36 protein-coding genes (1 of these 36 running past the window's edge) are annotated in these 57,671 nt (G+C 45.3%); 27 read left to right on the top strand and 9 right to left on the bottom strand.

Translation table 11 applies throughout. The annotated features are described in order from the left end of the window. The 10 genes from IM507_RS01665 to IM507_RS01625 form a co-directional block, all read left to right on the top strand. Window positions 1-357, top strand: the 3' portion of a protein-coding gene (locus IM507_RS01665; protein WP_353847873.1) for a DNA polymerase. The gene continues 606 nt to the left of window position 1, outside the view; 357 of the gene's 963 nt are visible here — the last part of the coding sequence; the start codon falls outside the window, past its left edge; the stop codon is at window positions 355-357. A 38-nt stretch (window positions 358-395) separates the two neighbouring features. Then, window positions 396-911 (top strand): hypothetical protein, encoded by a 516-nt coding sequence (locus tag IM507_RS01660; RefSeq protein ID WP_287636420.1) that lies wholly within the window; start codon window positions 396-398, stop codon window positions 909-911. 1,155 nt (window positions 912-2,066) lie between these two features. Further along, window positions 2,067-2,441, top strand: coding sequence for a hypothetical protein (locus IM507_RS01655; RefSeq protein WP_287636419.1), 375 nt, complete (start codon window positions 2,067-2,069; stop codon window positions 2,439-2,441). Between the two features lie 84 nt (window positions 2,442-2,525). After that, window positions 2,526-3,611, top strand: a complete 1,086-nt coding sequence (locus tag IM507_RS01650) for a DUF6745 domain-containing protein (protein ID WP_287636418.1) — start codon at window positions 2,526-2,528, stop codon at window positions 3,609-3,611. A gap of 162 nt (window positions 3,612-3,773) precedes the next feature. After that, a complete protein-coding gene (locus IM507_RS01645) occupies window positions 3,774-4,370 on the top strand; it encodes a uracil-DNA glycosylase family protein (RefSeq protein WP_287636417.1) in 597 nt (198 codons plus the stop codon). Continuing rightward, window positions 4,354-4,617 carry a hypothetical protein gene (locus tag IM507_RS01640; protein ID WP_287636416.1) on the top strand — a complete coding sequence of 88 codons (264 nt, stop codon included), beginning with the start codon at window positions 4,354-4,356 and terminating at the stop codon, window positions 4,615-4,617. Before IM507_RS01645 ends, IM507_RS01640 begins: the two co-directional genes overlap by 17 nt. A gap of 168 nt (window positions 4,618-4,785) precedes the next feature. Further along, the gene (locus IM507_RS23405) at window positions 4,786-5,877 is read left to right on the top strand and encodes a hypothetical protein (RefSeq protein WP_353847871.1); all 1,092 of its coding nucleotides are present in this window, start codon (window positions 4,786-4,788) and stop codon (window positions 5,875-5,877) included. Between the two features lie 329 nt (window positions 5,878-6,206). Further along, on the top strand, window positions 6,207-6,551 hold the full coding sequence (locus IM507_RS01635) for a hypothetical protein (protein ID WP_287636415.1): 345 nt from the start codon (window positions 6,207-6,209) through the stop codon (window positions 6,549-6,551). Window positions 6,552-6,659: 108 nt separating this feature from the next. Next, window positions 6,660-7,826 carry a hypothetical protein gene (locus tag IM507_RS01630; RefSeq protein WP_287636414.1) on the top strand — a complete coding sequence of 389 codons (1,167 nt, stop codon included), beginning with the start codon at window positions 6,660-6,662 and terminating at the stop codon, window positions 7,824-7,826. Then, window positions 7,823-9,265: a DEAD/DEAH box helicase gene (locus tag IM507_RS01625; RefSeq protein WP_353847870.1), complete on the top strand. Its 1,443-nt coding sequence runs from the start codon at window positions 7,823-7,825 to the stop codon at window positions 9,263-9,265. The genes IM507_RS01630 and IM507_RS01625 overlap by 4 nt, the downstream gene beginning before the upstream one ends. Window positions 9,266-9,278: 13 nt before the next feature. Here IM507_RS01625 and IM507_RS23400 read toward each other — a convergent pair whose 3' ends face one another. Continuing rightward, complete coding sequence (locus tag IM507_RS23400; RefSeq protein ID WP_353847168.1) at window positions 9,279-9,542, bottom strand: DUF6321 domain-containing protein; 264 nt, start codon at window positions 9,540-9,542, stop codon at window positions 9,279-9,281. Between the two features lie 211 nt (window positions 9,543-9,753). Here IM507_RS23400 and IM507_RS01620 point away from each other — a divergent pair, with 211 nt between their 5' ends. From IM507_RS01620 to IM507_RS01550, 17 genes are all read left to right on the top strand, one after another. Then, window positions 9,754-10,020: a hypothetical protein gene (locus tag IM507_RS01620; RefSeq protein ID WP_287636413.1), complete on the top strand. Its 267-nt coding sequence runs from the start codon at window positions 9,754-9,756 to the stop codon at window positions 10,018-10,020. Window positions 10,021-11,273: 1,253 nt separating this feature from the next. After that, window positions 11,274-12,452: an ATP-dependent DNA helicase gene (locus tag IM507_RS23395; RefSeq protein WP_353847167.1), complete on the top strand. Its 1,179-nt coding sequence runs from the start codon at window positions 11,274-11,276 to the stop codon at window positions 12,450-12,452. A 406-nt stretch (window positions 12,453-12,858) separates the two neighbouring features. Continuing rightward, complete coding sequence (locus IM507_RS01615; protein WP_287636412.1) at window positions 12,859-13,185, top strand: hypothetical protein; 327 nt, start codon at window positions 12,859-12,861, stop codon at window positions 13,183-13,185. Between the two features lie 91 nt (window positions 13,186-13,276). Further along, window positions 13,277-13,678 carry a hypothetical protein gene (locus tag IM507_RS01610; protein WP_287636411.1) on the top strand — a complete coding sequence of 134 codons (402 nt, stop codon included), beginning with the start codon at window positions 13,277-13,279 and terminating at the stop codon, window positions 13,676-13,678. Between the two features lie 206 nt (window positions 13,679-13,884). After that, window positions 13,885-14,091 (top strand): hypothetical protein, encoded by a 207-nt coding sequence (locus tag IM507_RS01605; protein ID WP_287636410.1) that lies wholly within the window; start codon window positions 13,885-13,887, stop codon window positions 14,089-14,091. A gap of 4,415 nt (window positions 14,092-18,506) precedes the next feature. Further along, entirely contained in the window at window positions 18,507-18,782 is a 276-nt protein-coding gene (locus IM507_RS01600; protein WP_287636409.1) for a hypothetical protein, read from the top strand. Between the two features lie 1,056 nt (window positions 18,783-19,838). Then, window positions 19,839-20,876: a hypothetical protein gene (locus tag IM507_RS01595; RefSeq protein ID WP_287636408.1), complete on the top strand. Its 1,038-nt coding sequence runs from the start codon at window positions 19,839-19,841 to the stop codon at window positions 20,874-20,876. Window positions 20,877-21,362: 486 nt separating this feature from the next. Beyond that, window positions 21,363-21,704: a hypothetical protein gene (locus IM507_RS01590; protein WP_287636407.1), complete on the top strand. Its 342-nt coding sequence runs from the start codon at window positions 21,363-21,365 to the stop codon at window positions 21,702-21,704. A 4-nt stretch (window positions 21,705-21,708) separates the two neighbouring features. After that, window positions 21,709-22,509, top strand: coding sequence for a hypothetical protein (locus IM507_RS01585; protein ID WP_287636406.1), 801 nt, complete (start codon window positions 21,709-21,711; stop codon window positions 22,507-22,509). 221 nt (window positions 22,510-22,730) lie between these two features. Continuing rightward, complete coding sequence (locus tag IM507_RS01580) at window positions 22,731-23,225, top strand: hypothetical protein (protein ID WP_287636405.1); 495 nt, start codon at window positions 22,731-22,733, stop codon at window positions 23,223-23,225. Window positions 23,226-23,273: 48 nt separating this feature from the next. After that, window positions 23,274-23,612, top strand: a complete 339-nt coding sequence (locus IM507_RS01575; RefSeq protein ID WP_287636403.1) for a beta barrel domain-containing protein — start codon at window positions 23,274-23,276, stop codon at window positions 23,610-23,612. 4 nt (window positions 23,613-23,616) lie between these two features. Beyond that, on the top strand, window positions 23,617-24,534 hold the full coding sequence (locus tag IM507_RS23390; RefSeq protein ID WP_353847869.1) for a radical SAM protein: 918 nt from the start codon (window positions 23,617-23,619) through the stop codon (window positions 24,532-24,534). A 338-nt stretch (window positions 24,535-24,872) separates the two neighbouring features. Next, a complete protein-coding gene (locus IM507_RS01570; RefSeq protein WP_287636402.1) occupies window positions 24,873-25,319 on the top strand; it encodes a RuvC family protein in 447 nt (148 codons plus the stop codon). Beyond that, on the top strand, window positions 25,291-26,433 hold the full coding sequence (locus tag IM507_RS01565; RefSeq protein WP_465246285.1) for a PD-(D/E)XK nuclease family protein: 1,143 nt from the start codon (window positions 25,291-25,293) through the stop codon (window positions 26,431-26,433). The genes IM507_RS01570 and IM507_RS01565 overlap by 29 nt, the downstream gene beginning before the upstream one ends. A 49-nt stretch (window positions 26,434-26,482) precedes the next feature. Next, a complete protein-coding gene (locus IM507_RS01560; protein ID WP_287636400.1) occupies window positions 26,483-26,929 on the top strand; it encodes a hypothetical protein in 447 nt (148 codons plus the stop codon). After that, complete coding sequence (locus tag IM507_RS01555; RefSeq protein ID WP_287636399.1) at window positions 26,913-27,620, top strand: hypothetical protein; 708 nt, start codon at window positions 26,913-26,915, stop codon at window positions 27,618-27,620. The genes IM507_RS01560 and IM507_RS01555 overlap by 17 nt, the downstream gene beginning before the upstream one ends. 344 nt (window positions 27,621-27,964) lie before the next feature. Then, a complete protein-coding gene (locus IM507_RS01550) occupies window positions 27,965-28,159 on the top strand; it encodes a DUF4926 domain-containing protein (RefSeq protein ID WP_287636397.1) in 195 nt (64 codons plus the stop codon). A gap of 305 nt (window positions 28,160-28,464) precedes the next feature. Here the strand turns inward: IM507_RS01550 and IM507_RS01545 are convergent, their stop codons facing one another. From IM507_RS01545 to IM507_RS01510, 8 genes are all read right to left on the bottom strand, one after another. Beyond that, window positions 28,465-37,161, bottom strand: coding sequence for a hypothetical protein (locus IM507_RS01545; RefSeq protein ID WP_287636396.1), 8,697 nt, complete (start codon window positions 37,159-37,161; stop codon window positions 28,465-28,467). A 698-nt stretch (window positions 37,162-37,859) separates the two neighbouring features. Next, the gene (locus IM507_RS01540; RefSeq protein ID WP_287636394.1) at window positions 37,860-39,638 is read right to left on the bottom strand and encodes a hypothetical protein; all 1,779 of its coding nucleotides are present in this window, start codon (window positions 39,636-39,638) and stop codon (window positions 37,860-37,862) included. Window positions 39,639-42,250: 2,612 nt separating this feature from the next. Further along, window positions 42,251-43,399, bottom strand: coding sequence for a hypothetical protein (locus IM507_RS01535; RefSeq protein ID WP_287636392.1), 1,149 nt, complete (start codon window positions 43,397-43,399; stop codon window positions 42,251-42,253). An 11-nt stretch (window positions 43,400-43,410) separates the two neighbouring features. Next, window positions 43,411-45,360 carry a hypothetical protein gene (locus tag IM507_RS01530; RefSeq protein ID WP_287636391.1) on the bottom strand — a complete coding sequence of 650 codons (1,950 nt, stop codon included), beginning with the start codon at window positions 45,358-45,360 and terminating at the stop codon, window positions 43,411-43,413. Beyond that, window positions 45,344-46,930: a hypothetical protein gene (locus tag IM507_RS01525; RefSeq protein WP_287636390.1), complete on the bottom strand. Its 1,587-nt coding sequence runs from the start codon at window positions 46,928-46,930 to the stop codon at window positions 45,344-45,346. The genes IM507_RS01530 and IM507_RS01525 overlap by 17 nt, the downstream gene beginning before the upstream one ends. 312 nt (window positions 46,931-47,242) lie before the next feature. Then, complete coding sequence (locus IM507_RS01520; RefSeq protein WP_287636389.1) at window positions 47,243-49,765, bottom strand: hypothetical protein; 2,523 nt, start codon at window positions 49,763-49,765, stop codon at window positions 47,243-47,245. Beyond that, window positions 49,752-53,831 carry a DUF4815 domain-containing protein gene (locus IM507_RS01515; RefSeq protein ID WP_287636388.1) on the bottom strand — a complete coding sequence of 1,360 codons (4,080 nt, stop codon included), beginning with the start codon at window positions 53,829-53,831 and terminating at the stop codon, window positions 49,752-49,754. Before IM507_RS01515 ends, IM507_RS01520 begins: the two co-directional genes overlap by 14 nt. Before the next feature lie 560 nt (window positions 53,832-54,391). Next, entirely contained in the window at window positions 54,392-55,264 is an 873-nt protein-coding gene (locus IM507_RS01510; protein WP_287636387.1) for a SidA/IucD/PvdA family monooxygenase, read from the bottom strand. Between the last annotated feature and the right edge of the window lie 2,407 nt (window positions 55,265-57,671).

Below are 57,671 nucleotides of genomic sequence, written 5' to 3'. Positions count from 1 at the left end.
ATCCAGAGCTCAGGTAGTGAGATGCTGAAGATCTCACTACCGCGAGTAAGACAGGCCATAGAGACTATAGATGCAGGAGAACGGCGGGCTAGTATTATCAACGCTACTCACGATGAAATTAATCTACTAGTGCCGGGCTATGTGGCATGGCAAGTAGATAACTCTCGAGTAGTACCTATCTTGGATCAGGACTACTATACTGGTCCGCAGCTCGATGAGTTTATGTTAGCACAACGTTATGCCGCTGCTGCATTACATCAGATGGAAAGCGCAGGTAACTATATACTTAAGGATGTGCTAAACTCCGATATACCATGTCGGGCTAAGCCAAATATACACCGCTATTGGTCACATTAATGGATAAAATATTACGATTACTGGGGCTATATAACCCCATGAAAGCCATCGAGGCTTCATTAAGTAACTTCCCACTAACAGACGATTTTGCCCAGCAGGTAGCCATTAATGATAGGAGTTATCTGGATATCGTAGGTGATACCGGTATCGGTGAGTTTCGTTACGAATGGGTACAGTTTAACCCAATGAGTCATGTGGATATGTTGGTTATGTCTGACCATATGGCCCTAGTGCTGGACTTTGGTTATCTCTATGCTTATATAAAACATGACCCAAATGATGTAGCTATAGTGTTAGAGTACAGGGCCGCCTTTAACTACGCTACGTTAAATAAGGAGAAGATGGATAAGTTCCTAAGTCGAGTGTGGCGGGCTGTGCATGTACTCAATAGCTATACTGAAAGCTACGCAAAGGATAAGAGAAGAGAGGCTATAGAAGCTCTAATCAATCAGGGCATTACCCTCGACGGTGATAATATGGATATCATGGACTTCTCTTCATTCAATATAGATCCTGATGACGACGGTAATGACAGTATCGGTATCCCAAATTAATGTACCTCAGTACGTAGTCGCATTAAAGGCAGTAGTGTCCTGTCTAGATAAAGACAGCCCGCGAGCTGACGCATCTTGTGTGCGTATGACTATAAGTAAAGGACAAATGCAACTGAGTGGTAATCACCTGGGCTCTCATAGCCTAGTACTCAAACTACCAGTGCAGGCAGATGATGCAGATATCCTAGTACCTGGCGGGCCCCTCCTTAATCTAACTTGTCGTATGGGTACACCTACCTCGCTTGTTATTGATATAGAAGAGGATAAGATAGTCTATAAACTAGGTGCGTATGGTACTAACTCTACTCCTATCTATAGTGGCTCCCCTGCTACTCCTGTGGTACTAGAGAGTGAGGGCATACTAGAGAGTAATCTGATAGTCGGGGCTATGCGTCTCATAACTGACTATAAGAGTAAGGAGAATCACATACGTCTGGATATCACACCTGATGGCTGTTCTCTTACCCGTCGTGTAGCAGCTAGTGCTTATGTACAGGTATCGTGGGCTGATAACCCAATTGCTCGTTGGTCTGCTAACCTGACCTCCCGTCAGCTTCAGTTAGTATCTTATCTAGAGAGTCCCCTCACCTTATCAGTAGGCCGCGCTCCTCGTCGACTAATATTAGATAGCGCGCGGGGCTCCCTCACTATACTCACCGGTAAGGAAGCAGATAAGATACCCCACTTCGATAGAGCACCTGATGCTGAGTTCCGTGCATCAACTACAATCGATACTCGATTACTACTAGGCGCTATCAATTGGCAGAGTACAGGAGCCAGTGTGGGTCAGGCTATACAACTGCACTTCACTAATAATAATCTATTAGTGCAGGGTGCAGGGGAGCCCGCCTCTATACCGTGCACTGTTACTGGTGAGGCCTCTATTAATCTGCGGGCCTGTGATCTTACAACAGTCCTACGAGGAGAGGGGCCTATCCAACTTACTGTTAGAGCCTTTATAATAGGAGATAAGGCTATATCTATACTTCTCCTAGAGAAGGAGGTTAATAGCTTATCTACTAGAGCTCTACTCACTGAGAATGTTACCGTAGTAAGGTAACAGCCCGGGTTTCTAGTCAACCCGGTTTAATAAAAACTAGGTTAATGTCAATATCCCCAGTCTGTGGGGTCAATAAGTTCTCGGAGTTATAATCAATGTCTACTATTCCTACTTTCAGTAAATTCGCTCGTCAAGGTGACGTACTTATCAGACGTATTTCAGAAGACAGCATCGACTTATCGAAAGCTACTCGTATTGATAATACTGTCTTAGCATACGGTGAAGTCACTGGCCATAAACATCAGGTTGTTCCTATTGAAACAGATACTAACAATGCAATCATTGGTGAACATAAGGCTGCTGAACTCTTCCGTATTGATGACAGTGGTACTCTGTACCTCCGCGTAAATGCTAGTACGGCCCGTCTTCAGCACGAAGAACACGGTCCCATTATCTTTAAGCGGGGGCTCTACGAGATCGGTATTCAGCAAGAGTATACTCCTTCTGGTTTTCGCTCTGTAGCTGACTAGTATTAATTTCTGCAACCTCTACCGTGGCCAGCCTAGTGCTGGCCTTCTATTGTTTATAGACCATTAACTACAGAACATAAGAAAATGTCTACCTATCTTGAATTAACTCCAGAACATGAAAAGCTAATTCCTACCTACAAGGAGCGCTGGATCCGTATGGTGGATCGCCCCTTTGATAAGGCCCTAGCCCGCCAGGCAGTTACTGAACTATATGCCCTACTCAACAAACACTGTGACTTAGGAGATCTCGACTGTCCGCGTACTATCTTCACTAGCTCGCCCATCATGGCAGCCAGTATTATTGCTCTTATCACTAAGGCTGAGGAGGAAGAACAGAGTATCGTTAAGGGTAAGAAGACTAAAACTAAGTTTACTAAGACTGAACTCACATTAATCAAGGAGTTCTTTAAGCGTAAGCCCGCTACTCCTAAGAACGAGGCTGTACTCCAGAAACTCGTCGATGCTTACGTTGCAGAGCGGGGCCCCATTGATCCTATTAAGGATAAGGAGTGTAGCAATTATATTGCTAATGGTCACTTCTCTTACGAGTGTCGTATGAGCTTTGCTGCATTCGCTAACTTCAGCGTCGAGGTACTCGGCGCGACTATGGAGGATTACGATAAGTATATGCTCATTGCTGAGAACTTATCGTGGGTATACACCTATGAGGAGTTATGTATTGTATGTGAGCGGCCCAAGGTACATTATACTCTGGACGGTGATATTCATTGCGATGGTGAGCCCGCGATTAAGTTCTCTGATGGTGTTGAATTATGGTTATGGCACGGTACCCCGTTACCGGCCTTCATGCAGTGTCATAGCTCCACCTGGGATCCCAAGTGGTTACTTGATGATGAGAAGGGCATGAACTCTGAGCACCGCCGTATCCTCATTGAGGCGCTGGGCTACGAGAATATTCTATCGCGCTTGGATAGTGAGATCATCAGCACCTATAATACTATTAGCTACGTAGGTTACGGTAATGAATACGAGTTACACATCATCCGTGGTGACTTCGGTGGCGAGGACGCGCATATTCTAACCATGCGTTGCCCTAGCACTAATCACTACCATGCGGTACGTGTTGATCCCAAGCATACCTCAGCCCGCGAAGCTGTAATCGAATTCAATAATGGCATAGACCCCGAAAGCTTCGAAATTCAGACTTAATGCATGACAGCGCTATATCGAGCCGTACAATTCAACCCGCAGTGTACCGTATGTAGTCTATCTACTAGGCAGGCAGTGAGTGGTCAGTCTGAGAGACCTATTAAGGATGTAATACTAGTAGCTATCTCAGCCTATCCTGGTAAACGGGAGGAGGCCACTAAGATGAGCCTCGCTCCCGGCACTAACAATGAGGATATTAGTGGTGCCGGGGCCTTCCTCCGGCGTTGCTTATATTGGGCTATAGAGTGTGACCCCACGTGGGATGGGCCCCCCATTAATGAGCTAGTGTATTTTACTAATGCTATAAAGTGCTCCCCTCGAGACAAGACAGTTAAGGATATTCATCGCTCCCGCTGTCGGGATACCTGGCTACTCCCTGAGCTCACAGCACTACCGACTGGCGTACCTCTATTACTAGCAGGTAGCGAAGCAGTTAAGGCCATACACGGCCTCGACGCCACTATAGCCAATTACAGAGGGGCTGTCTATAACTGGCGGGGCCATCCTACTGTAACTACGTTTAATCCAATAGAGGTAGAGAGAGGTGTCTTCTATAAGACTACTATAGATGAAGAGGATGTTAAACGTGACCTCGAGGCCCTACTTCGCAGTAAGAAAAGCCTGCGAGATAGCGACATCGACAAGGTAGTTAAGACTCGTATGTGGAACCCCGTCCCTGTAGGTAGTATGATGTGGCACTTCAAGAAGGATATAAATATCATCAAGCAAGAGATACTGAACTATGCAAACACAAAATAAACATGTCACAGAGCGGGCCACCTTATTCAATAAATTGCGCTCTCTGAGTATCAAGAGTATCGTCGTCTACTATTGGCATGATAATAATCAACCCTGTCTCCTAGCGCCTCTCTATAACTCTGACGTTACTGACACGTACATGATATCCGCTAATTTTAATATCGAGGAGACTAAGTTGATCTGGAGTATTGCGCGCAATCTACTGCCCGATAATTCTCAAGAAGGACACATCACTATTATCGTTTAGTTTATATGAATACTAAGAATCTAGCGCACTGGTATCTATTAATTGGGGCCGTCTATGGTCTTACTGAACGTACTATTGACCTTGCTAAACAGGGGTTCACTCTTCTGGAGATAGGTACAATTGCCGTCATAGTCTTTACCCTAGTATGTATTATCTGTGTGCGCCCCTATGACTAATAGCCTATCTAATGAACATAGGCCCCGCCGACTAGCTGACTATGTAGGTGGCGGATTGGCCATCTCGCTAGTTAAGGCTCTTATCAGCAGAAATCTACATAGCTCGGCAGGTAATAATGTTTACTCGGCGGGGAATATGTTAATGTGGGGCCCGCCTGGTTGCGGTAAGACTACACTAGCCCTACTATATGCTCGTAGTACTCTCTGCCCTAACCGTGAGCCCGGTAGCTGGGAGGGCTGCGGTGTGTGTCCCGTATGTCTGGGTACCGATACTACTAACATCTATCATTATACTATTAGTAGCCCTACTGAGGCCCGGCCTCATATAGAGCGCTACTTGGATATAGCCTATGCCAGTCCCGTAATAGTAGGGGATAGAGAAGATCAGTATCGCCAGTTCATCATCCTCGATGAATTTCAACGTATCAGCCCTGAGCTGGCATCTCTATTACTAGAGGCCATTGAGTTCGGACCCAATCATACCAGTTGGATCCTATGCACTATGGATAAGCAAAAGCTAATGGCTAATAAGGTGACAAGCCAGGCCATAGAGCGCCGCTGCTTAGAGGTACCGCTATCTAATCCCCCCATTGATGACATGGCAGGGCGTATTTGTGATATAATGAACATAGAGCTAGAGGCAGCTCAGGCCCTCGTTAAACTGGCCGGTAGCGCTGGTAGAGCGTGGTCTCTTCTAGAACGACTATTACTAGTTAATACAGTAGAAAATATCACCTACGACCTAGTTTATGATGAACTGGCAGGTGGCGCTACTGTAGAGGGCCGAGCTGCATTCTGGAGCGCTCTGGCTCTCAGTGATGTGGGAACCGTCCGCGCTTATATCAAGATGTGGCAACTCGACATTAATGGGGAGGTAATCGCAGGCCTTCTAGTGGAGGATATCATTAATAGAATTACTGGACCTAATCCCTCTATAGAACGATTACTTGCTGACCTGGCTCGCTGGTGGGGTAATAAGTCGTACCCACTGGAGGCTGTTCTACTAGCCCATCTGGGTACTAGTGTGGTGCCCCCCGTACCCCTGCTATTAACTCGAGGTACGGGACTGAGGTGGCTGCAGTGATATACCTGACTACTACACCTGTCACTCTACTCAACTATCACTTGCGGCAGCAGGGTATTACTCCTCTAGTAGGACACGATGCGTCCTGTCTCGAGTGGGGTAATTTCCTAGAGCCAGTGGTGGTTATATGGGAGGGGCCCCCTACTATTGATCATGTAACACAGGTAGATGGTAACACTGCCTATCTCGTCTTCGATAGGATACCAGCTACATGGGCCGCTCGCGGTACAATATATGAGGTAGACCCCAATCAGTATCAGGCTATCCTGAATAAGGTAGGGGGCGTACTCACACAGCAGGGGCGCCTTAATCTATGGCGGGCCTATCATATGGCCCCTCGTCGCCTGGGAGCAGAGCTATTAATACTCAGCCTGCTCTATAAGGAGACTGGTAAGCCAGCAGATTGGGTCGGGTCTAGTAATCGCAGTAATCGAGTACGCCTGGGTCGCGGGGCCCGTCATCTACTTAACCTAGATAGTGAGGTATATGTAGCATTGATGTCTAATAGTCGCACTGATAGTATCGGCGTTGCTATAGAGAGAGTAGCTGCCTGTGTTAGAGCCGGCGGTCCGCGCTCTACCTGGCTGGCACTAGCGCTGGAGGAGTGGATAGCTAGAGTGGGGCCCACCCCATCAGAAGACGACCTCGCCTTTCTTGATACACTACTGAACTAGGATAACGAACGCTGGCTCACATAACTACGGCTATCGCATCGATTAGTCGTGTCTATAAGGTTACTGGTCCACCTAAACCAGATATACACCACATACAACTACACGAATATGTCTGATTTATTACTTAATGTCGATAACGATTATCTTGATTTAGCTGCTGAATTGAACATTGATATCAATACCATCACTGATAGTATTGATGTCAATACATCGAAGAGTAGTCTCAATACATACTTTACCTCGTTGCCTAAGGATGTTGTCGTCCGCCGTCTTAATAGCGCTAGTTATCAAGATAGCCAAGAGATGCGCTGGGCCTACCCAGGCCAGGATGACCAGAAGTTATTCGAACAATTCGAGGGCGTGAATGGTGTGATTGTACGGTTACAGGGCGTGGTACTACAGCATCAGGCGCAGTTAGACCATAGCTATTGGGATGAAGCTAATAGTAAATATGTGCGCTTCTGTAATAGTGTGGGATATAAGCGTACCTATCCTGATGGTAGTATTAAGTTAATCCAGGCCCTCCCTGAGAACGTATGTCTCAAGGGCGTAACTGAATATGGAGATCCACCTAATCGCCCTCTACCTATTGTCGATAAGCTAGGTCTAGTTGGTAAGAAGGGCATGACCTGTAGTGAATGTATTCGCGCAGGCCTGCATAGTCAAGAGGTAGAAGGTAAGGAGCGCCCTGTTACCTGTAGCCCGACGGGTCAGCTTATCTTCTATGTTACAGGCTTCACCAGTCGTGTATTGTCCAATAAGGGAGGTAAGGTCACATCTACTTTTATTGATTATACAGTGAAGGAACTCATGGATGATACAGGCTTCATCCTAATTATTCCCCTCAAGGCAAAGTCTACTCGCCGTGGTATCTGGGATGCCTCAACTAAACAGTGGACTAGTGTTGGTTATGAAGCCATGGTCAATAATCTCATCTACAAGCACAGCAAGGACCTCACTAATGCCCCTGTTGGCAAACGCGATACTATTGCAATGAAGATGAGTCCTTATTTTCAGACTATTATCATTAGTATCGTGCCGCCTAATCCAGAAGATAAGAACCCCAAGGCATCACTAAACTTCGCAGTTAAGGAGATTCCTGACTTAGGGGCTATTAAGGCAGCACGCAAGTACTGGCAGCAGATTAATCCTGCTGGTGAGATTAATGTTCTTAATGAGGGTGACTTCAGCAACACAAAGAGTGTTGGCCTGTGTGTTGCGGAAATTGTAGAAGAAGAAACAATTGAGATTAATGGGAACCCCTGGGCCGAATGATAATACGAGTAGATGGTAACTGGGCCTATATACCAGAACTACTGCCAGGCTGTCATAGACATCTCTGTGCAGTGCTAGACGTAGAAGAAGCCCGCTCTATAGCGGGTATTCTTCCTATTGAACCACTAGCTATACCTGCTCATTACCCTCTCTATTATCCAGATGAGCGAGGGGGCTATCGCTTATTGGCGGGCCTCCTCCCTCTCTATATGGAGTTATTACAACGGGCCGGCCATACTGCTACTCTAGAATTGCCCCCCCGACCAACTCTACTCGATCCTGTTATAGACGCTAGACTACGCCTCGACCAACGAGAGGCAGTAGCTAGCGTATTACGAGGCTACCGGGGTTACGTGCGGGCTGCTACTGGTTATGGGAAGAGCGCTGTTATTGCTACGCTGATGAAGTACTTCGAGGCCCGCCGACTCATAGTAGTACCTACCGTACGTCTACTCTACCAGATGGCGGAGGATGTGCAGGAGTGGGCGGACCTCTCTCCTGGGTTAGTAGGAGATGGTAATGATGATATTAGAGCTACGACTATCGCTACCGTAGATACTCTCTATGAGCGTATTAAACGGGGCGATAGACGCTATATAGAGTGGCTCTCTGGTATTGAGGTCGCTGTATTCGATGAGGCGCATACCTATATGAATGCAAGTGGTATCACTACTGCTCTAGCATTAGTCAACGCGCGTTATAAGATTGGCATGACTGCTACACCTACTCGCCCTAAGATGATGGAGGCTATATTCGGCCCCCTTCTCGCAGAGTATCAAGAGACTACTCTCATCGAGAGCGGCGTCATTATGCAACCTAAGTTCGAGTTCTATCCAGCTCCTCCCGGTGCAGTAACGCACGGCTCATTCAATAAGCCCTTTACACCATGGCTCTATAATCAGCTATACGATAGCGTCATAGTTAATAATAGGGCCCGCAATGCCCTTATAGCGAAGCACGCATGCCGACTGATAAATGAAGGCTATGGGCCTGTGCTCATCCTAGTACGTAAGGTAGGTACTACTAGTAAGAAGAAGAATCCTGCTAGTCAGGCTCTTAACGTACTGACTGAGCTAGAGGCGCTGGGCACATCTCTACCCATTATTCATGGTAAGAGTACTAACATAACCGACGTACTAGACCAGCTGTCAGCGGGCTCTATATCTGGCGCTATAGCCAGTGAGGGTATCTTGAGCCTAGGTGTGAGCATACGCTCTATTGGTGGTATAATCATGGCCGCCGGGGGTAAGGGAGGAGTAGACGGTGTATCTATGATTCAAAAGGTGGGCCGGGCCTTACGCATTAAAGAAGGTAAGCGTAACCCACCTATAATTGACTTCGTGGATCCACAGGGCTGGTTCCACTCTCAGAGTGAGGCGCGTATTAGAATAGCCACTGATACATACGGCGGTGATCACGTCACTGTATTCACTACTTGACACTAGCGCTGTCCTAACATGCCCATGCTCTGCGAGCCTTGCATAAGCGCTTGTTAGGTGTCTTGCGACAGTCTATATCGTGCATATCCGCCTGGCCTGCGCTACGCGCACAGAAGCTCTTACGGCGGGCCGCATCCGTCTTGTTCTTGGGATTAGGAGCAGGGGGCTTCAGGTTAGAGCCAGTAGCGCGATTGTAATCAGCGCGGCCCTTAGCTGTTAGCCCTCCGTCCGGATCCTTGTGCTCTTTCTTAAAAGTGAAGCTCTTCTTCTTAGCCATAGTTATTAACAGACATTAGAAATTGTGTTAGAATTAATCTCAAACCCTACTAGGGATTGAGATTCACCATTATCATACTCAACGTAATTGGTTAATAGTAGGTGTTATTGTGTATTAGTTTTAAACCCTACTAGAGATTGAAACTGATTGAATTATGGTAGATTCCCAATCCGAATATTGATAAGATAACTTTTTATTTAGGAGACACAAAGTGATTACTGCAAAACAATTAAAAGAGTTTTTGGCGACCGTTGAAGACAATGCGCTTATTTTTATAGGGAAAAGCGGAGGGATGTCTTATGGTTGCCAAGATTTTATGGTTAAGAAGGAATTGTTTATAGAGAAAGAAGACCAGTTTCTTGATTCTCTAATTTGGGACCACGACTTCGATGACGAAGAAGTTGAAAAGCTTGAGAAGGAAGCTATCGAGCGACAAGCTGTTTATTTGCAATACTATCTGGACTGGGGGGATGATTAAGAAGCAATTAGGCTTAAGCTTTATTAGGGATTGAAACCTAGAGACGGGAATTGAACCCGCAAAACTTAATTAAATCTACTCCTGACGAAACGCCCTTCCCTCACTCAATCTTTGCCAAGTTCGGTGGATTCGCAAATTTCAGTTTTGAAACAAAAAACAAAGGTATTTTTTGCATTAAGTCCCTTTTCGGTTGAAGGCTACGTTTCAGCCTTTAGCTACCAAGCTACTCTAGTATTTCAATTTTATCAGAGACTTCTAAAATTGTCAATCCTTGCATGACTACTTATGTTCTTTATTATTATTCATGGTCTAAGTGGCTCAGGTAAGACTGAAGCCTCTAAGTGTTTATCTAAGTTACTGGGGGTACAGGAGATCCATCCTATAGCTCCGTGGAAGCGCTTCACAGAGAAATACTATGAATTGCCAGAGGGGGCCCTCGATACAACAGTATACAAGAAGTATACGCCCAATGGTATGAATATAACCATGAATCAATTCATGGTTAATCTCTATCACTTCATGAGAGAGAATGACCCCTACTTCTCTAGTCGTATGATGCGGACTGAGATACGGCGCCATATCAGCAAGGGTATACCTACTGTTCTATTGTCCCTACGCAACCTGGAGGAGGTAGAGGTAATAGAGAGTATGCTATCTACATTGATTAATAGATGTTGTATAGTAATCAATATAAGCCGCTCGTCTGAGCAGGTACTGAGTAGTGATGTTAACTATCAGGCTATTAAAGACCGTCTGGCTCGCCTTAATGGGGCGGGCGTTCATTATATAGACATAGTTAATAACTACCAGAAAGTATCAGACTTGAAGAAAGCACTAGAGAGATTGCTTAAGATTTATGTCAATTCTAGATAATAGACCGTGGTACTACGTTATATATAAGGGCCCCGATTCTTATATAGGTGTGACTGATTATCTCGCGGCCGTGGCGCATGATAGACAATCTAGTCTAAGTTTTATGACGCAGCAGAGTAGATTACTCAATTACCTGAAGAAGGGGCGCGCAGATTATAAGGCCAGTATCCGCGTAGCCCGTGCTATTAAGCCCGCTAGTGTAACAGGTTATGGTAACTATCTAGTAAGACGGAAGGGACACCTATCAGTTATTGAGCGGTGTGATGTTAGTACTCCTCATAGTCATAAGCATTTGAAATCCGCGCGGGCCGAGTTGATTATCTATCTCGAATACGAGATGGACCGATGGAGTAAAACAATTAGGACTATACGGAGATTAGATGCAGATAACGTTCAACGGCCCCTATCAGATGCTGCTGGGTCCGGCAGGGAGTGGTAAGACAACATACATACAGAGTTTAAGTAAGGCTCTCATCACTAGTAGTACTGGTGTGAGCGCTATTAATGCAGGCGGTACTACTATTCACGCGGCCCTCCAGTTCTTTGATACTACTAGTCTATTACGCGCTGCTTCCAGTGGAGCGCTGGCCACTAAGCTACGGGCTATATCTAATCTCTTCGATACTCTAGTCATAGATGAGATCAGTATGCTACATGGCCCGCAACTAACTATTATCCATCACGTAATGGAGAAGAGTAGCATAAATATGAATCTCCTACTCGTGGGGGACTTCTGTCAGTTACCACTAGTACCAGATAAGAAGGTCACCAGCACGCCAGTCTATCAAACAGACTGCCTGCAGAGCTTCGATATACAGTACTTACGAGAGGTCAGGCGCCAGAGTGACCCCGGCTTTATACAGGCACTGACTAGCGTAAGAGAAGGGCGGCCTCAGGAAGCAGTAGATTGGTTCATGGATAATGTAGAGTTTGTCAATCAGATCGATGATAACTACGCAGGCACTACTATCCTGACTACTAATGATAGTGTAGATAGATATAACGCCGTGCACCTAGCACAACTAGAAGGGCCTAGTCGCCTCTATACTAAGAACTACGTTATACCGAAGGGGGAGAGGGCCGCTCCTGAGTGGAGCCAAATACCCGAATCAGTAGAGCTGAGGAAAGGCGCGCGCGTTATTTTACTTCGTAATAAACTTCCTTGCTACGCTAATGGCGATATCGCTATAGTCAAGGAGCTCATGACTAATACTATACTGGTGACAGTAGAACGTACCGGTCAAGAGACTATCATTGAGTACGTGACACGAGATAATAAGGAGCTCGGCACTAACAAACTATTGGGCCGCTGTCACTACTTACCCGTTAGACTGGGCTATGCCCTCACTGTTCATCGTAGTCAGGGGCTCACGCTTAATAACGTACAGGCTCGTCTCAATAATTTACGTTGGCTCAGCGGGGGCCTCTATACTATTCTTAGTCGTGTACGTCACTATAGCGGCCTCCGCCTAATAGGTACACGATCCACCTTCTGTGATAGTTGCTATATAGAGCCCTCTATCCTTAAATTCTATAATCAGTTAGGTACTAAATCATAATGTTCGATTTACTTAGATACTTGCGGGGGCGTATATCTGACTTCCGCGAACCATATCAATCTTGTACGACTCTTGGCGACGAAATCTTCTGCTGGTTTTACGGCACTCGCCGTCTCGCGTGTGTTAGATGGATTAAGGGTGGTTATTGTATTATCCCTAACTACCACCCTAATCTATTGAGCATCTTATCTATATACAAGTCGGCTCAACAATACAGTGACGAGGAGGCACCTGATGCCGTATACCAAGCCTATAGAAACCTATTTGATAACAATGGGTGAACTACTGTGAGGTAGAACCTTTTATCTATTAATAGCCCCCTTGCCAAAGTGTAGGGGGGCTAGTTTTCGGTACTTGTTAGATATACTTTGGTTATTCGCTATTGTTAGTTTAAGGGAAAAATAAAATGCATCAAAATATAAGCACCGATGAAGCAATCAAGCTACTCAAAGAGGATGATAATACTGATTGGTCATGGTCGGGCGCTGAGGCTTTAGTTGAGTATCTAGAAGATTTAGAGGATAGCCTTGGTGAATCTATCGCGTTTGATAGAGTCGCTATTCGGTGTGAATATTCAGAATACTCTAGCGCACTAGAAGCGGCCGAACATTATGGCTTTATACCAGAAGATGATGAGGATGAAGATGATGTAGAGTCATCTGCTATTACTTATCTAGAAGACAAAACAACAGTAATTAAATTTGAGGGGGGCGTTATTATTCAACAATTTTAATTGGTAAGAATAATTAGTTATACTGTTATTCCAGTTGTCTTGAAATAACAGTATGTAGTACAATATATTGTCGTCTATACGGAGGGTATAAATGCTTACTGAATTTTTGCACGATTGGGTCAAGTCTGAGCCTCACATTTGTGGGTATGGAGCGGGTACTTTTCGGAATACCTTTTTTATCCAACTATCTTGGGGTGATTGGATTTCTATTTCTACCTCTGATCCTGATCCCTTTTTGTTAGATCGGGGGTCGCTTGCTAAGTTGATCTATTTTTTTCAAATGCGACTAGATAGCTTTGGCTATGGTTGGGTTATTCAACGATTACCTAATAGTTATACTGTGACAGTTAGTGTGAAGACTTCGCGTTGTTTTGTCTCTCGACAAGAGTCTCTCATTGAGGCTTTGCTAGAGGTGTATTTAAAGGCGGTTGCTTATAAGAAAAAGTCGTTGTTTTGTCCAGTAAAAAAGAAGGCATTTGATGAAAGAGATTAATACAAATTATTGGGCGCCCCATAATCATGAATGGGCACCGTATCATGAATGGGCTGCGCCTATACCTATTACTAACCTACCAATTTTAGCAAACGGTGATAGTTTATACTATAGCTTCTACGTTTATAATGCTGGGGGGCCCGCTAAGTTTTATTATAAACTGGCAGGAAATGTATATAAGATTCTAGATGAGGACGGTTATTTCGATGAAGATTATCAATTGTAACGGTTGGGCTCCTCGTAATACTAGATGGGCTCCATATTGGGGTGAACTTGTACCTATTACTGATCCTCTGATAACAAGTGGTCATAGTTTATACTATAAGTTTCATACTTATAATAATGAAGGGCTTGCTTGGTTTTATCGTAAACTATCGCCAGATGAGAATGATTATCTCTATGAAGAAGATTAATTGTAATGGTTGGCTTAGTAGTAATTGGGGTCCACATATGTCTATATCTGGATCTATTACTGACCCGGCGATTCTAGCAAACGGCGATAATTTATATTATACATGGTTCTATGAAAGTATAATTGGGGCCTATACTCTTGAATTAGACAAGTTATATTTTTCTATCGACTTGTTTTATTATAACCTGCGTTTTTATCAGCGCTCTTTAACATAGACTGGTATATTGATATTTTAGGTGAGGATGATTATTTCGATGAAAACAATTGATTTATGCTGGGCTCTGTATGATGAATGGGGTTTACCTGTATTTATCACTGCTCCGCTAGTAGTAAATATCAATAATTTATATTATAGCTTCTATCCTTATAATTCTAGAGAACTTGCTATATTTTACTATAGTCTGTCGTGGGGTAGTATTTTTTGTTATATGACTTTCTAGGTGAGGGCGATTATTTCAATGAAGATTATTAACGATTGTCCTTCACGTAATGAGTTAAATATACCTGCTGCTGACCCGCCGGTTTTAGCAAACGGGGATAGTTTCTACTATAACTTCTATGATTACTACTATGAAAGTGTGAGCGTGGGTCTCAGGATCTATCTACCACCTGAATTAGACAAGTTTTATGTTTCTATCATGTTGTTTTATTATAGACTGACACTGTTAGCTGAAGACAATTTCTATGAAGATAGTTGATAGTAACAATTGGGCCCCACGTCATAAATTAAATCTACCTATGCCTGTTAAGATTTATCTTAGGATTTATTATTGCGATGGCGCAGGTCTCCCAATCTATCTACCTAAATTAAATATTGACGAGTTTTATTATGGACTGGTAAGCGTGTTTTATTATAACACTTTAGATGAGGACAATTTCTATGAAGATGATTAATTCTAACGATTGGACTCCACGTAATAAGTTGAGTATACCGATACCTATAACTGACCCACCGATTTTACCAAATGGTGATAATCTATACTACCTATGGTTCTATCGTTACTACCATGAAAGCATGGGCCTCGGGGTCTATATTCCTGAATTGGACAAGTTACATGTTCCTATCGACTTATTTTATTATAGACTAGCATATTTGTTATATGACTTTCTAGGGGAGGGAGATTATTTCGATGAAGATGATTGATTTTAATAACTGGACTCGGCTTAATAACTTGAATACACCTGTACCTAAACCTATTACTGATCTGCCCGTTAACCTACACGGATTATTAATCAAAGTGTTTTTTGCTTATAGTCCTGGGAGACTTGTTTATTATAGATTAATAGAACTTGTAACATATAGCTTTCTTAATGGAGAGGATGATTACTTCAATGAAAATGATTAACTGTGACGAGCACGAGCATATTTATATAAGTGACTTATTAGTTAAGCTCCATTATTATATTACCTTGTTTTATTATGAGAACATGGGTCTCTATATCTATACTCTTGAATTAAGTAAGTTCTCTGGCTCTATCCACCTGTTTTATCATAGATTAGAACATTTATATAGCATTCTAAATGAGGACTATTATTTCGATGAAGATGATTAATTGTAACGCCTTGTTTTATTGTTATGAGGGTATGTGGCTTATAACTTATATATCTGAATTAGACAGGTTCCATGGTTTTATCAACTTGTTTTATCATAGATTAGGAGATGAGTTATATAACATTCTAGATGAGGACGGTTATTTCAATAAAGATGATTAATTGTAATGGTTGGGCTCTGAACAATAAGCTTAAGACCTCTATGCTTATTGAGCCTTCCGTTGGTGACCTACAGGTGTATTTTGCTTGTAGTCCTGGGAGACTCGCCTGGTTTTATTATAGGCTGGGAGGATTTGGGTTATATGGCCTTTATGGGGGGCGGTTACCTCAATGAGGGCAATTAGTTATAACAAGCTTAATTACTTCTTTTATTATTGTGAGCGTATGGATATCGATACCTATACTCCTGAATTAAGGTTTTATGCTGTCGACCGATTTTATTATAGACTGGTATGTGACATAGTAAATAAGTATATATTCTATAAAGATGATTAATTGTAACGTTTTCAAACTTGCTTTGTTTTACGACTGGACTCCCAAGAATAAGCTAAAGTTATTATCTACCGGCGGGTTTTACTATATACTAAGAGCTACGATATACGACATTCTATATGAGGATGATTATTTCGATGAAGATGATAATTATTGGTCTATGCTTAATAACAAGCTTATAGCATCTATATCTAATAGAGAGCCTTCCACTGATATAAATGTAAGAAAATATTATAATCATAATTATTTCAACCTCGCTATGCATTACAATATTTTTTGGGTGTCTGCTTCGACATCTTTGTTTTACTTCAGACTGGGTGGAAGTATGTTTTTATGAAGACTATTATATGTGACGAGTGGACTCTACACAATAAGCTTAGAGCCTCTATGCTTTATCCTTCTGTTGAGGTAAGTTACTTAGTAACCCAGTCTTATTTAATGAGCAGGTACTATGTCGGTCCGTTTTACTCTAGATTATATATAACGGGAGTCCCAAGATTTATACTTCTAAACTAAGTGAGTGATGCGGCTCTATCTTTCGGTTTTACTATAGATTGGTAAATATGTTAGAAAACATCCTAGATAAGGATGATATTCTAGATGAGGGCAATTATTTTGATGACTATCATGAAAATGGTCATTTCTATGAATATGAGGACGGTTATTTTGATGAAGACTATTATATGTGACGAGTGGACTCTGCACAATAAGCTTAGAGCCTCTATGCTTATTGAGCCTTCCGTTAGAGCAACCGGCTTAATGCCTAGGTTTTATTTAATGAGCAGGTACTACATCGGTTCGTTTTACTCTAGATTATATAGCGCTCTAAATAAGAGCGGTTATTTCAATGAAGATGATTAGTTGTAATAATTGGGCTCCTCGTAATAGAAGATACCATCTATGGTCCTATCGTTACTACTATGAAAACATGGGTATCGAGGTCTATATCCCTGAATTGAACAAGTTACATGTTCCTATCAACGTGTTTTATCATAGATTAGGAAATGTGTTATATAACATTCTAAATGAGGATGATTATTTCGATGAAGATGATTGATTGTGACGCCCCGTTTTATTGTCATGAGGATATGTGGCTTATAACTTATATACCTGAATATAGTCCTGAGAGACTCACCTGGTTTTATTATAGACTGGGAGAATTTGTGATATATGGCTTTCTGAATGAGGCCTTAAGCTTGGGGGGCGGTTATTTCAATGAGAGCAATTAGTTGTAACAAGCTTAATTACTTGTTTTATTATTATGAGGATGTGAGCATAGAGAGTCATATTCCTGAATTAAGCAGGTGCTCTATCAACCGGTTTTATTATAAACTGGTAGCTGTAATACACAACATACTATATAAGTATACATTCTATGAAGATGGTTGATAACGCTCTCGACCTTGCTTTGTTTTGCAACTTGATTCTATACAATTGGAATGTGTATAATAAGCACAAGGCCTCTATACCTATTAACACTGTCAACCTGTTTTACTATAGACTAGTGGCTTTTATATATAACGCTCTAGATGAGAGTGATTACTTCAATGAAGAATATTTCTAACGATTTGTATGACATTACTTTATCTTACTACTGGAATGTGTGTGATAAGCTGAAGAGCCATACACATATTAACCCTACCGGCGAGTTTTTATACCTGTTTTACTATAAACTGATAAGTGTATTGTCTAACACATTCTAGATGAGGGTGATTACTTCAATGAAGAATATTTCTAACGATTTTTTGTATGACATTACCTTATCTTACTACTGGAATGTGTATGATAAGCTGAAGGGCCATACACATATTAACCCTACCAGCGAGTTTTACTATAAACTAGTGGCTTTTATATATAACGCTCTATATGAGGGTGATATTCTAGATGAGGATGATTACTTCAATGAACACTATCTCTAAATATTGGATTACACATAATAGCCTTATATTTACTACTGAGCCTTTCGCTGAGATAAATGATTTAGTAAGCTATAGATCTTTCAAATTTGCCTTTATTATGCACAATAAGCTGAAGGCCTTTATACTTATTACCTCTGTAGACCTGTTTTACTATAGACTGTCTAACACATTCTAGATGAGAATGAATAAGAATTACTTTATACATAAGGACGATTATTTTGATGAAGATGATTACATGTGACGGGTGGACTCTAGACAATAAGCTTAGAGCTTCTATGCTTATTGAGCCTTCCGTTGGGGCAAATTACTTTCGGACTCTGCACAATAAGTTGAAGACCTCTATACTTATCATCTCTGTCGACCAGTTTTATTATAGACTGATAAGTGTGTTATACATAACATTCTAGATGAGGATGAATAAGAATGATATTTTATATAAGGACGGTTATTTCAATGAAGAATGTTTCTAACGATTGTCTGTTACCTTGGATTTTGAATAATGATTATCTCAATGCCTTGCGCTTGTTTCATTGTTATGAAGAGATGGGTTTAGAGATTAAACTAAGCGAGTGTTGTGGCTCTATCTTCTGGTTTTACTGTAGATTGGTAAATATGTTAGAAAACATCCTGGATAAGGATGATATTCTAGATGAGGGCAATTACTATCTTGAGGATGGCCAATTCGATGAATATGAGGACGGTTATTTCGATGAAGATGATTATGATTAATGATTGGACCTTTGAGGCCTTTATGCTTATTGAGCCTTCCGTTAAGGCAAATTATAGTATCCGGTCTTATTTAATGAGCAGGTACTATGTCGGTTTGTTTTACTCTAGATTGGGTCATAAGAGTTTGTGTGATTGGACTCTACACAATAAGCTTAAAGCTTCTATACTTATTACTGAACCTTCCACTGAGACAGATAACCTAAAAAGCCTCTATGCTTATTGAGTCTTTCGTTGGGGCAAATTACTTAGTAACCTGGTCTTATTTAATGAGCAGGAATCATGTTGGTTCGTTTTACTCTAGATTGAATCATAAGGGTTTGTTTGAATGAAGGCTATTTCTAACTATTGGATTTTCGACTGGACTCTCAACAATAAGGTCAAGGCCTCTATACTTATTACTCTTATAGATCAATTTTACTATAGAATGCTATACAATTATTTCGATGAAGACTATTAATCATAACGATTGGACTCTGCACAATAAGCTGAAGGCCTCTATGTTTATGCCTGAACCCTCCATTGGGATAGATAACTTAATACGCAAGTTTTATAATTGTAATTCTTTCGAACTTGCCTTGTTTTATTACAGACTGGAAGTATGCAATTTATATTAGAGGGTGATATGTGGCGCGATAGGCGAGATATAAATATATGGCCTGAACCATGTCGAAGGTATCCCTTGAGAACGGTAGTATGGATGATGTGGGGTGGGCTTAGACACCGGCGGTAATAGTATATTGAGGTACCTGTTGAAAAAACTATCCGAGATATTCTTATGGAGCGGGCCACGGGTAAGTGACATTACTTATCTCGAGCATCTTGCTATTAACTGGCAATATGTATTAATGTTTAAGTTCAAGCTTAGTTATTATAGGGCATTCATACAATATACGGAGAGCGGTGACGAGAGAGAATGAACAACTGATAATGGAGCGGTTAACTATACCAGAGCTACTAAATCTGCGGCATGGTACTAATGATTGCCCTGCTTGTGGGGGCCGCGGTAAGCTGAGTGTATATCCACACTATATGAAGTGCTGGAGGACTAGTTGTGAGTTGAATGCAGGTATGGGTCTGGTTAATGCCTGGCGTTGGCATACTAAGCTTGATTATGCTGGAGCTATGCAACAGTTAGAGGCCCGCGCCGGTATACGTCAGGCCCGCGAGGTTATGGATGCTCGCAGTATAGTACTAGAGAGTGCGCTAGAGGCCTATCATTATTATCTTGATACTACGCCTGCTGCTCAGGATTATATACTGCGGCGGGGCTGGTCTCTCGATCTAGCTCGTAGTATTGGTATAGGGTATGCTCCTCCTGGTGGTCTACGTCAATTCGATATAGATCATGAGGCATTAGCCCGCGAGGGTCTGATTAAGGAGGACGGCGAGGATTACTATAGGGAACGCATTATATTCCCTATACGAGATACACGAGGCCATCTAGTCCATATGGTTGGTCGCTATATAGGTAGTAGTGAGAGGGCCCCCCGTTATAAAGATACGCGGGCCGCTATTAATAGTAAGCGCTATCTCTATCTAGAACATTGTCTTAAGGAGTATAGTAAGCACCCAGCTCGCGAGCTATATATAGTTGAGGGCCCGCCCGATGCCACATCACTAATAGGTCGTGGTTTACCTGTAGTGGGGTTATTGGGTCTGGAGTATCTATTATGTCACACCAGTAAATTCAAGCCCTTCCGTCGTATTACATTTATATTCGACTCAGATAAGTATAGCGATGATCATCCTACTCATGCTGGTGTATATAAGAGCTGGGTGCGTATCATACCCCAACTAGTTCAGCTGCAGGTTAACTTACCATTAGCTGAGCTTATGACGTATATGGTTGCTGATTATAAGGATATTAATGAGTGGTTGGTAGCAGAGCCTCGCGTTAATGCTGCTGATACTATCAATGCTAACCGCATACTATTCGTAGATGATTTACTAGCTCAATGGGGGCCCGACATTAGTCATCACGTAGATATATTGCGGGTATTGACTGCTACTCATTCCCCCTTAGGGCTACTGGCTCCTTATGTAGATAATCAATTAGGGCCCCTTGAATATGCCTCTCTACTATTCGGATCCTGATGACTAATTATCACGTGAGTATACCCGCTCGCGATTGTATGATATACCCCTATTATGTAGGGCGTTACGCTGATGGCCGCTATAGCGCTGTTACTATAACACTACGGTCGGGCTGGGCCCAGGAGTGGCGTATGTATCGACGTGCCATAGAGTATCTATGTAAGGATAATGAGGGCCCGCCGATTATAACAGGCTATCTATCTGATATGGAGTGTCCACGCTCTGGCGCTGCCTGGTACTGTCTAGATACTACTGAGTATCTGCACAACTATAACCTAAATATATATCACGAGCGCTACCCTACCCTGGGTATACTAGATCATAGAGGTATAGCTACGCCTCATCATATAGAGGCACTAGCTCAGCTAGAGTTCTTACCTTACTTCTATCATCCTCTTATCGCAGCGCGGGCTTGTTATCTTATAGAGCCCCGCCCTGTCTGGTTAGAGGCTTTCCTATCATCTGATATTAACAGGAGATTATTCAATGTCTGCTAACCTATCTATGCTTATTAGTCTTAATCTAGAGTATCTGATGAAAGAATACCCTGATAAACCATTCCATGTGTATCTCTGTCAGATGGATGCAGCTCTATGTGAGAGAGTAATCGAGGAGGAGCCGCCCGCCTCTTTATTTGAATTGCTTCCGCGTATCTTCATGGAGATCAACGACCTATTATCTCCTAACTTTATAGATAAGGATGTGCGCTTCTTTGACAATGCCAAGGTAGAAAAGGTGCTCGGAGCACAACCTAACTCTGTAATTCAATTTTGCGAGGGCCGCCTAGCGTATTATCGAGAAAGAAACGTTCTATTAATTAAGGAGTAATCAAATGTTTACTATTAATTACCGCTATCTAGCAGAAGCGCAGGAGTACTATAAACAGAAGGGCTATAGAGTAGTCGATCTAAAATGGGTCGTGCCCCGCAGAATTGGCTCTATAACCTCACCAGAGCCTAACAGTCAGAACTCCTATAGCTGTTACGACACTTTTGTGCTGGTAGGTAGCGCAGAACAGGCCTTCATCTATAATGCGATAAATGGACATTATCAGGCAGGTGACGCACTGCAGGCTATTACGCCGTGCTTTCGTCCACTGGATAATGACAATTATAGCTACCCTTACTTCATGAAGCTAGAGTTATTTGTGTACATGGGTATGCCTGGTATGACTAAAGATACTATCTGTACTGATGCATACCAGTGGATGCTACATTATATTAATCCACATAATCTTAAGTTCGTGCATTGTGACGATGAGACAGATATAATTTATACCCCATTGAATCTAGAGCTGGGTTCTTATGGTAAGCGCTCTTATGAAGACCACTGGTGGTACTATGGCACTGGTATAGCTGAGCCCCGCTTCAGTACAGCAGTTAATGACTCCTTCCGGCCCGGCTATCACTCTAGTCCTATCCCTAAATATTTTCCTAATACGCTGGATAAGATATACGAGGAGTTGCTCGAGTGTCGCGAGGCCACTAATTCGTTATTGAAACAGTGCGAGTTAGTTGATCTATTACTCGCTGTTGAGCAATATGCTGTATCTCAATATGGTGAGGCAGGATGGGATGCTATTAGGGATATGGCTAAGCTAACACAACGCGCCTTCGCCGCAGATAAACGATAGCGCTCCCCATTCCACTAGAGTTAATGTTAAATCACTATTAATAATCCTGGGAGGTTAAGATGGATAATGCACCGTTAGTTATAGGGCTGGCTCTCGCTCTTATTACAATAATTGGCTTATTGTTTAATGACTTAACCTGATAGCCCTCACTGTCGTGCCTCTGTTGTCGAGACTAGTGTCAACCCGTCGTAAGTAGATCTACAATTTCTTAAGGAGTCTCTATGCTTAGCATTCAAGTCCGTCAGGGTGTATTTGAAACTAATAGTTCGAGCACCCATAGTATATCTATTCCCTGTCAGACCAGCCTTACTATCCCTGAATTAATACATTTCAAGATTGGCGAATTTGGTTCTGATACTAGTATCCTGAGTTCTATAGCAGCCAAGGCTAGTTATTTATACACGGGCTTCGCTGCTAACGATAGGATGAAAGACGCCTATGACATAATACTCTACCTGCTATCAGAGGGTATTGCTGTAACTGCCGAGGATGTAGTATATGACGAATACGAAAGTCTTAATGGCGGCTACATGGACCACGCCAACGAGTTGAACGGCTTCCTCGATGCTATTGTAGCTAATAAGGATATGATGATGCGTTATCTATTCTCGCCCTATAGCTTTATCCTAACCGGTAGTGATAATGACTATAGTTATGTGATTGATAATAAAACAGTTATGGAGTATGCTAGCGACTTCTTTTACAAGGGCAATTAGATATCACTAGTAGGGCTCGCCTAAACTAATTTACCAGAGGAAAATCAAATGTTGCCGAAAGACTTTATTAAAGAAGGGGCCAGGGTATGGGCAGTAATTCCCGAAGAGAATGGTACATGGGGAACTATTAAATCAGTCGGTAGAAAGTATATAGTAGTTGATGGCAAGAAGTTTCATATTGATACTCACCGTCAAGTAGGAGATTGGGAATGCGAATTATATTCTTCTCCAGAAGCTTACACAGAAGAGCGTAGAGGTGAATGCCTCATCAAAGAGCTCCGAGAAACGTTGAGCCATCCTAATGTTACCGTCAAATGGTTCGGGGGGATAGATAAATTAATCGAAGCCTGCGAGATCATGGGGATTAATACTGATAATTATCCGTAATTCGATGAATAAGTTTAATGAAACGATAACGTTAGCGCATTATATTAATGGTGACTATGAGTGTACTCTATATGCTGATGGTACCCTGGTTCGTACTACAAGTGTGGTTGGGGGCCGCCCCGCCTATCCCTGCTCTATAGATATTAAGATCACTGACTACTGTGATATGGGATGTAAGTACTGCCATGAGAGTTCTACTCGTAATGGTAAGCACGCTGACCTAACACGGTTACTCGATGTCCTTAGTGATATACCTGCTGGTGTAGAGTTAGCAAACGGAGGGGGTAATCCATTATCTCATCCTGATATAGTGGATTACCTAGTAGAACTTAAGGCCCGCGGGCTTATAGCTAACATTACCGTTAACCAGGGTCATCTACATCGCTACGCTACTCTAATAGAGGACATAGTAAGCCGGGAGTTAGTGCGGGGCCTCGGCATCTCAATCACTAATAGTAACTATAGCAGTCTGAGACCAGTACTGCGTCTCTCAGATAACATCGTGTATCACATCATCGCTGGTATCCATCCCGTTAGTATAATCGATGAGTTGGTTAGCCTCAGCGCTGCAACCAGTAAGGTACTCATACTAGGCTATAAGAACTTCGGCTTCGGTATAGATTATCATAGCCCTGAGGTAGATGCAGGCATAGCGCAGTGGCGGCGTTCCCTACCCTCTCTTATAGGTAAGTGTAATCTCTCCTTTGATAACCTGGCTATCGAACAATTAGAGCTCAGACGTTTATTCACTGATGAGGGGTGGGCCCGTTTCTATATGGGCGATGACTTCCAGTTTACTATGTATATTGATGCGGTTAAGCAGCAGTATGCCCCTACTAGTCGTAGTTATAACCGTACGTCATTCGACTCTACTTCACTAATCGATTACTTCCAGGCAGGCCTCCCATACACATCAAGCTAGGTGATGAGATTAATAATAAGATAGTTACTAATATATCATATCAATCAACGTATCCTAAGTCAGCGGGTTATAGTTACAACACGAAGGGTAACTACTACACTGGCCATAAGAACAGAATGGTTGTTACGTTAGATGATAATACTGAACTAACCTGGAATCCCTGGTTGTTTCAATTCAATTAATTATTCTCAGTGTAGCAGGCGTTATGTGCTATAATGATAATATACTAGTTGGTGATTATCTTGATTAAATTTATATGTGGGATAGACCCAGGTTTAGCTGGGGGGCTCTGTATACTACAAAAGGGGGATACCCATAATGTAGTTGATGTTAGAATCATGCCAATTACCAGTACCTCTGATAAGGATATAAACATGGGGGTAATTAAAAATTACCTGTCTTATTATAAACCTCATCTTACTATTATTGAGCGTCAGATAGTAGTCCGGCCCAGGATGGTTGCGGGAAAGGAGCAGCGCCAGGGTCTGGGTTCTAGCGCTAAGACTATGTTTAACTATGGGAGACTAATTGGCCTATTGGAGGGTATAGGTCTTAATTATGTAGTAGTAGATTCCCGTGAGTGGCAATCGCACTATGCCGATATGGCCCCGCCTATTAAATGGACCTATAATAAACCTACTAAGACACGCAGCGTATCTATTGCTGTGGATCTCTATCCTACTGTTAATTTATTCAGGACTCCTCTCTGCCATAAGCCCCATGATGGTATGGCTGAGGCAGTATTATTAGCTCATTATGGCGCAGAGGTTATCGATGGCCTCTAATATTATTACTAGTCGATCTGTAGCAGAACGCCCGCCCTACTACTCTGTTAGTGCACTGCGCGTATATCGTCGCTGTGGGATGGAGTTCTATCATAAATACGTTGACCTCAATAGGAAGAGTGGGGCTACGCGCTCTACTCTATTGGGTAACCTAGTGCATGAGGCCCTCGAGTTATACTATGATCCTGAAGTAGAACATGATTATAATTTAGAGCAGTGCCTCAAGGAGACCTACATAAGCGCACTTATGGCCGCTGGTGTCATTGTATCTAATACGCCTGCGTCGGACCAGACCACTATCTCCAGTTACTTAATGGGCTTAGTAGATGGTTATGCAGTGTTGCATAACAGAGCCCGCGCTGATTATAAGGGTCCCGATGCCATACGCACGGCTGCCGGTAAGGTGAGTAGCGCTTATCAGTCTACTACTGCATGGAAGCAGGCAGAGGAACCCCTCCTTGCTCTACGGCATGCAGCTAATGAATATATGCTTATGCTTAATCCTGAATTGGATACTGAGCTTGATGTTATTGGCGCACTGACTGACGCGTTTAACTTATGCCGGGCCTTTATTCCTCCTAAGGAGTTTAAGCGCACTATCTATGTTGAGTTACCTATCAGTGGGTATAATGACGGCACTATTATCAATGAAGTGCCTATGCCGCTTGATTGCGGCGGTGATGCCGGTATCAACCTCCTGGGCTTCATTGACTGGGTGGGAATCACCTCTCATGGTCTAACTATAGTTGATTATAAGACCAGTAAGTCTGCCTATACTACAGATAAGCTGGCGTATAACCCTCAGCTCTGTGCCTATGCCTATGCCTATGAGAAATTGACAGGCACTCGTGTTGATGCTATGGGTATCTATAACGTCAGGGAGGGTAGTCTGGTACTAACGCCTATTGACCGCAGCATCATGGATCGCGTACTAACCTCATTCTTTGGCACGCACAAGTTAATCAAGGCGGGTTTCTACCCTCACCACTACCCTGAGGATAACTACAGCCCCTGTCTCGATTCCTTTGGTAAGCCTTGTCCTTATCTCCATGATTGCTACCCTGAGCTCGCAGAGGAACAGAGTTTACTCGATCTCTATAGATTATTAAATTGACATACTGGTATTTAGTACGATAAGATTAATGGGTATATAGAGGATATGTATGCCCAAACCTAACCCCTGGCTTGATGAAGTAAAGAATTATCTGCGTAAGAAGTTCTATCAGCAGATTGATTTCGAGTCTGCTTGTTACAATCGAACATTCTCATATGAGACAGTGCGTAAGTGCATGTATTTAATTATGAGAACTAGCCCGGACATATACAGGCATGCTGCCTGGCTCTGGGCTACGCAGCGCAGTCGCAATGACATTGCGGGCGGTCTTAATGTAGATAGTAGTACCATTAAGCGTAAGTTTGATGCTTTTGCTATCCAACTACTTAATTATCTGATTAATCCTGATATTATGCCTGTATTAGGCCCCATCGATATTCGTATGCAGATGGAAGAAGAGGATAAGCACATCGAGATCCCTGAGATCGTCGAGGGTAATGTTTATACGGCCGCTGATTACTTAGATAGCGTGGTAGATGATGGCAGACTACACTAATATACTGCAGGAACTGCGGGACTGGAAAGATGACTTTGGTAGTCTACTTGATAGTAAGCAGCTTATAGGAACTATTGAGTGGCAGCCCCTCTGGGAGCGGTTAGTAGCTCTAGAGAGATTATTCAATGACCCTGTAATATCTGAACCACTGGATAACTATAAGGTGGCTCTCCGCCATCCTATTGATGCTTGTGGGATGACAGAATTTGTCGTGCAGTTAGTAGAGAAGGGCTCCAGTGAGAATGATATATCTCGCGCCTTATCTATGCACGGTGTTGATCTTACAGCGCGCGAGGTAGGTGAATGGGTAACCGCCTATAGAAGCGCGCCTATAATGGAGAGAGTAGAGTATCCCTATGGCTCTGTATTTGATACTCAGACGCAGCTACAGACTATATTCAATGATCTTAAAGCAGGTATTATAGCTCTCGAGTCGGCCGATGATGAGCCATTTTTTAAGGCTAGGAAAGTCAAGGAGGAAATATGGGTATCTATGTTACAGGAACAGCGTCAACTACTGAAGGATGCGCGCGCACTGATGGAGACTGTCAAGCAATTCGAGGCCATAGACCGATTCAAGCAAATTGTAATAGAGGAGGTGAACAAGGAGAATCCAGCTATAGCGAGTCGTATCTACCGGCGTATACAGTCGGCCAAGACACTCCTCAATACGTTGGAGCCCCTCGCATAGTGGCATCACAATATAGCACGCATATACTAGATGAATACTTTCTCTATAATAGCCTTAATGTATTCATAGGTATATTTATATTTAGCCTAGGTGGTACCATTAATTATGATAGATGTGGTTATACCTTCTATCAGGACATACGACTAGGCTTTATCTATTGCGCTATTATCTGGTCTAGTCATCGCCCATTTCATCTGAAAATTAGAGGTAGGCTCATTGAAAACAAACTATCACGGTGGGAAGTATCTCAGATGGAACAATAGAGTGCTTGAGGTAGACGATAGCGATGGTGTGTGGAAGCACTATAAACATAGCCTATTCGCTACTGCTAAGGAGGTTAGAGCATGAAATTTAGTTTATTTACCCAAGTTCGTTTAATTGAAGATTTACCTGAATATGGTTTAAGTCAGAGTGATTTGGGTACTATTGTTGAACATTATTCCAATCCTGAAGGAGAAGATGGTTATAGTTTAGAGGGGTTAATTCCTCTAAATACGGTAGAAGTGTCTGAATCTCAAATAACGTTTACAAAAAGCTAGTTGAGTGTTGTCGCACTGCCCAGCTTGAATTCAGTAAACGTTCTACCTATCGCTTCCCGCCTTGATTATCTCCACCGTAGAGTTTTACCAGTTCTGTTACGGTACGGAGAAAAACGAACTCGTAGGGCTTGATCTCGCCCAGAGCTACGCCGTAAGCAAAGGGCTAATCTCAATAATGCAAAGCTAGAAAAGAGCCAGTAACCTTGCGGATACTGGCTCTTTGATCATAGTATGTCCTCCTCATCTTAGCTTATTAGGGTAGATTGTGTCAAGCTAATAATGTTGGGGATTCATGACACTAGGGCCTAGCCCATACGTAACATTGCCTCTCTATCAAGTTTACCATCTAATCTATTGACCCAGAGACTATTATCGTCACTGGGTCTTGTTGTGACTGTTACTGTATTACCATTTTGCTCGGCGCTGGTCTCCTGAGATATTAGTGCTATATGGCCCCGCCGTGTTGCCTCCTCTGCTATCTCCTTGAGCTCGGGGCTGAAGTTACCGTTATTGCTTATAATGACTCGAGATTGAGTAGCGGGTGCAGGCCCGCCTACTGCCTTACTGACGGCTACGGCTAGACGGGCCACCTCTGCACTATAAGGAGTAGCTGACTGGGCTAGCTTATTCATAGTGTCTGATACAGTAGCGCGAATAGCCGCCATGTTGTTCTTATACTGGCCTAGCATCTGCTGCCTAGCGTATACTTTTATGGAGCCCCAATCACTACTGGCCCGCGCTGACTTGACCCAGCTGGTCTGTCCGAATATCTCTACGTTGAAGAGACGGGCCCGTCGTGCTATCTCTCTCTCTGTGAATGGGTCTAGTAGCTGTATGTTACTATCCCCTCCATCAGGTGTCGGTAACAGCATAGCTGCCGTCCTACTACCAGCAGAGTCCTTGCTAGCTTCGGCCCATCTATCCGCGTTGTACTGGAAGGCCCGCCCCGGCATAGCTAGTGTCATGCCGCCTGGCCCTTGTTTATAACGCGCTAGTAGATAATCTGTTGGCGTGACAAACATGTTCAGCCCTGTTATCTTACCCATGCCCTCTACTGCGGCGCTACTACCACGAGCCAACGTCTCGTGTACACCTGGGACAGCAGATATGGCTGTTCCTCCTAGGAAGCCCCCCAGGCCTGATTTAGCTATTAGACTCCAGCCCGCGCCTTTGAACCAGCTTGCAGCCGCCCCGACTAGTGACATTACACCTAGTGCCATACCTATACCTGATGTAATGACGCCCTTGACCTGATCATTACCTAGTGATAGAACACCGGGTATCTTATCTCCTATTATGTCGCCTATAGCTCTATCTACGCCGGCCCAGAATCTCTCACTAGCTTGACTGAAGTCCTGCCAGGCATCGCCCTTGGTGACTGCCTCTAGGTGTTTATAGCCCCACGCAAATAGTCCTGTTGCTATACCTACGCCTATTGCTACCACCCCTATTGCCGCTATTAGAGGGGCGCCCATAACTGCTGCGCCTATAGCTCCTATTGCTTTAGCAGCCACTAGACCTGTGACTATACCAGTTATGGAGTTACGCACTGTCATACCAGCATGCTCCTCAAGTAGCTGTTTCTCTGCCTCAGTGTATAACTCATCTCGTTGAGATCGGCCGAGTCTTATGAATGCGCTACCCACATCTAGACTCTCTATGCCACCCCAGGCTGTCATAATGCCGCCGCCTAATGCCTGAAGCGATCCCCGTGCGCTGAGCCGCGCCTTAAAAAATGGGTAGACCTTTATCTCTGAAGGATCGGCTATGGGGGCCTTACCGCTATCCCAGTGGAATATACGCTTCCATTGAGGTGCCTTCTTCCGCTCTATATCTATAATACCGCCTTGCTTATTGGCCCAGTCCTCTACTCTCTGATTGCGACTACGCAATACTTCTATATCAGTAGTGGCCCCAGCCATTATCAGCGCCTTCTCCTTGATATCCTTGAATAGGAAGCCTAGTTCATTTAGTACGCTAGCGCTTATGATGCGTATCTGTTCGTCTGATGTCAGACCACGGAAGCGCGATGATATCATGAAGGCATCGCCAGGGCCGGGGTTAAGAGATATCTTACGTATAACCTCGCGCTCTATCGTCTCCTTGATGACCTCGCGTATACGACGTCTTAGGAATGAGTCAGCATCTCCATACTGTATCTTGAATGTCTCCTCGTTTAATCCTAATAGTGAGTAGGCCTTCTGTGAGAAGGGGGCGGGCCCGTTATTAATTGATATATCGCTATCTAGTAGGTTTAGTATCTTAGTTAGGAAGCTATCGGACCCGCGGCTTATAGTATCATCTAAACTATCTACTAATCTACGTACTAGATCATCCCTATCAGTTATATTGCGTACAGTGCTCTCGTTTATAATAGGGGCATCGTATACGCGTGCCATTAGGGTATCCATCTCGTCATTTGCGGCCATACTCATGAAACTATTGAGGAAATAACCTATTCTCCTCCCTACCTCTCCGCCCATGCCATCAGGTGGACTAGCGTGTAGCGTATAAGTGAAGCGGCCGCGCTTCACCTCATACTTCATACGGTTCTCTCCTAGGGGACTCTTAGCCTGAGGTGCCGTTATAATAAAGTATTCCGCCCTCTCACCGGCCCATAGAACACGTAGCTCAGTCATAACGTTATCTATGGCTCGTGCCTGCTTCCCTCCCTCTAGTACGCCAAATAAACTCATCATCGCGCCTATCGCGCCCGCAATCATAGTGGCCGCAACGCCCCCAGCTAGACTCGTCATAATGGGTGTGTTGATTAGTGGTACCTTACCCCAGAAGTTAACTAAGAAGGACCCCATCATCCCCAGGATATTGCTCTCCTCTGTCCTCATTGATGTAGGCGCGCCCATCTCCAGCCAGTCTCCATCTGCAGCATATATATCTACCCGTCTACCTCCTGTACGCCGTTCCGACGAGTACTTAATGAAGTTCTCGTATTGTACGAAGTTGAGGGGGTTAGCCACTCTGGATGCCAGGCCAGGGAATGCAGTTTCTGCTAACAGTCGCATGTCTCCCTTACTCAACGATGCAATTAGCGTGTCTAGATATGACTTGGGTTTCTTACTATCCCGGGGATTCATACTATCAGGATTACCTAGATTAGTCATCTCAGATACTAGTGACTCGGGCCGCTGATATGCGAAGTTGCGTATTACCTGCAGGCGACTACTCAACGCTATGTTCATCAACGGATCCGCTCTATAGAGGGCCAGGCTGGCTCTATTGAGTGGGCTAGTTACGCGCCGGCGGTTCTTATCAGTCAGTGGGTCTAATCGCGCTGTTAGACTGACTACGCTGATGGCCATAAACTTGCGCTGATCCTCTGATAGGTTATTCATCGAGGCATCAGTTATATTAGCCTTACGGTAGTCGCGCGCGTATAGCTGGCCCATGGCCCCTGCCTTGACCATCTTGAACATATAGGCTGGCGCTGTAGAATATACTGCCGTACTGATGTCCTGGTTAGTAGACTGTAGCTGCATGTAGAAGGTCTGCCGCGAGCCTAGCTCTCCCTCTCGCACACTAGTACCAAATACTAGGACACTCATGAATGGGTTACTGGCATTTAGCACAAAGCTGCTGCGTAGGTTATCTATTGCAGTACTCATACGCCCTACGCTGCTCTCTATGGGGTTAATTAAGCGCACGCCGCGCTTACGCTTATAGGCGCCATCTGCCATTACAATCAGAGGCTCTAGGGGATCTGGTGCCACAGCTATATCCCGTCGTGTGACTAGACGGAATGCATTAGACACGAACTCCAGCGGCGTGCCATCCATAGCGTTATAGAAGCCCGCTGTTGCTTCCTCCTGATTACCTGAGCCAGATAATACAGCACCTACACTTAATAGAAGAGCAGTAGCGGCTATGTTCACGACGCCTAGTGCCGCTGCAGAACGCAATAGTCTATTACCGCCGGGCCCCAGTATTCTGGCGTTTCTATACTTGAGGTAGTCCCGGCTATCTACTAGGGTGCGTAGGTTCTCACCGTAATTTGTTAGTCTATAGTTACCTGCCTCGTCTATAATGTCTCGTACCTGGAAGTTAGACGGGCGCCGGCCGTGTTCATTCATAGCATTATGGTATACTCTGCCATGAACTGTCTTCAGGTGTTCATCTAGTAAATCAAAGCTATGATAGCCCCGTCGATTATTACGGTAGTCTGATAGGTAGGTCTCTACAGTATTGAAGTCAGACCGTATGTCTCTCTCAAGAGAGGCTAGACGTAGCTTACGCCACATACCTAGTGGGTTCAGTGGGTGCATCTTACCTACCTTGGCCCTCATTCTACTATACCGCTCTATAGTAGCGCCTGGGTCTAGCCCGAGGTCTGCTAGTTCTACTACTGCCATAGCGTTCACGCCGGCATAGAGCCCTACTGTAGCTAGTCGAGTCATGACATTGTCGTCCATACCCTCACTTATGTTCCACCCAGTCTTAGTCTGGAATAGGGCCGCTATAGTGCCGAGAAGTAATGGCATGCGATAGGCCCGCCATCTGCGTAGACCCGTATGCATACCGCGGCTTATCCTAATATCCTCCATACCTGTTACTCTCGCTACACGAGATTGTAGCAACGCTACCTTCCTACGCCATGGATCGTGCTTCATAGCGAAGGAATATGCAAAGGCCAGAGAAGTACCTACAAGTAGAGAACTTGTTAGAGGACTCGTGCCCGTTAGTCCAAATAGTACGCCTAGTACGGGGGGTACAATAAAGTTACTCAGAGCTATGACCTTAGCTAGTCTTCTATCTAGCTTGTCGAATCCTTGTAGTGCCCCGTAACTAAACCCCGCCATTGTGTCTATTACCTTACCTGAGTAATGCCAGAAGGAACCAACCGCAGTTCGTGCACCTGCTATGGGTATATTCATGGCCCGGCCGCCCCAGTCATCTACTAGTGCTGCTAAGTTAGTCATCTTATTGCTGAGATCCTTCGCACCCGCACCTATCGTAGGATCGCGTAGTATCTTAGAGCGCGCGTACTCTGGTAACAGAGCAGATAGACTAACTAGACCCGCCGTTAACGATACTGCTAATGATACATTACCAGCGCTCTGTATGTAATTGATAACGTTATCCTTCTCCTGGTTATATATAAAGGCCTCAGCAAAGGGCTTATTAGCGTCAAAGGCCAAGGGGGCTGACACGCTCATAGAGATACCCAGTACAGGTGCTGATTGTACCCCCATACTATAACTGTATACGCCCTTATCCATCTCAGAACCACGGCGCCGTGACTCCGCTATGAAGAACTGTATGTAGGACGTGGGGGCCTGACTCGCGTAGACCTCTATAGTTTTGGCCCGTCGACTTATAGCTGCTACTGGTGTGTGGGCACTAATACGTCCTGCTACGAATGCAGACCATGCCTCTAGAGTCCTCTCAGTTCTATTGCCAACTAGCGTGCCTGTATTGACCCTATTGAGTACTGATTGTTTCCATGCCTGGAGACTACCTACTGTTGCGTAGTTCTCGTCTAGTACCTGCCCCTCTTGTCCTGTTATATGGTTGAAGGTATTCATTATAAAGTTACCTACACCAGTTATGATGCGGGGGGCCCATAGTAGCGCTGCTGTAGTTAGACCCCACGTCATGAATCTATTACCCTTCTTGACTAGAGTGCCTCGCTTCAGTACTCCTTCCGCCTCTGCGGATATTAGACGACTCATACCACTGGCATACAACTCATCGCTGAGACTATACCGATTAATAGCCATACTGCCGAATACCTCACTACCTACATAACCCCCGGCTACTGCTAATGCTGTATAGGCGGCCCCCATGACGGGCCCTTCGAGCATTAGATTGCGGTTATTGTAGCGCACCTCCTCTACGTCGACAGTACCGAACTGTAGGTTAATAGAACGCAGGAAACTAGGCCCACTGGCATCTAGTATATTAGCTAGGCCAGTCTGTACATTCATAAGAGCCAATACAGAGGCACCTATAATACCCTTATTGCGGAAGAACGATGAGGTCAGGAAGCGACTATTACGCCCTGATATTAATCTGAATAGATCCTCTTGAGCTGCCGTGGCCCCCGCTGCCCGTTGTACTGCCTGCTGATAGTGAGGACTACTCTGTATGGCCTGATTGTATACTATCAGCTGATCTACAAACTTAGCAACTAACTGGCGCTGTTCCAGAGTTTGTATATTACCTATCTGACGACTACCTTGTCCGTTAATGCCTACCTCCCATGTCAGTAGGTTTTCTACTAACATCTGTCTCTCTAACTTCATGAGTTCCTTATACTCTGCAGCTAGATTAGTAGTTGCTATGGGCCCTATACCCATAAATAAGTTATTGCCCTGGAGGCGCGCCTTAGTAGAACGCATCACTCCCCCCAGCATAGCGCCTCCTCGCATGAGGAGACCCTTCATACCGCTAGTGTTATTCTCGCTACTACTGACTATGTAGTTGAGGCTCTGGCTTCCAGTACCTAAGATTCTATGGAAGGATTCTGCCATCTCACTGAAGCTGAATACCTCTGCCATACTCACAAAGGAGCGGCTGTCTTCCTTACCCACCCCCCATCCCCAGCGCCAGGGTGCAGCAGGTAGACTAGCCCCTACCTCGTCAATTAGTATTGCTAGTTCTCGTTGTCTCTCAAAGCCTATGTTAGTGGCCCTGAGCGACACTAGGAATGGCTCCATCTCACGCGAGACTGGGTTATACCTCTCTTCAAAAGTGGTCTCTAGACCAATAGGACGCCGCAATGAATCATGGAAGGCATCCGCAGAGCGCCTTAACTTAATGTCCTCTGCACTCCCTCTCTCATAGGGATTCATGACATCTAGTATGAAGGGCTTAGTTATATACTCGAAGAAGGTGGCCCCCCTCTCTCTATAAAATAGGTTATTGAGGGCAGGCAGTGTATTTATACGATTAGTGTAATAGTTGTCGAGGGTGCCTCCGCTAAGCCCCTGAACTTCCTGCATGTATTTAGCTAACTCGAAATTATCGACGGGGGCAATGTCTAGTATAGGTAAGTGCTGAGGATATCTTTTTCCTGTTGTCTTCTGTACAGCGCTATCGATAGTGCCCTGGACCATCGACTTATTTAGTTCTGCAGTTATGTAACCTAGTGGTATACCTACACTGAAGTATAGCCCCATACTGGCCGCTGTAGTCATTACAAAGCTACTAGCAAATGTAAGCGCATTCTCGTATACACCAGCCACCGGTACCATACTATCGCGCGTCTCGTCGTAGTCGAAGAACGTACCGTAGTATGTCAGTGTTCTATCTAGTACTGCACCGAAGGCCCCCGCTATACTAGGTAGAACCCCCACCTCATCCTTATATAGCCTGCCGAAGCCGGCCATGATAGTGTATTCATTAATGAGAGAGCCTAGGCCTGGCGATAATAGAGCTCTATCGTAATCGCGGACCTGGTCTGGCACAGCACTGGGGGCCCCACTTAGCGCAGCGCGCGCTAAGTAGTTCTGTGTGGCTATGCCCGGCCTATTGGTATAAGACTCTAATGATTCTCTCCAGTCTAGGTGTCCGCTTACTCGAGCGCGGGCTGCGTTATTGATAGCCACCTCATAGAAATGAGAGGCCCCCAGGAAGCTGGGTAGCTGAGATATAGTAGTACCAGTAGTAGCACGTATAAATGACTTATTGGTATACCCCATCTGCGTCATCTCTATATCGGAGACGTTGAACTTATTATCAGACAGTAACATGCCCTTATAATACGCGAAGGCAGCGGGGTCATCCTCGCTAGTCAACCGTATCATGATCTCCCTATTGTGCTGAGCACTGAAGCGTCGAGTGCCCATATAAAGTACATCGGTGCCCTTCTCGTCTATATTCTCAAATAGGTGTTTATTATAATGAGTACCTACGTTAGAGCCCACTATAACGCCGGCCTGCTGCAGACGATTACGTATACTGGAATCTACCTGACCACTAGTAGCCATTAATATTGGTATGTCGGACGCCCGTTCTACTATAGTGTTCTCGAAGCTCTCTAGTATGGAGTAGTGAGTCCTATCTAAATTATTATCTCGACTGATGATATTTCCATCATCATCTCTTGCTTGAGCTAGGCTCCAGCTTGCTGGGCTCAGCACTATGCCATTAGCCCTCTGTGCGTCGCGGGTCATGGCTAATATAGCCTCTGACTCGCCTAAGATGAATCTATTGCGAGAAGTATCTAGCTCCCTGCCATCTGCTAGGGAACGCATATAAGTGCGGAGTTCAGTAACAAACTTAGGGTTACTAGTTTCGTAGAATACATCCTTTTTATCAGACTTAAGGCCTATGTCAAGAAGACTACTATTAGTATTCCTGAGCATTACGCCAGCGCCCATGAGTAGGGGAGCGGCTATAGCCCCTACTATACCTAGTCGTGGGGCCCTGCCTGATATTATAGCGCCGGCCCCTGCGATACCTGATACTACCGCTCCTACCTCGAGGGCATTAGTTCCGTACTCGGTTATATAAGGAGCCGTGTGTACTCTACCTACATCAGTACCGTCCTCTCTGGTGATCAACTCGAGCTTAGAGTGCATCAGTGTAGTACCCTGGCCCTTATTAGCAGTATAGGGTATGACATTTAGATTATTAGATGCTGCCTTTAATGCCTGTGACTCTCTCTTAGATATAGTCATGTCGACTACGACGGTACCACCTACCTCATCGTATAAATCCACCTCATTAGTAAATATAGCCTCTGCCATTTTTATATATGGCTTCATGCTCTGATAGAATTCATCTTGCCTCTCTTGGCCTATTGCCCTGAAGCTCTCTTTATTAAAAGTATCGTGTAATAACTCTAGGGTAAAATCTGAGTGGAACCTATTGTGCGAGAACAAGGCCGCCTCTAGACTATTCGGGCGCGCATCTCTTAGAAAACGCTGAGTCTCACTGAGAGATGACACGCCGAATCGGCTAGAGTAGCCCTCTAGTAAACCAATACCAGCCGATGGGTATTTACCCGCCGCCTCTATTTGTTTTAGTAGATCCGATTCCACTGTTCACTGACCTCTATATTATCTGTATAGGAGACCTCTACCGGCACTACCGGTGTATCGTATTCTACTACTACGGGATCATTATTAGGTAATTGTATCTCTGCCGTGAAGCGCTCTGCTCGGCTAGTGCTCTGGTCCTTGACGGTGTAATCTACATTAGCGCCCAGTGTATTTTTAACAACGATGCCTGCTAGTATATCGGGGTAATCGAATAAACTAATTATATTGTTTATTGGTGTTACCTCTATACGCTCGCGGCCGGTAGACATACCTATCCACCAGTATCGTGTGTCTACTAATGACTCCTGATAGTCCTGGACTACGCGCCCTGGTACCTTAGATTGTTGCTTCCATCTCCAGATCTCTATCCTATACGCATTCTCTAGTCTGAATGCCTCGCTGGCTCGCGGTGTGCTGTACTGGGGGTAGGCTAGCGGTATATACTCTGGCTCGCAGGGGGCCAGCAATAAACGTAGGGGTATAGTCGACTGGAGATGTATTCTCTGACTGGTGCTAGGCGTGACCCCACGAAGAGAACGCGGCGGCGTGATATACAGGTAGTATCGCCACGAGCTGAATAATTCCTGGAACTTAAATACAACTGGAGATAATTTCATTATGGTTATGGCGCGCCTGGGGACAGCTTTTAATACATCATGGATGAGGTGAGCTTATCTATTGTGGACATGACATTCGTATTAGATTGAGGGCCGCCGCTTACGCGCTGCTAGTAGTAACCCCTTACCGCGAGCTGTAGTTAGTTCTCTATTCTTCTTGAGTGTCTTGCTACTGATACTCTTGATGCCACTAGAGCTCATACTGAATCCCATGAGAGTACTGTCCTCCTTAACGCAGTTGAATACAGCGTTGACTACAGCATCTATTATGTCCTTACCACTGGCTCGCTCGTTGTGAGTTATCTTACCACTAGCCAGTTGTAATATACCGCCCATCTCGGCCATCAGACTATGCGTCCAGATACTATCGCGAGGTAGTATCAGTCGCCCCTCATTGAGTAGTTGTCGCGTTAGGTTATAGTAACTCAGCTGCGCTGTATTAGTGGTACTCATCTCAGTAGAGCGTATACCGTGAGCGTGTAGTCGCTGTATAGTGGACTGAGATTGGTATGAGTCAAATGAGCAGAGATTAATATTGCGGGCCTGACATATCTGCACTAACTTCTCCTCTATATCTAGGTAGGAGACTATACGCTGTATACCCCTCCCACTATCATCTCTATCACTATAGGGCTTCCACACTAATAGACCATCTACTATGACGCCCCATCTACCATCCTCTAGCTTAGTGCTCCTTACGAAGGCAATAGCGGCACTATCCTTCTTGAGCCCGTAGTCTACGTGTAGATAGGAACGGCCTTCACTGAGTCTCTCTAGTCTATTTATCTGCAGTGATACGTAATAGCGTGTATCATCCCCATTGGCTATATTCAGTGGTATAGAGCGCGCATCCAGACAAGAGAGACCCTTAACTGCCTCCTCTATATACTCCTTCTGGAAGAAGGAGCCGTGCCTACTAGAGCGCATGCCCTCATACTCCAGAGCTGCTGTCACGGGATCGCGTATGTAGTCCTCACTATTCTTGAGGCTATACTCACTGACCTCTGGTCGTAAATTGATGTCCCAGGTGCGTAGACGAAATGCCACCATGCGCGCATCGCGCGTCGCTACCTTATAGAGATTCTGTATGTAGTCCCCCTCACCCCAAGCAGAACTGATGGCTATCTTCTTACCTTTATCGCCGAAGGTACTCAGCCCCTTAGCTACGTTACTCCATATATCATCTGCCTTCGATTCCCCTAGCTCGTTATACTCAAAGCGGGCCGCCTCATCTAGAACCAACATCTTGAGAGAATAACCTACTAGGGACTGCGAGTTAGTGTGTTTAGCGTAGATGGCTATATTCTTAGTCGGGCAACGTATCTCCTGCGTGAGTATCTCTATCTGACCACTGTTCACTAGCCCCTTGAAGTACGCGCTCTGGCTAGCGTAGCCCCTGATTGCGCCGAATAGCGTCTCATTGACCTGGGCCCCGCTTCGCGCTATAACGAATATGGCTATAGGGGATCCACTCAGGAGACCATAGTGCTTAGCTGGGTTATCCAGGTTGATAAGACAATAGAATTCATAGAGCACGCATATACTTGCTAGTACGCTCTTACCTCCTCGTCGCCCGCACTCTAGTACCATATTGACGTAAGAGCGGTCTGGTACCCAGGTAGTTACATCTTGCTCAGCCCATCGTTGTAGTATAGCTAGCTCATCCCCTGCTAGGGGCTCATTATAGAGAGCGCGCAGTATAGCTCTCTGAGGCGGGAATAATGTATCGCCGGGGGCCAGTAGATACTGCTCTGCAAATTCAACTATACCTATAACGTGACCAGTCCTAACCTGAGCTAAACCTTCATACGCTAACTCATCGAATAGTTCTATTGGATCCAGCTTACGTTTACGCGCCAAGTGTCACCTCCATATACATATTCTTAGTCTCTGTGTATTCTGTTATGTCTATGTTAGATTGTATGGCCTTGACTAAATTAGGATCCTCATTTATAGCAACATAGAATACGTCACCTTGGGGTATCATGTGTATTGCTGCAGGGCCCGATATTGTGTTTACTGGTAGTGATGGATTCAGATATATAGATGATATGGTACTCATAATATAGGGGCCCGCGTCTATCTCTAGCTCTATGTACTCGTCTGGTATTGGTACCTCTAAGCGGGGGGGCGATTCTATATAGCGTAGTGTCCAGGGCACAGTTGAATTGAAGCGGATAGTTGCTACCGTTGTATTCTGCGGGACCTCTAATTGTACCTCTTGATCTAGACTATTGTCTCGAGAGAATGCAGTGTAGATTATAATAGTACTAGAGCTGCCTGACCGTAGTATGTATGCGCTTATACTGCCCTCCTCCTTAGTAGAGAGGATGGCTCTCTGCAGTGGTTCTAGACCCCAGCTATCTAATTCTGAGTGCATGATAAAATTACCCCTACTATCTATCATGTCGTAGGGAGCGGGCACTCTAACAGAGTGTATATCCCTATTGAGAACTACAACGGGGTAATCAGTACTACTGAGTAATTGTATTATCCACCAATCTAATAGTGGCAGAGCCCCTAATAGTGCAGGGGCCCGTGTTCTAATTAATGACTCGAGGTTAATCACAATGAATAATGAGTTTAGACAGCAATGCTTTAGTAGTATGCCCCCCACTACGTGGTTAATAGCAGGCACCGCGCATGTACTTGACTATATATTTGAAAGACTATAGCACGGCTCGTGTAGTAATTGACACTATGCTTAGTATTGAGGTGGTGGAATTTTATTATATGCGAATGAATAAGACTAGCAGTCGAGGAGGCCATAGAACTATACCCTGCTGGCCTCTCTACTAAGTCGCAGCTATAGGGGTCATGTCTGCTAGTTGAGCTGTAAATTGATAGTGTAATTGTATACTGCAGGTGGTGTTACCGAGAGTGGTGCGCTAACTACGGTTTCTATGTGCACTACAGTACCCACGTTACTGCCGCGGTTATTACCATTAGCTGGACTGGCACCAGTTAGGTTAGCCCCCCGTACTACCAGTGCATGAGTGAAGGGCCCTATCGGCCCCCCTGATGGCGTGAATGTAGCAGTAGCAACCAAACTAGCAGTGGGTGCTGTACGCGTTGGGATAGTGATGATTGGGGTAGTGACGATGAATCTACTACAACCACTAATCTCCCAGAGGGCTGCTTCAGCCATAGTGATATTCAGGCGGGCATCTATCTCAGTGGGGGTTAATACAGTACCTATACCTAGCTCGGGCCGATTGATTAGAATGACTACTAGATTAGTATTAATCTGAGATAGTAGGAAGGAGTATAGTGCTCTTGTGTACATGTTAAGGTAATGTTATGTTTAGGCGGCTCTCTACAGTGCCGTCGATGATTCTATACACTATATCATCATCGAGGGGGTCATATAACTCTATATCATAAAACCATGTCTGGCGGGGCGCTGTAGTAGGTACTTGTTTAGTACGTGTGGCACCTAAATAGGGTTTAATACGTGTGTAGATCACTCCATCTATATCTACTGTAGTTAGAGGCTCAAACTCAAAGTTAGCAAATAACTCACCATCCTCTCCATCTCGTATCTGGCCCCGGCACTGTAGTGCTGTTAGGTCTCCCTGACGTAGTATAGTCAGTAGATCCCAGAGGGCCCCTCGTATAATAGCTCTATCCTTAACTAGATCTAGCTTAGTTACCATAATTTCAATGTTGCTGTTACTACCTGCTGTATAACTATGCCCTGTACAATACTATGGCTGAGGCGCACCCTATCAATTAACCACTGTTGTTTGTATAAAATACTATCTAATAATGGGGGGCTATCTAGTAGGAATAATTCCTGAGTCTGGGCTCTATATTGATATAGCGTAGTCTCCTCACCATAATTAATAGTAGACCAGCCCGTATACGTTCCTATCCAGGGTTCCTCTAACCTAGTGGGTAACTCACCTACTAGATTAGGTAGTGTACGCGTCATCTGTTCTACGCTTGGTGGACCAAGGGGATCTAGTAGATTAGTAGGTCTTAACTTACTCCACTGGAGAGTATTAGGCGGCGCTATATTACCTGATACGTGTTGATATTCATAGTAAGGCCATATCACTCGCCCAGTCCATACCCAGCCGGGTAATAGGGGGTGTATACCCTGACTACTTAACAACACCACCCTACCACTGAATATAGGTACTAGATCATCCGCTGAGGGATAGCGTAGTGTATAACCATCATCTACCATTGGTATATATGGCAGGAGATGCTTTACTAAATCTACTGGTAAGTAGATATATCGCCTATTGGCCCAGCTCTGGCCATCTATTCTTACAAATACGGCTATCTCCTGCCAGCCGCGACGGCCCCATAAATCGCCGCCCAGCCACTGGATTCCTACCCATGTATAACTCTCTGCCTCTATGACTAGTGCATCTAGGCCCTTATACTCAAATAGACCTGCCTGCGGCTGATAAGGCCGCGCGGGGTTGAGCCGCCGCTGTTCTGCTACTAGTTCTTGCCATGGTTTAATAGTACTCAATTCGGCCAATCTCCTCTTTAGCTACTAGGTAATTATCATTCTCGTATGTAGCAAGAATGAATATATTACTCCATTCTCTTATAGATAAGAAGAATATGGGTTTATAGTCACCTTCTCTATATATTACGCCTATAGATGATTGTATAGGCACAGTGCGAGCCTGCGGGGTAGACCTGCCTAACGGTATAAGCGTATTAACTGATAGACCAGAGAACATAGTAGCCGTCAGTAACCTTACATCTCTTACACTGACCCACCAGCTCTCTGGCCCATTTGCCAATACTATGCAGCCATTCTGTAAATACATGGCCCGGCTGTTTATACGAGTACCATCTATTAGATACGTCTCGTATAACTCTGCGCCTATAGTCTCATTTATTGTGTAATTTCGTATAAATCTAGTAGCAGCGCGGAGTAGACCTAGGTCACGAGCTATGGGCCCCCGCGGCGGCCGGGTATTAAACCACGTCTTATCGCCTTGTCTTACACTCTCTACTGTCTCTATTGGCATCGTTACAGTTATATTCCCTAGTCTACCTACTATCTGACGACCCCGACTAGTATAGACTGTATCTGCCTCTATCGTTGTGGCGTCTCCTATTCTATCTATGTAGAAACGACCTGAGCCCAGAGATTCCAACCATACCTCTAGGTCTATTATACTATCACTCCATCGAGATGGAACCCCAGTAGTAATCTGGAGTATTGCGCTGACTGGCGTTCTTACATCTCCTGCTGCTGTTTCTAATATGAGGTCATTATCAATTAATCTGACTGCCTCTACTATAATGCTATCTATGTATGTGACTAACGCAGTACGGCGTATGAGCTGTACCTCTGGCGCTATACCCTGTTCTAGGTACTCTATCACAGCCGCCTCTGCGTCAACAGCCCAGTTAAACGGACGTGTTAGTGTCTGCGCCACTGGGGCGTTATAGGTCGGCGTGCCATCTGGCCTAGTGTAGATAGTATTATTGCCTTGTATTATAGTCAGCACATCTCGTAGGTTAGAACGGGCGGGCCCCACTGTCACTATCTTATCAGTGATAGATAGAGTACCCGTCACCTGAGACTCTACCTTACCTACTAGATATCTCATAGTTACAGACTGACCTATGTATATCAGTAATCTCATTAGACCCTCCCTTATTTCAGAACTTTTATATAATTACGTATAGAAGTAGCAAATGGATCTCTGTTAAAATCTACCGCAAAGGCTACGTCAACAAGAGCGAGTATCTGATTATTAGATAGCGTATCAGGATTTATGACGGGATCAGCATTTAATATTGCTTGTGCCTGATTCTTTGCTATTTGTTCTACTTGTATAGACGGAGTAGAATGGTTAATAGTAGCCTGGCCAGTTGTAGCATCTGGGGCCTGCCCTACCACTTGATTAGTCGGCGTACCCAGCTCATCAGGTAGTTGCTCTACTATATCCCGTATATCACCTGTATTAGCTACTCTAGGTACTATTGGAGACCTGCGATTAATCTTTTGCTTGACTAGATTTAATATACTTTCTATCTGACTACCTTCAACTATTGCCTGTTTATTCTCTAGATTGACCCTTACTGTCTCTCTAAGTACTGAATCCGTTATCGGGTAGTCTTCTAGCTCTGCAGTAAGCTGGTTAGCAACTGCTTCTTCTGATATGACGCCCCCTCCCGTAATAGAAATAACCTTATTAGCTGGAGAGGCCGGCGCAGATACAGGTGTATTACCAGCACCTGTATTAGTTTGTAATGTATTGTGGGGTGATCCTACTGGTACAGCTGGTGCGGTTAATGTATTCGTAGGTATAGGTACTATAGAATCAATAGTATCGAATGTATAGTCTATAATAATAATAGGTTCATCATCAATAGAACCTACAGTAGGGCTTGAGGTAATTGGGGTACCGTCAGGATTAAGTGGAAGAGGTACTTCCTCTTCTGGAGGTTTTACTAAAGTAACTCTTATATTACCAATTAATCGTTTATCTAGTATCTCGTTAAGTATTCTGAGAGCTCTCTTTTTATCAGAGATATTTTCAAGAGCCTTGAGCTTCTGGATCTCAGTGGCGCCTGGGCGTAGAGTATTAGCAATTTTTATAATGTTATTATATACACCCTCATCAGTTATAGCTCTGGGATACTTCTCATTATATTCACTGAGTACCTGATACCTTAAACTAGTCGCAACGCTGTCAGATACGCCGGGCCTAACATTCTTAATATAATTAACTAATTCGGCCGGGTTCATGTCCTGTGGCCTATAACCTTCTCTGTACAGAGTAGTGGTTAACGAAGCAGGATCATCTTCTACTGGAAAATCAACATTATTACGTATAATTTGTCTAGCACGTAGTACTTCTTCAACATCAGCACTTGGATAGTTATCGGCTATCCATCTAGACGCATCATCTATAGATATATTCTCATTACGCATTTGGATGGCTATGTCGCCACTTTCTTGATTTACCTTATCTATATTAGGAATATTCCTTCTTGTTAAGGTTGACTGCGTATTAACAGCATTATTAGTCCGAGCTATATTACCTAGGCCAGGAGTTATAAATCTAGTGAACCTAGCCGCGACGTCACTACTACTAAGATAATTCGAGGGAGGTTGTAGTATGCCGGGAGTGGCGCGCTGTGTGAAGTTCACTGCGCTACTCTTAGCCTTATTAGCAGTAGAGAGAATAGCACTACGAACGCCTTGAGTAGACTGAGCCAGGCTACCAGTTATCTTAGCACCTGGCCCAGTATTTAATATACCATTCTTTAATACAACCTTACCTGCGAGTCTTGCTGGGATAGATGCAACCTTAGTACCAACACCAACTACCTTGCCGAGCGCCGCAGTTTCTATTTTAGTAGGAGCCAGTATAGTTACTGCGTCCCTGGCTGCCTCAACAGCTGTGTATTGCCTATTATCTCCATTAGCAACTGTATTAATGAGATCACCCGTAGCAGCCCCTGCGGTGAATGCTGCTGTTACTACTCCTCCTACAATGTTAATAGTCGTAGGTACGGAGCCCGCGGCTACAGTAACGGCCTGCACCGTAGCCTCAATACTTGCTTCAGTATGTATAAGTTTACTGTATTCTTTCATTCTTAAGTTTTTCTATTGCTTCTCTATCAGTTACTTCAAATACTTGTCCTATAGAGACGACGTAATATCTACACGTCCTATCCTTATCACATACCTCATGTACGCTAAGGCGCTGACCGGTGGGGTCAGGATCCCCGCTCTCCCATTGAGAGAGTGTTTTGCCATCGATTCCCTGCTCAGCCATTTCAATATCATCAATTATAGCCAGGGCGCCGTCCACCTCACTGGACAGCTCTTCTTCTGTAGTCCGGCTTATAGGCTCTTTGAGACTGGCGGGTATGTGTTCTATCTTAGTTATCTCACACTTATCCTCCGTTAGAGAGCGCGTCTCGAATTGTAGTGTATAGTATGTTCTATCACTACGCGCATGTGCTACCTCGAGTAGTGATAGGTGTCCGCGGAAGCGGGGATTACCTGTCTTAGCTGAACGTATCACCCCCTCCTTTACGTCGAAGGCCTGGTAGCGCGCCATGTTAATCTCTACGTCTAGATCAGCTCCGCTTAGGTATGCGTGCTCGTAGAAGCTCTGCATAGCGCCATAAGTATCTAGCTTAGCCATAAGAGTCCCGACCTTATCCTTACCAGTAGCATGAGATAGATAGGTAGCCGGGCTCGGTTTATCGCCATCCACTCCAGTGAACATCCCTACTACAGTTATCATCACACTATCTATCCCCATGTGCTGGTAGATAGGTGTGCTGCCTGGTACCCGCAACTTAGCAATATTAGCCTTAACTCGTATGTGTAATCCCGGCAGTGCGTTGGGTACATCCTTACTCGCTGTCATAGGTATGACTGAGTCCATAGCCGGCAATAGACTAAAGAAATAACTCTTATTAGTGTCTACTTGTGTAACCCTCATACCCCAGTCCGCCGCAGGTGGATACGTTATAGTCGGCTCCTGTTTAGTTGTTAATTTGCTGACATCCCCCTTAGAAGTATCTACTTCACTACCTGTAGGTATGCCTGTACTACGCGGAGTGACAAGTCTTGCTATATAGTCTCTGGCCTTGTCTTTTCCTTCCTGGGTGAGGCTAGTCGTGGTAGGCAATGTAGGAATTGTTCTGAGGTACTTTATAGCCTCTTTTCTGGCTTCATCATTTAATTGGTCTTTATCTAATAGTTCTACAAGAACATTTATATCGAGATTGTAGGGAGGGGAACTAAGATAGAAGCTAACGGGATACTCCCTACCTGGTACTACATCATCTAACCCCAGCTTACGGCTAACTGTTGTGTTAGGTGCGGCGGCCGTTACTCGTGGGGGAGTATTGCGAATAGTCGCCCGCATACCTGGAATATTAGGATTACTATTACCATCTCTCTCAATTATTGGGTTTACTTCAGCTAATACGCTGTTTCTTAAGGAACCATCTGCTGTTGATAATAATTGAGATAGAAGATTTATATAAGGAGTACTACGACTACTAGGTACTTCTCTTAGTTTAAAAATAACCTCATTAATAGGTAGTGGTGCATTTGCATCCTGTTGACCTAATAATTCAAAGTACGCTACTCTAACGGGATGACCTAGTTGTATAGTGCTATTTAAAGATAAGGTATTACTCACGCAGGCTCTCCACTATTACTAAGAATTGGGCTATGGTGTGGTCAGATAGATAAGAGGGTATATGAATATACTGCCCGCGGTAATACAGCTCTCTATACGTATTAGTCATACCTGCCGTTAGGAGGCCTAGTGGTAGCGTTGTTAGGTAATCGAGCTCCTCATCTGTGAAGTCAGCTATAGGGAGGCCTTGTAATAGTAGGGCCAGTCTATTATCGTAGCCCCGCGCTGCCAGCTGTGATACAGTACGACGATATAGTGCCCCTGCGATGAGGGGCACAGCGTGATTAACTGGTATACGCTCTACTATACTCTCTAATATGTCAGACACTGCAGGCTCGAGACATAGGGTAATCTAGTTATGGTGCCGCTTACAATTATTTGTAATCTAATGCGTATGCGATTTCTGACCAATGGTACATCATTATCACCCTGACGCACTAATACAGTGGGAGTGAGGTCGGACAATGTAGTCTCATTCTCGATAAGCGGTATATTACCATCTACCAGCGTAGTGGTAGGAGTAGGCATTTCAGTCCACGTCTGGCCCCCATTGGAGCTGGCACTGGCTACCACACGACTACCCTGCGGTAGAAAGGCGCGGTATATAACCTTGACGTTAGTGTAGTCACGCGTAGGATAATCTATGCTGATCCAGGTAGCTCTAGAACGGGCCCGCCCTATAATTAGCATACTCCTGTTGAGGTAGACTATAGGTGTCGTACCTGTAGTGAAGAGCACTAGCCTCATCTCTAGATTATCTGGCAGCTCCGTAGCTCGCTCGGGTAAGGGCACTAGCTCCTGCCCTTCTCTATAGAAGGTAGAGAATGAGCCCCCCTGACCTAGGTTATAACTCCAGAGGCTATTGAGCTGTGTTAGGTCTACCTGAGTATCTGCCTCAGGCGCTGGGCTATAGGTGAAGTCTATATAGCCTGTCGAACCTAGACTCCCTCCTATTAGCTGGTATGTTAGATCACTATTGGTCTGTGGCTGCCAGTTACTACCACTGCGTGTCAGGAGGTAGCCGGGTATGTCGGGCCCCTCCTGGTTTCGTGATATAGCAGGCTGTGCGTTTGTATTGATGTGCATAGAACCTGGGCTAGTGGCACTAATAACCACGCAGTAACTACCTGCCACTAGATTGATGGGCGGGTCGAAGGTTAACTCTACTGGTGTATCAGGGCTACCGCTCGTTACCTGTAGGCGGACCCGTCCTAGCTCCCTCTCCTCTGGTATATTATTGGGTGCTGCTACTAGACTCACCCAAGCGCTTATGGCCCCCGCAGAATATAGGCGTATACCCGTTATAGTATTGGCTGTTGATAGAGTAAATAGCTGTGCCATACCCTCCCTGACCTGTACTATAACTGGTACGGGGGCTCCAGTGGAACCAAACTCCAGACATTGCCCTATTGTCCATCCACTTCCTGTTGCTGTTATAGATAGTGCTGCGCTACTAGAAGGGACTGCTATATTTGCTATTAGTATACCGTTGACATCAGCCCTATAGCGCCCGTCCTCTATAGAGCCACGGGTTACTGTAGCCTGGGGAGCCCGTCCGTCTATCTGTAATACTATACCACTCTCTAGAGATAACAGACCCTGTATAGTGATTGTGACCTGTACTGCCTCGGTGGCTATAGTGAGACGCCCTACCTGGTACTCGATGCGCCTTGCATCGGGTGCTACTACTGGTGGGTTGAGCGTCATACGCACGTCTCGTGTCTGGGCTGCTAGTACCAGACTGCCTGTAGCGCGCCGTTGATCAATTATGACGCCAGGGGCAGGTCGTAGATACGCCGTCTGCAGGCTCCCTCCAGACTCCGTTATGGTTACATTACTACTACTGCTTATAGCTAGGTTATCGGGCCTGATTGTGTTGTACGAGGTCGGTAGTGTCATGTAACCCGTCATAGCGCAGTCAAAGCCAGGAGCTGTGATGTCAGTCCCCAGTGTATTCTGGAAGGATTCTACGAAGCCGCTCTCTAGAATACGCGGGGCCCCCGAGTAGAAGTTAAGTCGTTCTAGGGCTATATCTATAGCCTCCTCTCGTAGTGTGTTCAACTTAACCTGTAGATCTCGCAGTAGGCCGGGCTCTACCCATCTATTATCGCTGGCTATTAATTTACTATTACGTATACGCGCTAGCGTGAGGGGCCCCGTACCTATTCTCACCTCACCCTTCTTATCTATGACGATCTCACCACTAACCACCATGGGCAGATAGACAGGCTCGTATAGATCCACTATCTTACCATCTATGAAGGCCCGGCCGGGCTGGACGGCCAGACGCTGAATAGGTTGGTTCTGTGTTAGGTCTATCTCTAGTGCATTATCGAAGCGTAGACCCAGTACCTCTAGGCCTCGCTGGATGTAATTGCCGTACACCTCCTTGTCTACTAATTCTATGGCCTCCTCGAGTGATGCTACCTTACTGCGCGGGGCCCGACTGAATCGCTTACCATCGTATATGAGTATCTGGCCCCCCGATATCTGCAGGAATGGGTAACCGTCCTGCCCTACTACTGGTTCAGGGAATAGGATACTGCGCCCATCATAATCTATCCGGTATATGCGGAGTGTAACATTGGTGTTACCAGTTATAGTTAGCTGGGCTGGGTTGATGCGATACCAGCCCTCCTCCTCTATATATATCAGACCACCCTGTATTGTTAGATTGGGGGGCGCCCATATTATATCTACCTCCGCTAGGTAATAGACATCGTATAGACTGCGGCTCATCTCCTCTACCTGTAGGTGTAAGAGATCCTGCATCTCTATGAGCTCTCGTGCTTGTAGGGGGCGGCCATCCGTGAATAGTAGCTTAGTTCGTTCCATATACTACTACCTCCATTATAGATGGCACGTCTGTTGTCGAGATTCCAAATGCGTCTATAGACCACTTCAGCTCTCCACTACGCGGGCCGGGAGATACATACACATAAGTTAGGCGAGATAGTCCTAGTCCTGCATCTAGCGTGACTGTGGTTGGGTTGCTTAGAACGTGCCAGCCCCCCGTGCTGAACTGTATCCTCACCTGTAACGTACTCGATGGCGGCATTAATGCTGTTATGGCTACTGTAAATCTCGTACTCGTCTGCAGGATAGGCTGCCAGTTAGATATATGCTGCGTGGGTGACAGGTTACGATAGATGGATACTGTCCCTATTTCTAAAATGGGAGCTAGGGCTGCCGTACCTGTAGATACTGCACGTAGATAGAGTATAGACTCTACTCTATCTAGACATACAGGCGTATTGGGTGCTATGGATATCCAGTTAGGATTCACGCCCACCTTGTACTGGTAGTCTATTGTGCAGCCTGCGGGTACTATGTCTCGTACATTGAGGGCGAAGGCCGTCATACTGGAGCTATAGCTACCTAGGTCTATACTAATCGGAGTCGTCGGGAATACAGCGCGGTAGAGTCGCATACTAACATCCTCTCTCTCGTGATTAGAGATGATAGTACCATCACTAGTCCAGAGGTTACCATTTATGCCTAGCTGCTGTCCTATTAGTAGCCCCGCATCTAGTATATCGGCCTCTCCTATCTCACTAGTGAATACGCTCCAGTCTCCCTCTGTACTGCGGAAGCCTAGTGTATAATACTGATCCTCCTTGAGATAGATAGGAGTAGGGAATACGTATTTAGTCCAGAGCCGCCCCTGTATGTCAGGTAATACGGTTCCACTGACAAGGGCTTCCCCTAGCAGTATCTGCCCTGGTGTAGTAGCTGTACCATCCCGCAATGATATAACTAGGGCCCCTGATGCCGGCGCCGATGCTATCCTTATATCAAGGCCGCTCAGGTACATATCAGAGGGGGCCTGAAATGTCTGCATCAGTGGGTCGAAGCCTACCCTCGGCATCAGGGGGAGGGGCTGAGTATCTATTGAGGATGATGGTAGGCCCCAGGAGGCCGCCCCGCCTAGCGCTACGTGGGTCAGGTTATTATTGAATATCGATAGCGTATTACCCACACTCAGTGTATCAGACTGTAGCACTACGGCATGGACACCGGGGGGTAGTGCGGGTAGGAATAGCTCGACCTCGAGTATGCCATTAGAGCGGGGCCGGAACGCGAATGGTAGGGTGCCCGATATCGGTGTGTTATTAATTGATACTGCAGTAGTCATGATAGTGTCAGCTATCAGTAGTTGATAGCTGCCCTGGGGGAGCCCCTCTCCTCGTATAGTGTATCGTATGTTCTGGGCCCGCGCCTTATCTATCTCCTCGCTCCCCATTAGGTTAGCGCCTATAGCTGGTATAGCCTCACCTGCTGATATAGCCTCTCGTACACGACGAGATAGTCGCGTGAACTCTGCTCTATTCCCCTCATTGATAAATCGATAGAGGGGATTACTAGTGGAGTTGAATAGAGTGGCTCCTCGGACGGCCAGCTCGTCGCAGGGGTTAATCCGCCCTAGATCGCGATTAGCCATGATGACTCTACGGCAGTATAACCGCGGGGCTGTAGTATGCTGTATACTCCTCTCTTTCGTCAACTTAGTTTGCTCGAGGAAGATACTCTCTGTATATGTAGGTACTACAATGTAGGGGTCTCCTGCGTTATTAGGTCTAGCCGAGGGGGCCGTTGCTCTGACATCGCTATATACTCTATTGGATGTCAGACTATTAGTTAGAGGCGAGAGCATACCTGTGCTCTCCGTTAGATTAATGCCGCTACTATTCACTAGGGCATCGATAGATGTATAGTTGGGTACGGCCCCTGTATTAGTGAAAGCCAGCCCCTCTGCTCTAGTTGTGAGTCGTAGTCTATCTATATCATCTGATAATGATGATACGGCGCTGGCTAGCTGCCGTATACTATCGTAATTGACAGGGCGACAGTCGATAGGCTCAATGATGGCGCTATTATTACTTATAAGCACACGTGCTAGTGGTAATACTGAACCACTAACGGCAGGAGGCTGTGGATTAACTCCTACCTCACCATATATGACAGCAGGCTGCCCCTCCTTATCTAGAGTCACTATAGCTATGCGGCTGAGGAAATAGCTATAGTCTACCTGGAATGTGGTATTAGGTGCGGGGCTCCGTGTACCAGTAAATACTATAGTGTCAGTAGCCGTCAGGAGATTGAAATCTACTCCTAGTGTTAATTGACTAGAGTACGTATACGTCACAAAGTAGGTAGTACCAGGTGCCGGTTCTAGAGCTCCTGTGCCATTAGGAGCCCACTCTAGTCTACCACCATCGAGAACCTGGAAGTCCCGGCCCTCTGCGTAGTTAGTGGAGCCCTGGAATACCCGTTTCACACTAGATACAGTATCTCGCCCTAGGTAGTCACTAGTGCCAGGTGTAGGCCCGCGCACTATGGCAGCCGTATTCTCCTGGAGCGTAGCTACTAGTCGCGTTACCTCCTTGACGGGTCGGCGAGTTAACTTAAACTCATTAGTATTGGCTGCACCTCCAATGGGACCGCTGGGCACGTCGACGCGTAGTATACTACTGGGGGCCCCTCCTGTGATAGTGATACCTATGGTAATGTTCACTAGGTTAGACGTAGTACCTATACCTATGGACTCCATGACGAGTGTTGGCCCATTACGGCGAAAGGCTATGGCATCTCGGAGTAGATTACGGGCTGCATCCGTAGTAATGTTGGTGCCGGTAATAGTACTATTATTATCAATACCAGTAGCTATGCGAGCTATTATGTAGTCTATGAAGGTTTCTACTGAGGTGGCTGCTGAAGTATTGGCCGTCACAGTTATAGTCGAGTTATTGATAGGGGCAAAGCTTATGCTTACTTGGGTACCCTGTGTTACTACATTAGCCCATGTAGAGGCTCCCTGCAGCGATATGGTGCGGTTGGCTATAGCAGTTATACCTGCATAAGTAAATGTAGCCGCCGTTACTATCTGACTATCTGTGGTACGCTGTAGCGCTAGGTTTACTGGTGTATCTATAACTACTCTACGCCCCACAACGTAGGCTACTCCAGGTGCCAGTGACATACCAAGTGAGGACTCTGATCTACGTCGGGCCTCCTCTAATTCTGCTAGCCCACCCCGTGCTGCCGTCTGTCTCTCTCTGTAGGTAGCCTCTAGTGTAGCTACCAGGGCCTTCTCTTCCACTACACGCGTTTCAAGATCAGCGAGTATAGTCAGGTTAGCGGGTGTGGGGCTGACACTACTTATATCCCGTGCGTCCTCTAGTCGCAGTAGTAATCCATCTAGTCTACTCTTACTCTCTAGGTATAGGTTACGTGACTCAGTAGCCCGCGCCTCTAGTGTAGAATAGTTATCATTGAGCGTCACTAGACTAGTATCAGCTAGAGTACGGGGGCGGTCCAGGAGCGCTAGGTTCAGCCCCCGCACGCAGAAGTTACCGTGCCTCTCAAATACTCTCTCTGCTAGTGTCTCCTCGATACCACCAGGTAGATCCCTCGCTCTATTAATAGGTATTCCATTGCGTATAGAGTAGAGGGGATACCCTCGCCCCGTAAGGACTATACTACTATTAACTACTAATCTAGATGCCCCCCGGGGCCCGTATTGATTGCCGGCCCGCATACTCTCATCCTCGAGTACGGTAGTAGTGACCTCGAGATAAAATGTAGTCTCTCCTTCTCGTGATACCTGAAAGCGCGCGGGCTTAGTCTTGACTACTACGCCCGCAGCATATACACGGCCTTCAGTTATAAGGATATCCATAGTCGTACCGTCATCACCTACGACAACTAACTCTACACCCGAGAGTATAGTACCATCTCTATAGAGCGTATCCATACCAGTCTGGAACTGGCCCTGCACTATTGATTGCATCTCTAGGAGGTCCTGTGCCACTAAGGGTTGGCCGTCCTCTGGTAATACTTTCACCCAATTACTATCGAGGGTATAATTCTCGGGGTATTCTGGTCTTTGTAATATAGACATCGATTAAATAGGTAATATGAATTTAACGCGTGTGCGGTCAGTAGGGGTTGCGTGAGTCACGGGAGTGAATAGGAGTGCCATCTGTGCAGGGCCTGTGTCGAGCCATTCGCCGGGTAGCCAGAAGTCAGCATTAGTATTCGCGCTTGTTTGTAATACTACATCAGTTAGCAGTGATGCAGAACGGAAGGCCCCGGGTACCTGCTCACCGGATACTATTGCCTCTACGTATAACGCCTGGGGTAATAAGCCTAGGAGTGATGTGAGGTCAGCTCTACCGTTAGGTATTATGTTCCAGCGCTGGTCCCCCTGTATAATATCACCGCCGCTCTCTACTCTATAGGCCAGTGATACTCGGTGAGGGCGCAGTATAACCTGTGTGCTCAGGAATGCAGGGTCCTGTGGTATAGGTCTATCCGGCGGCTCATCTATATCTAGTGGGTTATCGGTGGCCCATGTCGTATAGCGTCCTATTCCCACGCGTAAGGGCAGTGTGTCTCTCATCTGTATCAGACGATATAGTCGCCCTTCTGGTGTAGTCTTACTTATGATGGTAGTACTCATTATCTCACTATGGCGTCTTCTATTATGGCATTGACTATCTCGCGACTGGTTATACCAGCACTAATCAATGAGTTCTGACGAGGCCCGTCGTATGCTGTAGCCCCTATTCCCGTTATATATACATTCTTTATTAGACGAAAGCCGGGCTTAACTAGTGGAAATCTAACTAATATTGGATCAGCAGGATAATTCATTGGCCACGATGGGTAGAAGCCAGTTGCTAATACAATAGAATCCACACCTGGTATCTCTCTACTATTAGTTATGCGGGGCATCTCCTTGTAATTATACTGGGCTAGCTCATTGGCTATATATGGTGTGATGCTGGGCCCCCACCTCTTAACACGAGATAGGTACTCAGCACGCTTATTTAATGAGAGGGTTCTATAGTATCCGCCCAGCGCTGTCTTATTATACCAGTGCGTGTAGGATGGAGCAGGATAATTATCTATACGGTACCCCCCGTGACTCCAGGTAACTTCATTGTTCTGCGCTAGGTACGCTACTGCCTCTGCCGCGCCCTGACCGCTACCTAGTACTAGAAGGCGTTTATTACGTGCCGGGTGCTTCAAGTAGTGACTGAGCGTATGAGTATCGTAACCCACTGTCCAATCAGGCACGCGCTGCTCTCGTTGTCCTGTAGCTATAACCAGGGGGCCCTCCTCCAGGGGGCCTATCTCTAGACCCATGCTCAGTGCTCGTTGTAAGGCCCACTGTAAGTAGCCCTCGAATACATCCCTGTTACATCGTTCCTGCACTGCCTCTATCTCACGCTGGCTCCCCAGTATAGGCTCTCGTTGTAGGTAATGACAGAGGCTGTAATCAGCCCCCTCTATATTAGTACACAGATCGAAGGAGATAGGACTCCTCATCTGTAGATTGGGTACTACTTCATCTTTACTCCAGCTGCTCAGGGGCCTCGGGTCCCATGCGCGTGCAGTTAGACCTCGACTGAGTGCTTCTAACGCTACTGATAGGCCGCGCGGGCCTAGTCCCATTATATTTACAATCACGAATTATAGTCTCCGTTATATACCGTACGCCGGCGCTTAACCATACCGTCTGATCTATTGTACCTAGTGACAGTGCAGTATCGCTAGTCTCTACTATACGCTGCGCCTGCCATTAACCTGAATGCTAGACAGGTTCCCAGGAGTACCAATCTACGCCATCCCATGTGAACTCTGCCTGTATACTCGTGCTGGTATTACCCAGCGTCAGTACGGTAGCGCTAGTATTGGGATTCTTAACTAGAATATTAAACGCGGGCGCCAGATTCAGTATACGGAAGCGCGTACCCACCGTAGGATTAAGCGGTAATAATACATCTCTGTTCGCACCACCAGGGTCTAGATGTTGTGTACCGGCGCTGGATAGTGTGAGAGTCAGCGCACTAGTGAGAGTCTGTCTATTCAGTGATACCTGATTACTAAGGTTAGTCGCATTCCATTTACTGGTAGTGGCATTCCACGTCAACACCTGGCCCTGCGCAGGGCTAGTGATAGCTACATCAGATAGACTTGCTAGTAGAGTGCCGCCTTCACCATTAACTGCACCCCAGCGCAAACCAGTGGCTGTAGTGCTATCGGCCAGTAATACCTGGCCGTTGTTACCTACGGGGAGCCGACTTAATGCTGTAGCTCCCCGTACCAGTAGATCCCCCTTATCTACTATGGGTAGAGTACTGGGGGCCTGTTCAGAGCGCACCCATTTATTAATAGTGTTATCCCAGACTATAGTGTCCCCATCTTCTAGATCAATACTATTTATACTCACGTCTGATAGTCTAGTCAGAGGGAGAGATTCATTGGCCCAGTCAGTGCCATTATATCGTAGTACTTGCCCCGCGCTAGGAGTTGTTATGTCTAGCGGTAAGAGAGGAATAAGCGCGACGGCCTCCCATTCACTGCCCGTCCAGGTTAACACATCATTATTATTGGGATCTGGCGTATTAACATCAGCAATGTCATTAAGTGATAGAGGGGCCTGCCACCGTAGCCCCGTCGTCGTTGCAGAGTCAGCCACTAAGAAGGTGCCATTAGCCCCTATGGGCAGACGGGCATCAGTAGTACTATATGTATGTAGATCGCCCTTAGTAGTAAGAGGGCTAGTGAAAGTAGAACCACCACCAGTATCTGGTGTGGTAGGAACCCAGTTACTAGTTGCGCTATTCCACGCTAGGTACTGCCCATTAGTAGCTGCTGTATCGCTGACATTCAGTAGATCAGATAATTCTGCCAGCCCGATACGCGCATCTACTCGAGCGCTTGTATAATAGAGGTTAGCCCCCTCAGGTAGATCAGTAGTATTAGCTGGACCCGCCCCTCCTGGCACCAGAGTAGTAGGTATCCAGTTACCACTCTGATATGTTAGAACCTGACCATTAGTTACGCCTGCAGTATTAACATCATTAAGGTCATTGAGCAAGGCTCTATCTAACCGTAGCCACTCAATACCATTAGAATAATAGGCACCCCCCGCACCATTGACTGCAGCAAACATACCTCGGTAGGTATTAGCTGGTGGTAGACCACCTATATTAGCTATATTGGTGCTCCACCTAATAGTGCCTGTAGTGTGGATGTTATTATCACCATCTATTAAATTATTGAGCGCAGTCTGTGTGTTATTTACATCATTTAAATTATTGAGCGCCAGTAAATCCCCCCCACCAGATGCTGTAGCATTAACCCAGTTAGTACCATTCCATGTCAGGCCCTGCCCTATAACAGGAGTAGTTATAGTCACATCACTCAGCGTATTAATACCAGTGCTGTTTATATGCGTTCGTACCCAGGCAGTAGTGGCTAACCGCGTGTTATTGTCACCACTAGGAGGTGTGGGAGCAGTGGGGGCCCCGGTTAGTGCTGCGTTATTGATAGGGGCCCGCGTTGTCAGGCCGGGTACGGTAGGCGCTGTTGCCGTACCACCTAAGTCGCCGGTTAGCCTGATAGTACCTAGTACGCTGGCTGTAGCGGGCCCAGGTAGTAAGGTACTCAGATTAATGCGGTATGGTGTTACTGTTCCATTACGAATTAGTACCATTACCATTGAGTCTCCAGTTATTATACTGGGGAGTAGTGGTAATGCTAGTGCAGTCTCTTGAATAGTCATATAATTTGCGTTGTAGTAAGGATTAAATGTTAAGAGTCATATTAGATGCCTCTGGACTCTAACTTGTGGGATGACTTTTTTCTCCCACACTATATATTATAATATTAGGGTAGCTCATATTTAACCATAACCCTGAGAGCAGCGGCCTGATATGTAGCGCATACT

Source organism: Microcystis sp. M20BS1, from assembly GCF_020245305.1.
Lineage (GTDB): Bacteria > Cyanobacteriota > Cyanobacteriia > Cyanobacteriales > Microcystaceae > Microcystis > Microcystis ichthyoblabe_A.
Note: the sequence above shows the minus strand (reverse complement) of the source record. Positions and strands in the feature narration are given on the sequence as shown.

What these genes read in the sequence shown, in the direction of transcription:
- IM507_RS01615 (WP_287636412.1), top strand. Translation starts at nt 12,859, where the DNA reads ATGCATCAAAATATAAGCACCGATGAAGCAATCAAGCTACTCAAAGAG.
- IM507_RS01650 (WP_287636418.1), top strand. Translation starts at nt 2,526, where the DNA reads ATGTCTACCTATCTTGAATTAACTCCAGAACATGAAAAGCTAATTCCT.
- IM507_RS23395 (WP_353847167.1), top strand. Translation starts at nt 11,274, where the DNA reads ATGCAGATAACGTTCAACGGCCCCTATCAGATGCTGCTGGGTCCGGCA.
- IM507_RS23390 (WP_353847869.1), top strand. Translation starts at nt 23,617, where the DNA reads ATGAATAAGTTTAATGAAACGATAACGTTAGCGCATTATATTAATGGT.
- IM507_RS01655 (WP_287636419.1), top strand. Translation starts at nt 2,067, where the DNA reads ATGTCTACTATTCCTACTTTCAGTAAATTCGCTCGTCAAGGTGACGTA.
- IM507_RS01610 (WP_287636411.1), top strand. Translation starts at nt 13,277, where the DNA reads ATGCTTACTGAATTTTTGCACGATTGGGTCAAGTCTGAGCCTCACATT.
- IM507_RS01625 (WP_353847870.1), top strand. Translation starts at nt 7,823, where the DNA reads ATGATAATACGAGTAGATGGTAACTGGGCCTATATACCAGAACTACTG.
- IM507_RS01605 (WP_287636410.1), top strand. Translation starts at nt 13,885, where the DNA reads ATGAAGATTATCAATTGTAACGGTTGGGCTCCTCGTAATACTAGATGG.
- IM507_RS01635 (WP_287636415.1), top strand. Translation starts at nt 6,207, where the DNA reads ATGGCCCCTCGTCGCCTGGGAGCAGAGCTATTAATACTCAGCCTGCTC.
- IM507_RS01630 (WP_287636414.1), top strand. Translation starts at nt 6,660, where the DNA reads ATGTCTGATTTATTACTTAATGTCGATAACGATTATCTTGATTTAGCT.
- IM507_RS01570 (WP_287636402.1), top strand. Translation starts at nt 24,873, where the DNA reads ATGCCAATTACCAGTACCTCTGATAAGGATATAAACATGGGGGTAATT.
- IM507_RS01585 (WP_287636406.1), top strand. Translation starts at nt 21,709, where the DNA reads ATGTTTACTATTAATTACCGCTATCTAGCAGAAGCGCAGGAGTACTAT.
- IM507_RS01590 (WP_287636407.1), top strand. Translation starts at nt 21,363, where the DNA reads ATGTCTGCTAACCTATCTATGCTTATTAGTCTTAATCTAGAGTATCTG.
- IM507_RS01640 (WP_287636416.1), top strand. Translation starts at nt 4,354, where the DNA reads ATGCAAACACAAAATAAACATGTCACAGAGCGGGCCACCTTATTCAAT.
- IM507_RS01510 (WP_287636387.1), bottom strand. Translation starts at nt 55,264, where the DNA reads ATGAGGAGTCCTATCTCCTTCGATCTGTGTACTAATATAGAGGGGGCT.
- IM507_RS01600 (WP_287636409.1), top strand. Translation starts at nt 18,507, where the DNA reads ATGAAGAATGTTTCTAACGATTGTCTGTTACCTTGGATTTTGAATAAT.
- IM507_RS01645 (WP_287636417.1), top strand. Translation starts at nt 3,774, where the DNA reads ATGAGCCTCGCTCCCGGCACTAACAATGAGGATATTAGTGGTGCCGGG.
- IM507_RS01520 (WP_287636389.1), bottom strand. Translation starts at nt 49,765, where the DNA reads ATGGAACGAACTAAGCTACTATTCACGGATGGCCGCCCCCTACAAGCA.
- IM507_RS01555 (WP_287636399.1), top strand. Translation starts at nt 26,913, where the DNA reads ATGGCAGACTACACTAATATACTGCAGGAACTGCGGGACTGGAAAGAT.
- IM507_RS01560 (WP_287636400.1), top strand. Translation starts at nt 26,483, where the DNA reads ATGCCCAAACCTAACCCCTGGCTTGATGAAGTAAAGAATTATCTGCGT.
- IM507_RS01550 (WP_287636397.1), top strand. Translation starts at nt 27,965, where the DNA reads ATGAAATTTAGTTTATTTACCCAAGTTCGTTTAATTGAAGATTTACCT.
- IM507_RS01575 (WP_287636403.1), top strand. Translation starts at nt 23,274, where the DNA reads ATGTTGCCGAAAGACTTTATTAAAGAAGGGGCCAGGGTATGGGCAGTA.
- IM507_RS23405 (WP_353847871.1), top strand. Translation starts at nt 4,786, where the DNA reads ATGACTAATAGCCTATCTAATGAACATAGGCCCCGCCGACTAGCTGAC.
- IM507_RS01580 (WP_287636405.1), top strand. Translation starts at nt 22,731, where the DNA reads ATGCTTAGCATTCAAGTCCGTCAGGGTGTATTTGAAACTAATAGTTCG.
- IM507_RS01515 (WP_287636388.1), bottom strand. Translation starts at nt 53,831, where the DNA reads ATGTCTATATTACAAAGACCAGAATACCCCGAGAATTATACCCTCGAT.
- IM507_RS01660 (WP_287636420.1), top strand. Translation starts at nt 396, where the DNA reads ATGAAAGCCATCGAGGCTTCATTAAGTAACTTCCCACTAACAGACGAT.
- IM507_RS01535 (WP_287636392.1), bottom strand. Translation starts at nt 43,399, where the DNA reads ATGAGATTACTGATATACATAGGTCAGTCTGTAACTATGAGATATCTA.
- IM507_RS01565 (WP_465246285.1), top strand. Translation starts at nt 25,291, where the DNA reads ATGGCGCAGAGGTTATCGATGGCCTCTAATATTATTACTAGTCGATCT.
- IM507_RS23400 (WP_353847168.1), bottom strand. Translation starts at nt 9,542, where the DNA reads ATGGCTAAGAAGAAGAGCTTCACTTTTAAGAAAGAGCACAAGGATCCG.
- IM507_RS01530 (WP_287636391.1), bottom strand. Translation starts at nt 45,360, where the DNA reads ATGAAAGAATACAGTAAACTTATACATACTGAAGCAAGTATTGAGGCT.